Genomic DNA, 57,358 nt, shown 5'->3' with positions numbered 1-57,358 from the left:
ACGGCCGCGCCGAAGATGTCGGAGGTGGCCTCGTTCAGACCGCCGGACTCGCCGCTGTAGACGAGTCCCGCGGTGTTGGAGGTGACGCCGTGCGTCATCTCGTGCGCGGCCACGTCGATGGACGTCAGCGGGTGGGTGTTGCCCGAGCCGTCGCCGTACGTCATGCAGAAGCAGCTGTCGGACCAGAAGGCGTTGACGTAGTTGTTGCCGTAGTGGACCCGGGAGTACGCACCCACGCCGTCGCCGCGAATGCCGGACCTGCCGTGCACGTTCTTGTAGTAGTCCCAGGTCAGCGCGGCTCCGTAGTGCGCGTCGGCGGCGGCCGTCTCCGCGTTGGACGGGTTGCCGTTGCCCCAGACGTCGTCGGAGCCGGAGAAGAGCGTGCCGGTGCCGGAGGTGCCGCGGTTGAGGTTGTACGTCTTGTGGTTGCCGCGCGCGGTGTCGGTCAGCGTGTACGACGACCCCGACTGGGCGGTGCCCAGCGTCACCGTGCCGCTGTACATGGTGTTGCCCGTGCCGTTGTGGACCGCCTGGTACTCGTAGAGCTTGGCGCCGGTGGCCGCGTCGGTGACGACGTGCAGCTCGTTCGGGGTGCCGTCCTCCTGGAGGCCGCCCACCACCGTCTCGTAGGCCAGGACCGGGGTGCCGTTCGCCGCCCAGATCACCTTGCGCGGGGCGCGGTCGGCGTCCGGCTGCTCGGCGCCGGCGGCCTTCGCGGCGGACACGGCCTGCTGTTCGGCCTTCCCGGCGGAGATCTTCGGCGTGACGGAGGCGACCTCGATGGCGGCCCGCGTGGCCTTCACGACCCGCTCGGTCTTCCCCGCGTCGGTGGTGACGACCAGGTCGCCGCCGAGGACGGGCAGTCCGTCGTAGGTCCGCTCGTAGCGGGTGTGCAGGGTGCCGTCGCGGTCCTTGACCACGTCCCGCACGACGAGCCGCTCCTTGGCGCCCAGGCCCAGCGCGTCGGCGGTCCGGGCCTTGGCGGCGTCGGCGTCACGGATCAGTTCGGCGCGCTGGGCCGGGGTGAGCTTGACCGACTCGGCGCCCGGGACGGGGGCCTTCGGGGCGGCCGTGGCGGCGCCGGACTGTACGGCGGTCGCCACCAGGGCGGCGACGCCGGCCAGGGCGACGGCCGCGGCGCGGCGGCGGGTCGAGCGGCGGGGCGTGGTGTGGGAGGTGCGTCTGTGGGGAGAACTGCTGCTCAACACTGACTCCTTCTGCGTGGCCGCGGGTCGCGCGGCCAGGGGAGACCGGGCGGCGGGTGGGCCGGCCGGGCAGAGCAAGGCGGTACGCAGAACCACGTGCACGGAAGCCGGCCGCGGCACAGCGCTGATCAGCAAGCTGTGGGGGCGCTGTGGAGCGGCCGTGGGAAGAGTGGCAGGAGCGGAGCCGTCTTGTCAGGAGCGCGTCAGTAAGTTGGCCGGAAATGGTTCGTTGTCCGGGCGTTCATGTTCGCTATACGGACCCGTTGGAATCGTCGTCGCCCGGCGGCCGGCCGTGCCAGGAGTCCCACAGCGCCGCGTACGCTCCGCCGGCCGCCACCAGCTCGTGGTGCGTGCCGAGTTCGGTCAGCAGGCCGTCCTCCATCACGGCGACGCGGTCGGCGTCGTGCGCGGTGTGCAGCCGGTGCGCGATGGCGATCACCGTGCGCCCCTCGAGCACGGCGGCCAGGGCGCGCTCGGTGTGCCGGGCCGTCGTCGGGTCCAGCAGGGCGGTGGCCTCGTCCAGGATCAGCGTGTGCGGGTCGGCCAGCACCACCCGGGCGAGGGCGAGTTGCTGGGCCTGCGAGCCGTCGGTACGGCGGCCGGACCGGCCCAGCTCCGTGTCCAGGCCGTCCGGCAGTTCGCGGACCCAGTCCTCGGCGCCGACCGCGGTGAGCGCGGCCCACAACTCCTCGTCGGTCGCGTCCGGTTCGGCGATGAGCAGATTGTCGCGGACCGAGCCGAGGAACACGTGGTGTTCCTGGGTGACCAGGACGACCTGGCGGCGCAGTTGCTCCGGGCCGAGACCGACGACGGGCACCCCGCCGACCGTCACCGACCCCGCGCCCGGCGCGTCGACGCCCGCCAGCAGCCGGCTCAGCGTCGTCTTGCCCGCGCCGGACGGCCCGACCACGGCCAGCCGCTCGCCGGGCCGCACCGTCAGGTCCACCCCGCGCAGCACCTCGCCGCCGCGGTCGTAGGAGTAGCGCACCGCGGTCACGTCGATACGGTCGTCCGCGGGGTCCGGGGAATCGGCGGCCGCGGCCCGCGGGGCCCGCGCCAGGCCCTCCACGCGGGCGAAGGACGCCCCGCTGGACTGGAGCTGCTCGACCCGCAGCAGGATCTCGTCCAGCGGCCCGCCGAGCTGCTGGAGGTAGAGGGCGGCCGCCACGACCGCGCCCAGGCTCATCGCCCCGCGCGCGTGCAGCACCCCACCGATCAGCAGTACGCCGGCCAGGGGGATGACGTACGACACCCCGACCGCGGTGAAGAACACGCTGCGCAGATACAGCGTGCGGAACCGGGTGCGCCGCGAGATCTCCAGCGCGTCCCGGCTCGCCGCGATCCGCCGCTCCCGCAGCCGGAACGCCTCCACCGTGCGCGCCCCGGCCGCCGTCGCCGCGAGGATCTCCGCCACGTCCGAGGTGGCCGCTCCCTCGGCGAGATAACCGTCGCGAGCCCGGCGCAGATACCAGCGCAGCGCCGGCCGGATCGGCGTCAGCCCCAGCACCCCGACGGCACCCAGCAGCGGGTCGAGGACGAACACGGCGCCGATCAGGAACAGCGCCTGCACGCCGTTGATCAGCAGGTCCGGCCCGGCATCGCGCAGCGTGGTGCCGACGGCGGTCACGTCCGCCGTGCCGCGCGCCGTCAGATCACCCGTACCGGCCCGCTCCACCACCGAGGCGGGCAGGGCCAGCGCCCGGTCGACGAACCGCTCCCGCACCCGCGCCAGCGTCCGCTCACCGAACCGGTGCCCCACGTACCGCGCCCAGCGGGCCAGCAGCAGTTGCACCGCCGAGCACACCAGGATGCCGAGCGCCATCCGGTCCACGGCGCCGACCCCGCTCCCCGCCCGCACCTCGTCGACGATGCGGCCCAGCAGCCAGGGGCCGGCGAGCCCGGCCAGGGCGGCCAGCGAGTTCAGCACGAGAAGGGCGGCGAACGCCCGGACGTCGGCGCGCACCAGGGCGCCCACCGCCCGCCGGACGTCGGCGCGCCCGGCGACGGGCAGCTGCTGGGACGTCACCCCGGGACCTCCTCCGCCTGCGCGTCCCGGGTGACGAGGGCCCGGTATCCCGGCTCGGCGTCGAGCAGTTCGCGATGGCCGCCCGTCGCCGCGACCTTGCCGTCCACGAGGTAGTGCACGACGTCCGCGCGGTCCAGGACCAGCGGGGAGGTGCTGGTCAGCACGGTCGTACGGCCGCTGCGTGCGTCCCGCAGCCGGCCGGCCACCGTGGCCTCGGTGTGGGCGTCGAGCGCGGAGGTCGGCTCGACGGCCAGCAGCACCTCCGGGTCGGCGAGCAGCGCCCGGGCCAGCCGCACCCGCTGCCGCTGGCCGCCGGAGAGGCTGCGGCCCTGCGCCGCCACCGTCGTGTCGAACCCGTCCGGCAGGCCCCGCACGACGTCGTCGGCGGCGGCCGCGCGCACGGCCCGGGAAAGGGCTTCGTCGCCGGGACCCCGGCTGTGTCCGGCCAGCAGCTCGCGCAGCGGCCCGGCGAACAGGTCGGCGTCGTGGTCGGCGACCAGGATCCGCTCCCGCACCCGCGCCAGCGGCACCTCCTCCAGCGGCACCCCGCCCCAGGTGGCGTCCGACGGGGCGTAGCGGCCGAGGCGGTCGACCACGGCGGTCGCGTCGGCGGGCCGGGCCCCGGCCAGCACGGTCAGCCGGCCCGGCGGCACCCGCACCCCGGAGGCGGGGTCGTACAGCACCGAGGGCTCCGCCGGGGCGTCCCGCGTCCCGTCGTCCCGGGCGGGCTCCAGCCGCAGGAACCGCACCACGCGCCGGGCGGCCACCACACCGCGGCTGACCTGGTAGCCCATCTCGATGAGGAACGACACCGGCCCCACCAGCACCGCCGCGTACCCGTACACCGACACCAGCTCGCCCACGCTGATCTGCCCCTGCGCCGCCAGCCGGGCCCCCAGCCAGGTCACCACCGCCAGGAACAGCGTCGGCAGCCCGACCCCGAGCGCCTGCACCCAGCTCGTCACCGCACCGACCCGGTAGCCCTGCTCGCGCAGCCTCCCCGAGTCCCGTGCGAAGGCGTCCGCGACCAGGCCCTTGCCGCCGAGGCCGCCCAGGACCCGCAGCCCGCCCGCGAGGTCGCCGATCCGCGCGGTCAGCACGCCCTGCCGCTCCCGGTACTCCGTCTCCGTGCCCTGCAGCCGTCCCAGCAGCGGCCCCACCAGTACGCCGATCACCGGCATCCCGAGCAGCACCACCAGGGCCAGCTGCACCGACACCGACAACAACAGCGCGGCGACCGCCACGTAGGCGACGAGCGAGCCGACGCCCGGTCCGACGACCGTCAGGGACGTACTGATCGTCTGCACGTCGCCCACCCCGATGGTGACGACCTCCCCGGTGCCGACCTGCCGCCGCAGCGCCGCCCCCAGCCGGACCGTGTGCCCGACGACCACCTTGACCGTGCGGAAGTTGGCGTCCATCCGCACCCGCGTCATCGTGCGGTGCCGCATGATGCTCAGCCAGGCGTTGAACGCCCCCACCGCCACCAGCGCGCCCGTCCAGCCCGCCAGCGCCCCCGGGTCACCGGGCTCCAAACCGTCGTCGATCGCCCGGGAGAGCAGATACGGCGTCGCCGCCAGCAGCGCCATCCAGGTGCTGGCGAGGAGCGCGCCCGCCGCACACCGCCCCGCCTGCATCCGGACCAGCCAGCACAGGTACCGCAGACCGCCCCGGCGGTCGGGCGTGCCGGGATCCTCGTACGCGTCGATCATCCGCCCCCCGTAGACCCTTCCTCACGCCAGACTGTCCCGCCAGGCCCGGTGCAGATCCGCGAACCGGCCCGTACCGGCGATCAGTTCGGCCGGGGCGCCGTCCTCGACGACACGGCCGTGCTCCATGACGAGCACCCGGTCGGCGATCTCCACGGTCGACAACCGGTGCGCGATCACGACCGCCGTGCGCCCCTTGAGCACCGTCGCCATCGCCCGCTGCACCGCCCGCTCCCCGGGGATGTCCAGCGAACTGGTCGCCTCGTCCAGGATCAGCACCGCCGGATCGGCGAGCAACGCCCGTGCGAACGCCACGAGTTGCCGTTGACCGGCGGAGATACGACCGCCCCGCTTGCGGACGTCGGTGTCGTAGCCGTCGGGCAGCGCGGCGATGAAGTCGTGCGCGCCGATCGCCTTGGCGGCCTGCTCGATCTCCTCCCGCGTGGCCTCGGGGCGGCCGACGGCGATGTTGTCGGCGACCGTGCCGGAGAACAGGAACGCCTCCTGCGTCACCATCACCACCCCGCGCCGCAGTTCGGGCACGGCCAGGTCCCGCAGGTCGGTGCCGTCCAGCAGCACCCGCCCGTCGGAGGGGTCGTAGAACCGGGCGAGCAGCTTGGCCAGCGTCGACTTGCCCGCGCCGGTGGAGCCGACGACCGCGACCGTCTGCCCGGCCGGGATCGTGAGGTCGAAGCGGGGCAGGACCTCGCCGCCGGTGCGGTAGCCGAAGCGGACACCGTCGAAGACGACCTCCCGGCCGGGGTGTGCCGACAGCCGCGCCGGCAGCTCCTTCGGCGCCGACGGCTCGGGGACGGACGGCGTCTGGGCGAGCAGGCCCGCGATCTTCTCAAGCGACGCCGCCGCCGACTGGTAGGAGTTCAGGAACATGCCGAGCCGGTCGATCGGGTCGTACAGCCGGCGCAGGTACAGCACCGCCGCCGCCAGCGCGCCGAGTGCGAGCGTGTCGTCCGCCACCCGGTAGGCGCCCCACAGCACGATCCCCGCGACCGCCGTGTTGGCGACCAGCCGGGAACCGACGACATAGCGGGCCATCTCCAGCAGGGCGTCGCCGTTGGTGCGTTCGTGCCGCCGGTTGAGGACGGCGAAGTCGGCGTCGTTGGCCGCCTCCCGGCGGAACGCGCGCACCGGACGGATGCCGTTCATCGTCTCCACGAACTTCACGATCACCGCCGCGATCGCCGTGGACCGCTGCCGGTACACCCGCCCCGCCCGCCGCTGGTACATCCGGATCAGCGCGTACAGCGGCACGAAGGACGCCACGGCGACGGCGCCGAGCCCCAGGTCCAGCCAGAGCAGCATCGCCGAGATGTAGACGAACGAGAGGACGACCGTGACCAGCTCCTGCAGGCCCTCGCTGAGCAGCTCCCGCAGCGACTCCACGTCCGTGGTGGAGCGCGAGATCAGCCGGCCCGAGGTGTAGCGCTCGTGGAAGTCGACGCTCAGCGCCTGCGCGTGCCGGAAGATCCGGCCCCGCAGGTCCAGCAGCACGTCCTGGTTGACGCGTGCGGACGCGGCGATGAACGCCCACTGCAGGACGCCGGCGGTCAGCGCGCACAGCAGGTAGCCGACGCCCACCGCGATCAGCGGCCCGTGGTCGTGGTCGCGGAAGGCGGGCACGGCGTGGTCGATGGCGTACGCCACCAGCAGCGGGCCCGCCTGCACGGCCGCCTGCTGGAGCAGCAGCAGGAGGGTGGTGACGGCGACGCGGGCCTTCATGGGCGCCAGCAGGGAGCGCAGCAGCGCGGCGGTGGCCCCCGGCGGGGTGGGCAGGACGTCACGGTCGAAGGGGTCGTCGGCCGTGCGGGTGCGTTCGGCCGGCTCCTCCTGGTCCGGCGCGGTGGTCGTGGGCGCCGTCATCGTTCGTCCCCTTCCTCGTGCTCCGCGTGCTCGTCGTGCCCGGACATCAGATGTGCGTACTCGGCGTTGGTGCGCAGCAGTTCCTGGTGGGTGCCGACGGCGGCGATACGGCCACCCGAGAGCAGGGCCACACGGTCGGCGAGCAGGACCGTGGAGGGGCGGTGCGCCACGATCAGGGCGGTGGTGTCCGCGAGCACCTGACGCAGGGCGGCCTCGACGGCCGCCTCCGTGTGCACGTCCAGTGCGGACAGCGGGTCGTCCAGGACGAGGAACCGGGGCCGGCCGACCACCGCGCGGGCGAGCGCGATCCGCTGCCGCTGCCCGCCGGACAGGCTGAGGCCCTGCTCGCCGACCTGGGTGGCGGTGCCCTGGGGGAGGGCGTGCACGAAGTCGGCCTGGGCGACGGCGAGCGCACGCTCCAGCTCGTCGGTGCCGGCGCCGTCCCCGGCTCCCATCAGCACGTTGTCGCCGACGCTCGCCGAGAAGAGGGTCGGCTCCTCGAAGGCGACGGCGACCAGGGCGCGCAGCTCCTCGCGCGGTATGGCGGTGATGTCGTCGCCGTCCAACGTGATCCGGCCGGAGGTCACCTCGTGCAGCCGGGGGACGAGCGCGGTGAGCGTGGTCTTGCCGCTGCCGGTCGCCCCGACCAGGGCCATGGACTCGCCGGGGCGGACGTGGAGGTCGACGCGGTCCAGGAGGGGCGGGGAGCCGGGAGGGGCGTCCGGGTAACGGAACCGGACACCCTCGAACCGCAGACCGCCGTCCGGCTGAGCTGCGGGCATTCGTGCCTCCCCCAGTGCCTGAACGGCCTGGGAGGTACCCCCAGGGGCGGCACGGGTGGGCGATGGGGGTCCCCCCGCTCGAGCGAAGCCGAGAGTGGGGGAGGCACCCCGCGACGCCGGGCTGCGTACCCCACCCCGCGACACGGACGCAGGGTCACCCGAAATCCCCGGTTCCTCCACCTCCGCGTCCATCACCTCGAAGTACCGCTCCGTAGCCGTCGCCGCCTCCTGACTCATCGCCAGCAGGAAGCCGATCGACTCGACGGGCCACCGGAGGGCCAGCGCCGTGGACAGGAACGCCACCAGCGTCCCCGCCGACAACTGGCCGTCCGCCACCTGCACCGCCCCGACCACCAGCGCCGCCCCGATGGCCAGCTCCGGCAGCGTCACGATGACCGCCCAGATCGCCGCCAGCAGCCGTGCCTTGCGCAGCTCCGTCCCCCGCAGCGTCCGCGCCAGCTCCCGGAACGCCCGTGCCTGGCTGCGGTGCCGTCCGAACCCCTTGATGATCCGGATGCCGAGCACGCTCTCCTCGACGACCGTGGTCAGGTCCCCGACCTGGTCCTGCGCCAGCCGCGCCACCTCGGAGTACTTCTTCTCGAAGACAGCGCAGGTGACCATCACGGGCAGGGCGGGCCCGAGGACGACCAGCCCCAGCTGCCAGTCCTGCACCAGCATGATGACCACGCCGACGACGATCGTCACCCCGTTGACCAGGAGGAACGTCAGCGGGAAGGCGAGGAACATGCGCAGCAGCATCAGGTCCGTCGTCCCCCGGGACAGCAACTGCCCCGAGGCCCAGCGGTCGTGGAAGGCCACCGGCAGCCGCTGCAGGTGCCGGTACAGACCCGCCCGCATCTCCGCCTCGACGTGCGACAGGGGACGGGCCACCAGCCACCGCCGCAGCCCGAACAGCAGCGCCTCCGCGAGCCCGAGGAGGAGCAGATACAGCGCTCCGAGCCAGACACCCGCCGGGTCCCGGTCGGCGACCGGTCCGTCCACCATCCACTTCAGGACGAGCGGTATCACCAGCCCCACACAGGAGGCGACGATCGCCACGAAGGCGGCGGTCAGCAGCCGCGCCCGCACGGGCCGCACGAACGGCCACAGGCGCAGCAGCGAACGCACGGCGGAACGGTCCCTGGTGGATTCGGCTGTGGTGGGCATCAGCAGCGAGCCTACGGTTCGCCACTGACACTGCCCACCGAGTTTTCGTGCTCATCGGGGTCGTACGGGTGCATCAACCGTTCGGCCGATGCGCCGTCGAGCCCACGTACGGCACCGACTCCGACACGCTGCCCGCGATCGAGGCCGGCGCGACCGGCTACCTCCTCAAGGACGCACCCCGCGAGGAGCTGTTCACCGCCGTGCGGGCCGCGGCCGAGGGCCGCACCGTGCTCTCCCCGGCCGTCGCCTCCCGACTGGTCTCCGCGGTCCGTGCGCCCGGGTCCCCGGGCAACGAGGCCCTGTCCGCCCGCGAGCGGGAGGTGCCGGCCCTGGTCGCCAGGGGCACGTCCAACAAGGAGATCGCCCGTGAGCTGTTCATCAGCGAGGCGACCGTGAAGACCCACCTCACCCACCTGTACGCCAAGCTGGGCGTACGACCGGGGGATCCTCGGCTGAGACCCGGCCGGGATCAGGCCGCCGGGTAGGGCAGCAGGGTGCTGTCGACCTTCTCCCACGCCGCCCTCAGCTCGGCGAGCAGCTCCGGCCGGTCGGCGGCGAGGTCGGCCTGCTCACGGGCGTCGGCGGCGAGATCGAACAGGTGGTCCCTGCCGTCCGCGCCCCGGAAGTACTTCCAGTCGCCGCGCCTGAGCGCCCGGTTGCCCCGAACCCGCCAGAACAGGTCGCGCTCGGGCACGTCCTCGCCGCGCAGCAGGTAGCCCGCGAGGCTGTGCCCGTCCAGCGGGTACGCAGGATCCGGCCGGGCCCCGCCCAGCTCCAGCAGGGTCGCCGTCCAGTCCGGCGAGTAGACGGGTTCGTGGCTGACCTGGCGCCCGTCGACGCGGGCCGGCCAGCGCAGGATCGTCGGCACCCGGATGCCGCCCTCCAGCAGTCCGGACTTGGCGCCGCTGAGCGGCCACTGGTACGAGAACCGCTCGCCGCCGTTGTCGCTGGCGAAGACGACGACCGTGTTCTGCTCCTGGCCGGAGCGGCGCAGCGCGGCGAGCACCTTGCCGATCGAGGCGTCCAGGCTCTCCACCATCTCCTTGTACTTCTCCACCGAGCCGCCGTCGTTGTGCAGCAGTCCGCCCAGCACGTTCCCGGCGCGGATCCTCGCGGCGATCTCGGCGCCCGTCTCCTCGTCGTCCTCGGTGAGCCAGGGCCAGTGCGGGGTGGTGAAGTTGAGGTTGAGCAGCCAGGGCCTGTCGTGGTCGCGGGAGACGTAGTCGACGGCGCGCTCGGTGAGGACCGTGGTGTAGTAGCGCAGGTCCTTGTAGGTGGCGTCGCCCTCGTACAGGTCGTAGTCGCCGAGCTGGCCGAGCTTGGAGAAGTACTCCAGGGCGCCGCCGAAGTTGCCGAAGAACTCGTCCCAGCCGGACTTGGTGGGGCTGTAGTCGGGCAGCCAGCCGCAGTGCCACTTGCCGATCAGGGCGGTTGCGTAGCCCGCCTTCTTCAGCAGGGAGGCCAGGGTGGGGTGGTTCGGGTCGAGGCCCTGGGTGCGGTTGCCGATGGGCTCGGCCAGCCCGCCCTTCGTACGGCCCGGGTAGCGGCCCGTGTAGAGGCTGAACCGGGTCGGGGAGCAGGTCGCCGAGCCCGCGTAGGCGTTGGTGAACCGCACTCCCTGCGCGGCGAGCCGGTCCAGGTTGGGCGTCCTGATGTGCGGGGATCCGTAGGAGGACAGGTCGGCCCAGCCGAGGTCGTCACCGAGGACGAACAGGATGTTGGGGCGTCTGCCGGGCCGGGCGCCGGTGCGGGCCCGGAAGGGACGCTCGGCCGTCTCCTGGTCGCCGGGGGCCGCGGTGGCCGTGCCGGCGACGGCGGCGGTGACCGCGCCGCCACCGACCAGACCACCGAAGGTGCGACGGGAGATACCTGATATGTCGGGCATGCGGGATCCTTGCTCGGGCGCTCCCGGGGCGGGGGGCGCGGCTCAGGAGGAGGGGAACGGCACCGGTCGCGCACGTACGGCAGCGGAGCCGGAGGGGGAGGCGGAGAAGCGCTGCCGGGTCAGCGGCAGACGGCGCTGGACTGACGGCACAGATCGACGTGGCGTCGCTCCACGAGCGCGACGCACACACACCGGTGCTCAGCGGTAAGCCTCATGACCAGCGACGTTGTCAGCAGGTCCGGAGCGGGGTCAAGAAGATCGCCGCCGAGTTCACAGAGCCGCAACGAGCGGTCAGCCGACGACCTTCAGCAGCAGCACCGCCCGGGCCGGCACCGTGATCGGCGCCCCGGCCGGGTGGCCGGTGCCCGGCGCCTCGGCCTGTTCCTCCCGGCTGGTGTCGACGACGACCTCGTACCGCTGTGCCCACGGCGCCCCCGGCAGCACGAAGCTCACCGGCCGCTCGCCGGCGTGCAGCACGGCCAGGAAGCTGTCGTCGACGATCGGCGCGCCGCGCTCGTCCCGCCCCGGGATGTCCCGGCCGGACAGGTACATGCCGAGAGTGGCGGCGGGCGCGTACCAGTCCCCCTCCGTCATCTCCGTGCCCCGGGACGTGAACCAGGCCAGGTCGCGCAGTCCGTCCGCGGAGTGGGCGCGGCCGGAGAAGAAGGCCCGCCGGCGCAGCACCGGATGCCGGTGCCGCAGCTCGATCAGCCGGGCGGTCAGCTCGTACAGGGCCCGCCAGCCCGGGTCGTCCAGCAGGCCCCAGTCCACCCAGCCGGTCTCGTTGTCCTGGCAGTAGGCGTTGTTGTTGCCGCCCTGGGTGCGGCCCATCTCGTCGCCCGCCACCAGCATCGGCACCCCGGTGGACAGCAGCAGCGTGGTCAGCAGGTTGCGCAGCTGCCGGCGCCGCAGTGCCCGTACGCGCTCGTCGTCCGTCTCTCCTTCGGCGCCGCAGTTCCACGACCGGTTGTCGTTCGTGCCGTCCCGGTTGCCCTCGCCGTTGGCCTCGTTGTGCTTGCGCTCGTAGGAGACCAGGTCCCGCAGGGTGAAGCCGTCGTGCGCGGTGATGAAGTTGACGGACGCGTAGGGGCGCCGACCGCCCCAGGCGTACAGGTCGCTGGAGCCGGACAGGCGGTAGCCCATCTCCCGTACGTCCGGCAGGGCGTGCCGCCAGAAGTCCCGTACGGCGTCCCGGTAGCGGTCGTTCCACTCCGTCCACAGGGGCGGGAACGCGCCCACCTGATAGCCGCCCGAGCCGATGTCCCACGGCTCGGCGATCAGCTTCACCCGCCGCAGCACCGGGTCCTGCGCGATCACGGCGAGGAAGGGGGAGAGCATGTCGACGTCGTGCATCGACCGGGCCAGCGCCGCCGCCAGGTCGAAGCGGAAGCCGTCCACGCCCATCTCCGTCACCCAGTAGCGCAGGGAGTCGGTTATCAGGCGCAGGACCTGTGGCTGGACGACGTGCAGGGTGTTGCCGCAGCCGGTGTAGTCGGCGTACCTCCTCGCGTCCGGCTGCAACCGGTAGTAGCCGCGGTTGTCGATGCCCTTCAGGGACAGCATCGGACCCAGCTCGCCCGCCTCCGCGGTGTGGTTGTAGACCACGTCCAGGATCACCTCTATCCCGGCCGCGTGCAGGGCGCGCACCATCCGCTTGAACTCGCCGACCTGCCCTCCCGTGGTGCCGGAGGCCGCGTAGGCCGCGTGCGGGGCGAAGTAGCCGATGGAGTTGTAGCCCCAGTGGTTCCTCAGGCCGCGCTTGAGCAGATGGTCCTCGTGCGCGAACTGGTGAACCGGCAGCAGCTCCACCGCCGTCACGCCCAGCCGCACCAGGTGCTCGATCGCCGCCGGGTGCGCGAGACCGGCGTACGTGCCGCGCAGTTCCTCGGGGATGTCCGGGTGCAGCTTGGTGAAGCCGCGCACGTGCAGCTCGTAGATCACCGAGTCCGCCCACGGCGTCTTGGGCCGGCGGTCGTCCGACCAGTCGTCGTCGTCATGCACGACGACGCCCTTCGGGACGTACGGCGCCGAGTCCCGGTCGTCGCGCACGGTGTCCGCCACATGCTGCTCCGGCCAGTCGCGGACGTGCCCGTACACCTCCGGGGGCAGCTCGAACTCGCCGTCGACGGCGCGGGCGTACGGGTCCAGGAGCAGCTTCGCCGGGTTCCAGCGGGCGCCGGTCCAGGGATCCCAGCGGCCGTGGACCCGGTATCCGTAGCGCTGCCCCGGCAGCACGCCGGGCACGAAGCCGTGCCAGATCTCGTGCGTCAGCTCGGTCAGCCGCACCCGGCTCTCCCTGCCGCCGGGGCCCCGCTCGTCGAACAGGCACAGGTCCACGGCCTCCGCCCCGCCCGCCCACAGCGCGAAGTTGGTCCCCGCCACGCCGTCCGGGCCGGTCCGGAACCGGGCGCCGAGCGGGACCGGCGTGCCCGGCCAGGCGGGCACGGTGGGCGGCGACGCCGCCCGCCGCCTGCCGTTCACGGCGGCGGCGGCGCGCCCGTTCCCGGCGGCCCGCCGCTCCCCGGCCTCCGCCTCCTGCTCGGCTGCGCTGGACACCTGTCAGCCTCCCGCGGCTCGTGGGACGACCTGGGAAAAGAGCGCACGGCGTCCCGGCCGCTGCTCCCCGTCGCGTCGTCCTCCCCCCTGTTCTGCCCAGAGCGTGGCTCGCACTCACGTTTCCCCGGAGCGGGCCGGTCGTTACGGGTGGATATGAGGCATGTACGTGGGCGCGCACGGCGCGCGGGGGCCGCACTGGCCGCCGTACTGACATGGGCAGGGCTGCTGGCCGCAGCGGCCGGCTGTACTTCCGACGGCACCGGCACCGACGGGGCGCCCGGCGCGCCACCCGCTCCGCGGGACGTCATCCGGATCTCCCCGGACGACGGCAGTGCGGACGTGCAGCCGGGGAAGAAGCTGTCGGTGCGGGTGCTGGAGGGCCGGCTGGAGTCGGTGCGGGTGGTCAGGGCGCAGGACGCGGAGGAGACCCCGGTGCCCGGGCGGATCTCCTCCGACGGGCTGCGCTGGGAGCCCGGCGAGGGCCGGCTCGCGCTCGCCGCGAAGTACACGGTCGACGCCGTCGCCCTGGACGCGCACGGACGCCGCTCCGCCCGGCACGCCACGTTCACCACCCGGGTGCCCGCGGAGCGCTTCATCGGGTACGTGGTTCCCGAGGACCGCTCCGTCGTCGGCACCGGCATGATCGTCTCGATGGAGTTCAACCGGGAGATCACCGACCGGGCCGCCGTCGAACGCGCCGTCTCCGTGGCCGCCGAGCCCGCCGTCGAGGTCCGTCCCCACTGGTTCGGCCGGGACCGCGTCGACTTCCGCCCCGAGCACTACTGGAAGCCCGGCACCGAGGTCACCGTCTCCCTGCGCCTCAGGGACGTGGAGGCGGCGCCGGGGGTGTACGGGCTGCAGCACAAGACGTACTCCTTCACCGTGGGCCGCAGCCAGGTCTCCCTCGTCGACGCGGCCCGGCACACCATGGAGGTGCGGCGCGACGGCAAGCTGCTGGCCACCGTGCCGATCACCGCCGGGGCCCGGAAGACCCCGACCTACAACGGCAAGATGGTGATCTCGCAGATGCTCGACGTCACCCGTATGAACGGCGCCACGGTCGGGTTCCGGAAGTCCGACGGCAAGAGCGAGTACGACATCCCGGACGTCCCGCACGCCATGCGCCTGAGCGACTCCGGCACCTTCCTGCACGGCAACTACTGGGCGTCGGCCGGCACCTTCGGCCGGTACAACACCAGCCACGGCTGCATCGGCCTGCGCGACGACAAGGGCGGCGGAACCGACACCCCGGCGCGCTGGTTCTTCGACCGCAGCCTCGTCGGGGACGTCGTGGAGGTGGTCAACAGCGACGACGAGCAGGTCGCCCCGCACAACGGACTCAGCGGATGGAACCTGTCCTGGAAGGAGTGGAAGGCCGGAAGCGCGCTGAAGTAGCCCGTCGGAGAACGGGTTCGGTCGTCTGTCCGACGCTGTCCGTACCGGGCGTGGAACGCCAACTCGGTACGGAACAGTGACAATTCCCCGACGTCGACGCCCCTGGCCTGCGGTTACTATGCGCCGGTGCGCGCGCGGGCGCGCTGGGGCGCGGGCCCGACCAGGCCCGGCGAGGGGAGACAAGTTGAACGTGCGTCCGATATCGGGGACGTCGTCGGCCGGCATCCGGGGGCGGGGCGGCAAGGGACCGGCGCTGGTGCTCGGGGTGCTGCTGCTGGCCGTGACCGCGTGCGGCGGGGGAGGCTCGGACACCGGGTCCGGTGACGGCAAGGGCAAGGACTCCACCGCCGCGCAGAGCAAGCAGTCCGAGGCCGTCGTCACCATCGCCCCCGAGGACGGCGCCAAGTCCGTCGACACCAGCGGCGCCCTCAAGATCGGCGCCGCGAAGGGCAAGCTCACCGAGGTCGTCGTCAAGGACGCCGAGGGCGAGCGGATCGACGGCAAGATATCCGGGGACGGCGCCACCTGGACGCCGTCCACCCATCTGGCCGCCTCCACCACGTACTCCGTGCACGCGGTCGCCAAGGACTCCGAGGGACGTACGGCGGCGGAGGACTCCCGCTTCACCACCCTGACGCCGAAGAACACCTTCGTCGGCACGTTCACGCCCGAGGACGGCTCGAAGGTCGGCGTCGGCATGCCGTTCTCGATCCGCTTCACCCGGGGCATCACCAACCCCGAGGACGTCGAGAACGCCATCCGGATCAAGACCGAGCCGCCCGTCGAGGTCGCGGGCCACTGGTTCGGCAACGACCGCCTCGACTTCCGTCCCGAGAAGTACTGGAAGGCCGGCACCAAGGTCACCGTCGACCTCAACCTCGACGGCGTCGAGGGCCGCGACGGCGTCTACGGCGAGCAGGCCAAGACCGTCTCCTTCACCATCGGCCGCAACCAGGTCTCCGTCGTCGACGCCAAGAAGCTCACGATGAAGGTCATGCGCGAGGGCAAGGTCGTCAAGACGATCCCCGTCACCACGGGCGCCCCCGGCTACGAGACCTGGAACGGCAAGATGGTCATCAGCGAGAAGCTCCCGGTGACCCGCATGAACGGCGAGACGGTCGGCTACGGCGGCGAGTACGACATCAAGGACGTCCCGCACGCCATGCGCCTGTCCACCTCCGGCACCTTCATCCACGGCAACTACTGGGGCGGCGGCGCCTTCGGCAACTACAACGCCAGCCACGGCTGCGTCGGACTGCGCGACGTGCGGGGCGGCTGGGACGAGAAGGCTCCGGGCGCCTGGTTCTTCGACAACTCGCTCATCGGCGACGTGGTCGAGGTCAAGAACTCCAACGACGCCACCATCGCCCCGGACAACGGCCTCAACGGCTGGAACATGTCCTGGGAGAAGTGGAAGGCCTGAGCCTTCGCACGCGTACGGCCCCGGTGTGTGAGGTACGGCACCGGGGCCGTCGCCGTTAGCCGGCGTTAACCTGCTGCCATGACCGTACATCTGGAAGTCGCGGACGGCGTCGGCACGCTGCGCCTGGACCGCCCGCCCATGAACGCGCTGGACATCGCCACGCAGGACCGGCTGAAGGAACTCGCCGAGGAGGTCACGCGCCGCGAGGACGTGCGCGCCGTCGTGATCCACGGCGGCGAGAAGGTGTTCGCCGCGGGCGCGGACATCAAGGAGATGCAGGTGATGGACCACGCGGCGATGATCGCGCGCGCCCGGGCCCTGCAGGACTCCTTCACGGCGGTGGCCCGCATCCCCAAGCCGGTGGTCGCGGCGGTGACGGGGTACGCGCTGGGCGGCGGCTGCGAACTCGCGCTCTGCGCCGACTACCGCATCGCCGGGGACAACGCGAAGCTGGGCCAGCCGGAGATCCTGCTCGGCCTGATCCCGGGTGCGGGCGGCACCCAGCGGCTGTCCCGGCTGGTCGGCCCCTCCAAGGCCAAGGACCTCATCTTCACCGGCCGCCAGGTCAAGGCCGACGAGGCCCTGACGCTCGGCCTGGTGGACCGGGTGGTGCCCGCCGCCGAGGTGTACGAGCAGGCGCACGCCTGGGCCGCCCGGCTCGCCAAGGGCCCCGCCATCGCGCTGCGCGCGGCGAAGGAGGCGATCGACACCGGCCTGGAGACGGACATCGAGACCGGCCTCGCCGTCGAACGGAACTGGTTCGCCGGCCTGTTCGCCACCGAGGACCGCGAGCGCGGGATGCGCAGCTTCGTGGAGGAGGGCCCCGGAAAGGCGAAGTTCCTCTGAAGCACCTGCAGTTGACGCGGTGTCCGACTCGATCCCTCGATGGGGCGGTTTGTGGCAGCCTCAAGGCAAGCTTGGGCGCGCCTGGTCGAGGGAGCCCGCGGATGTCCGTTTGCTGAGCCGTCCTCGCAGGTCAACGGCACTGTTTCCGGGTCCGAACTGCCCGCGGCATATGACGCCCGTCCATCGTGGAGCGCCGACCCGTCAAGGGTGTATTACCGCGGAACGGCCACGGAGCGTGTCACGGGCGGCCATGATGGGGGCATGGCGGGGCTGGAGGGTACGGGACAGCCGCGGGGAGCCGGACGTGCAACCGCGGCGCGCTGGTCGCCGGCGGTGGAGGACGAACGCGCACTGCAGGCGCTGGAGTTGTGCGGCAACCCGACGGAGCGCGAGGTACTGCTGCCGTCCCTTCCCGAGTCAGCGGCCACCGCGCGCCGACTGGCCCAGGTCGTGGCCCTGCGTCAGTGGCAGCTCGGCCCGAAGGCCACGGAGGACACCGTCCTCCTCGTCTCCGAGCTGGTGGGCAACGCCGTACGCCACACCGGCGCCCGCGGCTTCGGCCTCCGCATGATCCGCCGCCCCGGCTGGATCCGCGTCGAGGTCCGCGACCCCTCCCGGGGTCTGCCGTGCCTGATGCCGGTGCAGGAGACGGACATCAGCGGACGCGGACTCTTCCTCGTCGACAAGCTCTCCGACCGGTGGGGTGTCGACCTGCTGCCCCGCGGCAAGACGACCTGGTTCGAGATGCGAGTGGTGGAACGCTAGGCCCCCGCACGGCCCCGCGGCTCGCTCGGCCATGCGGGTGCCTTCCGCCGACGGCACACCCGTTCGGCGGACACGCCGCCCACGGGTGAAGATCCCGGGCGCGTCGCCGGGGCACCGCGATCCTCCCCGCATGATCACCACTCGTCTGCGGCGACGGGCCGCCGCCGCCGTTCTGTCCCTGTCCGCCGTCTTCACCACCTCGGCCGCCGCCGTCCCCGAGACGACGGCGACGACGGTTCCCGCGAAGGCCGCCGCCCCCGCCTGCCCACAGTTCGACGACAAGATCAAGGCCGCCGCCGACCGCCGGGTCGACGTCGACCGCATCACGCCCGAGCCGGCCTGGCGCACCACCTGCGGCACCCTCTACCGCAGCGACAGCCGGGGCCCCGCCGTGGTCTTCGAGCAGGGCTTCCACCCCAAGGACGTGGAGAACGGCCAGTACGACATCGAGAAGTACGTCCTGGTCAACCAGCCCTCGCCGTACGTGTCGACGAGCTACGACCACGACCTGTACAAGACCTGGTACAAGTCCGGCTACAACTACTACATCGACGCCCCCGGCGGCATCGACGTCAACAAGACCATCGGCGACACGCACAAGTGGGCCGACCAGCTCGAGGTGGCCTTCCCCGGCGGCATCCAGCGGCAGTACGTCATCGGCGTCTGCCCGGTCGACAAGCAGACCAAGACCGAGATCATGAGCGAGTGCGAGAGCAACCCGCACTACCGGCCCTGGCACTGACCGCCACCGCTCAAGGGGTCAGGAACAGCGCCTCCGACCCCACCGGCGCATAACCCGCCGCCTGGAACGCCCGCAGACTGCGGGCGTTCCCCGCCGACACCTGGGCCCACACCGGCTCGCCCCCGGACAGCTGCCGTGCCGCCGTCACCAGCCGCCGCCCCAGCCCCCGGTGCCGTACCGGCTCCGCCACCTCCACCGCGACCTCCAGCCGTCCGGCGACCCCGCGCCCCAGCACCAGTACGCCGCCGTCCGCCGCCCACACCCGCACGTCGTCGCGCCGCCTGCGGGCGGAGAGCACCCGGGGGTGCCCGGGGTCGGTGACCCCCGTCAGCGCGAGCGCCGGCCGGCCGGCGAGCGGGGTCCCGACGAGCAGCACGTCGATCGTGTCCGTCCTCCGCCCGGTCCGCTCCATCAGCGCGGTCAGGAAACGCGTGTGCATCGTCGCGGCGAGCCCGTCGCAGTCCAGCGTCCGCAGCGTCTCGCGCACCCACCCCGGATCCTCGTCCGTGAACACGACCGAGTGCGCGGTGAAGGCGACGACACCCGCGTCCCGGGGGCAGTGCTGGGGCACCACGGTCGTGCCGCCGTCCGCCGGCGGGAAGACGCCCCGCGCCGCCGCGTCCAGAATGCTTCGCAGGCTCCCCGCCACCACCGCTCCTTGAGTCTCCACCCACTGGAAGGCCCAGACTCGCAGACATGATCGACGACGGCACCGGACTTCTCACCATCGGCGAGCTGGCCCGGGCCACCGGGCTGACCGTGCGCACCATCCGCTACTGGTCCGACGAGGGCGCGCTGCCCCCGGTGGCCCGCTCCGCGGGCGGCTACCGGCTCTACGACGCCGCCTCCGTGGCCCGCCTGGAACTGATCCGCACCCTGCGCGAACTCGGCCTCGGCCTGGACGACGTACGCCGGATCCTGACCGGCGAGACGACGGTCGCAGAGGTCGCGGCGGCGCATGTGGCGGCGCTGGACGCGCAGATCCGCTTCTTGAAGGTGACCCGTGCGGTGCTGTCGACCGTGGCGCGACGCGGCTCGACCGCAGAGGAGATGACCCTGATGAACAAGCTGGCGCGGCTGTCCGCCGCCGAGCGGAAGCGGATCGTCGAGGAGTTCGTGGAGGAGATGTTCCAGGGGCTGGACACCGCCGACCCGGTCGTCCTGGAGCGGATGCGCAACACCGCCGCCGACCTGCCGGACGACCCGACCCCGGAGCAGGTGGACGCCTGGGTGGAGCTGGCCGAGATGCTCCAGGACCCGGAGTTCCGGGCCGAGATGCGGGTGGTCGCCGAGTTCAACGCGGCCGACCGGGGGTACGAGACGCCCGCCGGGGCATCCCTGTGGTTCGCCCGCCGCCTGATCCAGCTGGCCGCCGCGGCCCGGGAGCGGGGGATCGCACCGGAGTCCCGGGAGGCCGACGAAGTGCTCCGGGACCTGCTCGGCGACGCGGACCGCGAGGCCGTACTGGAACGCATGGAATCGGCGTCCAACGACCGGCTCGCCCGCTACCGCGAACTGCTCGGCGTGCTCAAGGGCACGCCCACGCCGCCGCACCGCGAGGAGTTCGCGTGGGTGGTCGCCGCACTGCGCGCTCGCACGGGCAGTTAATCTGACCTGCGTCAGTACGACAGCAACGTGTAGCAAAGTGTGACGAAGAGGGGCGGACCGGTGGCCGACATCGAGGAAGCACGCAAGCAGTTCGAGCGGATCGACACGGACGGTGACGGTCAGATCACCGCTGCCGAGTTCAAGGCCGCCCTGGCGCAGGGGGGCGACTGGAACGTCACGGAGACGGTCGCCGAGGCGATCATCGCCAGCCGTGACCTCAACGGCGACAAGGTGCTGTCGTTCGACGAGTTCTGGGCGCACCTGAACAAGTGACGACACCGTGAGGGGGCGCCCGTCCGGTCTCCGGGCGGGCGCCCCCTCCGTCATGCCGGGCGCCGCACGCGCACGCTCCAGCGGCCGTCGTGGCGGTCCAGCACCAGCGGCAGGTCGAAGCACTTGCCGGCCTGGTCACTGGTCAGCACGTCCTCCACCGGGCCCTGCGCGAGCGGTCGGCCGTCGCGCAGCAGCAGGGCGTGCGTGGTGCCGGAGGGGAGCTCCTCCAGATGGTGGGTGACCAGGACCGTCGCCAGACGCGGATGGTCCTGCCGCAACTCGTCCAGCGCGCCGATCAACTGCTCCCGGCCGGGCAGATCCAGGCCGGTCGCCGGTTCGTCCAGGAGCAGCAGCCGGGGCTCGGGCATGAGGGCACGGGCGATCAGGGTGCGGCCCCGCTGCCCCTGGGAGAGCGTGGGCCAGCGCGCCTCGCGCAGGTCGGCCACCCCCAGTGTCCGCATCAGCCCCTCGGCCCGCTCCTGCTGCTCCGGTGTCGGCCGCCAACGCGGAAGCGGTTCCACCGAGTTGGTCAGCCCGGTCAGGACCACGTCCCGGACCCGCAGGGGCGACGTCAGCGGATGGCGCGGGTCGACATGACCGACGTACGCGCGCAGTTCGCGCAGATCGACGCGGCCCAGGCGGCGGCCGAGCACCTCCACCGTGCCCCGCGTCGGGTGCACCAGGGCGCCGAGCAGGCTCAGCAGCGTGGACTTGCCCGCGCCGTTGGCGCCGAGCAGGGCCCAGTGCTCGCCGGCCCGGACCGTGAGGGACACCTCCTGGAGGATCGGCCGGCCGTCGCGCACGACGTGGACGTCGTCCGCACGCAGGACCTCGGTCATCGCGTCGCCGCCCGGTTCACCGCCGACAGCACCGCCCGCACGGACGCCGCCGGCGCCGAGCGGCCCTCGCCCGCGCCCCAGACCGTCCTGCCGCCCACCCGGCACGCGGCATAGGCGACGGAGCCGCCGTCCGCCGGGTGCACCGAGGTCTCCAGGACGTCGACGGCGAACCCGGCCCCGGCGAGCGCGTCGACGAAGGCGGCGAGGGTGTCCTCGCCGGTGCCCTCGTGGTCGGCGGTGCGGTCGCCGGTCTCGAGGGTGCACACGAAACGGTGGCCGCCGGACGGGGTGGGCTGCGCCGACCAGGCGGCCAGCCGCAGCGCACCGTCGCCGCCGTCGTCGTCCAGGTACGTCGTCCGGAACAGCTCGTGCAGCTCCTTCCCCGTGGCCTCCCGCCCGCTGTCGTCCGTCGCCTGCTGCACGACGCGCGCGAAGTCGGGCCGCATCCGCGGCGGCAGGTCGTAACCGGCGTGCGTGCGCAGCAGGTACGCCACCCCGCCCTTGCCCGACTGGGAGTTGACGCGGATCACCGCCTCGTAGGAACGGCCCACGTCGGCCGGGTCGATCGGCAGGTACGGCACCGCCCACGGCGCCTCGCCGTCGGACACCCCGGCGTCGGCCGCCGCACGGGCGTGCCGGGCCAGCCCCTTGCTGATCGCGTCCTGGTGGGTGCCGGAGAACGCCGTGTAGACCAGGTCCCCGGCGTACGGGTGCCGTACGTGCACGGGCAGCCGGTTGCAGTGCTCGACGGTGGCGCGGACGCTGTCGATGTCGCTGAGGTCGACCATGGGGTCGACGCCCTGGGCGTACAGATTGAGGGTGAGGGTGACCAGGTCGACGTTGCCGGTGCGCTCGCCGTTGCCGAACAGGCAGCCCTCCACCCGCTGGGCGCCGGCCAGCACCGCGAGTTCGGCGCAGGCGACTCCCGTGCCGCGGTCGTTGTGCGGGTGGACGGAGAGGACGACGCTGTCGCGGCGCGCCAGATGGCGGTGCATGTACTCGATCTGGTCGGCGTAGACGTTCGGGGTGGCGATCTCGACCGTCGCGGGGAGGTTGTGCGTGACCGGCCGGTCGGGGCTCGCGTCCCACAACTCGGTCAGTTCGTCGCAGAGTTCCAGGACGAAGTCGGGCTCGGTGAGGTTGAAGGTCTCGGGCGAGAACTGGAAGCGGACGTACGCGGCGGGATCGGCGCGGCGGACCATGTGCTCGGCGGCCTCCCGCACGGTCCGCCGCACCTCGTCCCGCCCCCGGCCGAGCACGACGTCCCGCCACACCGGCGACGTCGCCACGTACAGGTGCACGACCGCACGCGGCAGCCCCGCGATCGCGTCGAAGGTGCGGTCGATCAGGTCCCGCCGGGCGGGCGTGAACACGACCGGCGTGACGTCGTCCGGCACGGCGCCGCCGGTCGCCAGGTGCCGTACGAAGTCGAAGTCGGTACGGCTCGCGGACGGGTAGCCGACCTCGATCTCCTTGAAGCCGGTGGCGACCAGCAGGTCGAAGAAGCGACGCTTGCGGGGCGTGTCCATCGGCTCGGCGAGGGCCTGGTTGCCGTCGCGCAGGTCGACGGGCACCCAGAGCGGGGCCTGCCGGAGCCGGGCGGCGGGCCAGCCGCGGTCGGCGACGGGCACGTCCACGCGCTCGTCGAAGGGGCGGTAGCGGTGGAACGGCATGGGGCTGGGCTGCTGCGGGTTCCACAGCGGCCGCTCGTACGGGGTGGTGGTCATCGTCTGCTGGTGGCCTTCGGCTCGGTCGGACGGTGACCGGCAGCACGGCGACCCGCGGCGGGGTGCCGGTCGCGTCAGGCCCCGCCGCGGCAGCCGAGGAGAAGGAGACCGCAGAGCGTCATGCCGGTACGCTATCCACAACTCAGGTCCTCAGACAAGTGAGAAATCGGCAGGTGACCCCGATGCCGCTAGGCGCCGTCCGCCCCAGCCCCCTGGTCGAACAGGCCACCGAACGCCTGCGTGAGCAGATCACCGGCGGCCACTGGCCCCTCGGCACCCGGCTGCCCGGTGAGACGACCCTGGCCAAGGAGCTCGGCGTGGGCCGCTCCACCGTCCGGGAGGCGCTGCGCGCCCTGGCCGGCGCGGGCCTCGTCCAGCCCCGGCAGGGCGCCGGCGTCTTCGTCGTCGCCACCGAGCCCGTCGAGGACTGGCCCACCCGGCTGCGCCGGGCCGCGGTGACGGACGTCTACGAGGTCCGCATGGCCCTCGAGGTCCACGCGGCCCATCTGGCGGCGACCCGGCGCACGGACGACGACGTCGCGGTGCTGCGGGCCGCGCTGGCAGAACGCCGGGCCGCGTCGGCGCGGGACGACGCCGCCTTCGTCGACGCCGACATCGCCCTGCACCGGGCCGTGGTGGCCGCCGCCCACAACCCCCTGCTCGCCGACCTGTTCGACGAGTTCGCCCCCACGCTGCGCGAGGGCCTGCTCGACATGCTCGACCTCGTACGCGTGCGCGACCAGGACCCCAACACGGGCGACGACACCCACGCGGCCCTCGTCGACGCGGTCGCCGGCGGCGACCCGGAGGCGGCGACGGCCGCGCTCCGCGGCGAACTGGAGCACACGTCGAAGCTGCTGCGGGAGGGTGAAGACGCGGCGGGGGCGGAATAGCCCGCCCGGCCCCCGGGTTGGTGATCCTCACCGGCGTGAACCGCCGGACGTCGCAGGACACGACCTCCGAAAGGCCAGGCGAGTCAGCATCATGAAGATCGGCATCATCGGCGCGGGCAACATCGGCGGCAACCTCACCCGGCGGCTGACCGCCCTCGGACACGACGTCTCCGTCGCCAACTCACGCGGGCCGCACACGCTCACCGCACTGGCCGAGGAGACCGGCGCGACGCCGGTACCGGCCGGGGAGGCCGCGCGCGGCGCCGAGATCGTGGTGGTCACGGTCCCGCTCAAGGCGGTGCCCGACCTCCCGTCCGGCCTGCTCGACGGCGCCGCCGACGACGTGGCGGTCATCGACACCGGCAACTACTACCCGCGGGAGCGTGACGGGCGGATCGCGGGCATCGAGGACGAGGGCCTCACCGAGAGCCGCTGGACCGAACGCCAGATCGGCCACCCGGTCGTCAAGGCGTTCAACGGCACCTACGCCCAGGACATCCTGGAGCGCCCCCGCCCGGCCGGCGACCCCGACCGCATGGCGCTCCCGGTGGCCGGCGACGACGAGGCGGCCAAGGCCAAGGTGCGGGCCCTGATCGACGAACTGGGCTTCGACACCGTCGACGCCGGCGGCATCGACGACTCCTGGCGGCAGCAGCCCGACACCCCGGTGTACGGGCTGAGGGAAGGCGTCGAGGGCGTCACCAAGGCCCTCGCGGAGGCGTCGCCGGAACGCCCGGCGGCGTTCCGGGGCTGACCGCCCTCAGGCGTCCTCGGCCCACTCCCGCAACGCCGACTTGCTGGAGAAGTCCGCGACGTTCTTGTCCAGCGGGTCGTCGGTGTACTGGTGGAAGCGCCACTTGGCCTTGATCCGGGGCTTGCCGGCCGTCACGTAGTCGGCGATCCACAGGCCGTCGCCCGCGTAGGACGTGGTGTCGACGTTGAGCCAGTAGTTCCTGTTGCAGTACAGGACGACCCTGTTGTCCGGCCGCAGTTCCTTCACCTTGCGGATGAAGCGGTCCTTCTCGGCGTTGCTCGCATGGGTGCCCTCGCCCGTCGTCTCCCAGTCGACGGCGAGGATGTCACCGGCCCGGTCGGGTGCCTCGGAGACGAAGTACTCGGCCTGGGCGGTGAGGTTGCCGGGCCACAGGAAGTGGTAGAAGCCGACGACGAGACCGGCGTCGCGGGCCCGTTTCGTCTGGGCGGCGAGCTTGGGGTTGACGTACGAACGGCCCTCCGTCGCCTTGATGAAGACGAAGGAGAGGCCGTCCGTGTCGTAGGTGGAGGACTGGTACGCGCTCACGTCGATGCCGCGCAGCATGAGGACTCCCTCGGATGCCGGTGGGGCTGAAGTGCCCTGGGGGCGGAGGTTGTTGTTATGCCCGGCATCGGCGGCCGTACGCCGGGCGCGAGGGCGCTCGGCGTACGGAGGTGGTGAACGCCGGTCGGATCAGGAGGCGGAGGAGGCCACCGTGGTCCGGGTGCCGTCGTCGGCGGAGGCGTCCTCGCCGTCGTCGAGGGAGACGTCCTTGGTCTCCTTGCCGAGGAGGAGCGCGGTCAGCGTCAGCACCGCCATCGCGGAGAGGTAGACGCCGACCAGCCACGGCGAGCCGTCACCGGTCTCCCACAGCGCCACCGCGATGAACGGGGCGACGGCCGCACCGAGGATCGAGCTGACGTTGTACGAGATGCCGGATCCGGTGTAGCGCACGCTGGTGGGGAAGAGCTCGGGCAGGAGCGCGCCCATCGGGCCGAACGTCATGCCCATCAGCGTGAAGCCCAGCACGAGCCACAGCACCACGCCGAGCGTGCCCAGGTCGATCAGTGGCACCCAGACCAGGCCGAAGACCACGATCGCGGCGGTGATCCAGATCAGGGTGGTGCGGCGCCCGTACTTGTCGGCGAGCGGGCCGGAGACCAGGGTGAAGACGGCGAAGAACAGCACCCCGAAGATCATCATGAGGACGAACGTGGTGTAGCTGTACCCCAGACCGGGCACGGCGGCGTCCTTCGCGGTGCGCCCGTAGCTCAGCGAGAACGTGGTCATCAGGTAGAAGAGCACGTACGTCGCCAGCATGATGAACGTGCCGAGGATCAGCTGCTTCCAGTGGCCCTGGACCACCGTGGCCAGCGGCAGCTTCCGCACCTTGCCGGCCTCGCGGGTCTTGGCGAACACCGCCGACTCCACGAGCCGCGAGCGCACCCACAGGCCGATCGCGACCATCACGGCGGAGAACAGGAAGGGGATGCGCCAGCCCCAGGTGACGAAGGCGTCGGAGGGCTGCGTGGGGTCGGCGCCGGCCGCGGACGGCAGCAGCGCGCCGATGATCAGGAACAGGCCGTTGCCGATGATGAAGCCGAGCGGGGCGCCCAGCTGCGGGAAGGTGCCGTACAGGGCGCGCTTGCCGCTGGGGGCGTTCTCGGTCGCGACCAGTGCGGCACCGCTCCACTCGCCGCCGAGCGCGAAGCCCTGCGCGAGGCGCATCAGCACCAGCAGTGCGGTGGCGATCCAGCCGGCCTGCGCGTAGGTGGGCAGCACGCCGATGAGGAACGTCGCTATGCCCATGGTGAGCAGCGAGACCACCAGGGTCTTCTTGCGGCCGAGCCGGTCACCGAGGTGCCCGAAGAAGACGGCCCCGATCGGGCGGGCGACCATCGCGGCGCCGAAGACCGCGAAGGACGACAGCAGCGCCGTGGTCGGGTCACTGCTCGGGAAGAAGAGCGCAGGGAAGACCAGTACGGCGGCGGTCGCGTAGATGTAGAAGTCGTAGAACTCGATCGTCGTGCCGATGAGGCTGGCGATGAGGACGCGGGACCGGGGGTTGACGGGTGTCTGGGCTGAGCCGGTGGCTGGTGCGGGCATTGCTCGGTCTTTCACGTGCGAAAAGTGCTGGCACCGCAACGATCTCAGGCGTCTTATTTTTCGAAAAGCAGGTGTCAGGATGTGAGACACCGGGGACGCCCGGACACCCGCGCGTCCCCGGCTCCATCAGCATTCGATGATGTTGACCGCCAGCCCGCCGCGCGCCGTCTCCTTGTACTTCACCGACATGTCGGCGCCGGTGTCCTTCATCGTCTTGATGACCTTGTCGAGGGACACCTTGTGGGAGCCGTCGCCCCGCATCGCCATCCGCGCCGCCGTGACCGCCTTGACCGCGGCCATGCCGTTGCGCTCGATGCACGGGATCTGGACGAGACCGCCGACCGGGTCGCAGGTCAGGCCGAGGTTGTGCTCCATGCCGATCTCGGCGGCGTTCTCGACCTGCTCGGGGCTGCCGCCCAGCACCTCGGCGAGCGCGCCCGCCGCCATCGAGCAGGCGGAGCCGACCTCGCCCTGGCAGCCGACCTCGGCGCCGGAGATGGAGGCGTTCTCCTTGAAGAGCATGCCGATCGCGCCGGCGGCCAGCAGGAAGCGGACCACGCCCTCCTCGTCGGCGCCCGGCACGAAGTTGACGTAGTAGTGCAGGACCGCCGGGATGATGCCCGCGGCCCCGTTCGTCGGAGCGGTGACGACCCGGCCGCCGGCCGCGTTCTCCTCGTTCACGGCCATCGCGTAGAGCGTGATCCACTCCATGGCCAGGGCCTGCGGGTCGCCTTCCGAGCGCAGCTTGCGCGCGGTGTTCGCGGCGCGGCGGCGCACCTTCAGGCCACCGGGCAGGATGCCCTCGCGGGACATGCCGCGGGACACGCACGCCTGCATCACCCGCCAGATCTCCAGCAGTCCCTCGCGGATCTCGTCCTCGGTGCGCCAGGCGCGCTCGTTCTCCAGCATCAGGGCCGAGATGGACAGACCCGTCTCCCTGGTCAGGCGCAGCAGCTCGTCGCCCGTGCGGAAGGGGTACTTCAGCACTGTGTCGTCGAGCTTGATGCGGTCCGCGCCCACCGCGTCCTCGTCGACGACGAAGCCGCCGCCGACCGAGTAGTACGTCTTCGACAGCAGCTCGGCGCCCTCGGCGTCGTACGCCCACAGGGTCATGCCGTTCGCGTGGTAGGGGAGGGCCTTGCGGCGGTGCAGGACCATGTCGTCGTCGAAGGAGAACGCGATCTCGTGGTCGCCGAGGAGGCGGAGGCGGCCCGTGTCCTTGATCGTGGCGACGCGCTCGTCCGCCGTCTCCACGTCCACCGTGCGCGGCGAGTCGCCCTCCAGGCCGAGCAGCACCGCCTTCGGCGTGCCGTGGCCGTGGCCGGTCGCGCCGAGCGAACCGTACAGCTCGGCCCGTACCGAGGCGACCGACGTCAGCAGCTCCTCGTTGCGCAGCCGCCGGGCGAACATGCGGGCCGCACGCATCGGGCCGACCGTGTGGGAGCTGGACGGGCCGATGCCGATCGAGAACAGGTCGAAGACCGAGATGGCCACGGGGACTCCTCCATACGGGGGTGGTGCACAGGGGGCGGGCACCGTGCTCACTTGTGGCGGGCACGGTGCCCCAGGGGTTTTCTTCGTTACTTGTTCAGGCCGGGGTACAGCGGGTGCTTGTCGGCCAGGGCCTTCACCCGGGCCTTCAGCGCCTCGGCGTCGTAGGACGGCTTCAGCGCCTCGGCGATCACGTCCGCGACCTCGGCGAAGTCCTCCGCGGTGAAGCCGCGCGTGGCCAGCGCCGGGGTGCCGATCCGCAGACCCGACGTCACCATCGGCGGACGCGGGTCGTTCGGGACGGCATTGCGGTTGACCGTGATGCCGACCTCGTGCAGACGGTCCTCGGCCTGCCGGCCGTCCAGCTCGGAGTCGCGCAGGTCGACCAGGACGAGGTGGACGTCCGTGCCGCCGGTCAGGACGGAGACGCCCGCCGCCTTCGCGTCGTCCTTCACCAGGCGCTCGGCGAGGATGCGGGCACCCTCCAGCGTACGACGCTGGCGCTCCGCGAAGTCCTCGCTCGCCGCGACCTTGAAGGCGACCGCCTTGGCGGCGACCACGTGCTCCAGTGGACCACCCTGCTGACCTGGGAAGACCGCCGAGTTGATCTTCTTCGCCAGCTCGGCCGTGGACAGGATCACACCGCCGCGCGGGCCACCCAGCGTCTTGTGCGTGGTGGTCGTCACCACGTGCGCGTGCGGGACCGGGTTCGGGTGCAGGCCCGCCGCCACCAGGCCGGCGAAGTGCGCCATGTCGACCATCAGGTACGCGCCGACCTCGTCCGCGATCCGGCGGAACTCGGCGAAGTCCAGCTGCCGCGGGTAGGCCGACCAGCCGGCCACGATCAGCTTCGGCCGGCTCTCCTTGGCCAGGCGCTCCACCTCGGCCATGTCGACCTGGCCGTCGTCCCCGACGTGGTAGGCGACGACGTCGTAGAGCTTGCCGGAGAAGTTGATCTTCATGCCGTGGGTCAGGTGCCCGCCGTGGGCGAGGTCGAGACCCATGATCGTGTCGCCGGGCTTGAGCAGCGCGAACATCGCGGCCGCGTTGGCCTGGGCGCCGGAGTGCGGCTGCACGTTGGCGTGCTCGGCGCCGAACAGCGCCTTGATGCGGTCGATGGCGATCTGCTCGACGACGTCGACGTGCTCGCAGCCGCCGTAGTAGCGGCGGCCGGGGTAGCCCTCGGCGTACTTGTTGGTGAGGACCGAGCCCTGCGCCTCCATGACCGCGACCGGCGCGAAGTTCTCGGAGGCGATCATCTCGAGGGTGGACTGCTGACGGTGCAGCTCGGCGTCGACGGCGGCGGCGACGTCGGGGTCGAGCTCGTGCAGGGGGGTGTTCAGAAGCGTCATCCGTACGACTCCTCAGCCGGCGATGAAGGCGGTGTACTCGTCGGCGGAGAGCAGGTCGGCCGGCTCGTCCGTGACGCGCACCTTGAACAGCCAGCCGCCCTCGAAGGGCGCGGAGTTCACCAGCGACGGGTCGTTGACGACGTCCTCGTTGACGTCGGTGACCTCGCCGGACACGGGGGAGTACAGGTCGGAGACCGACTTGGTCGACTCCAGCTCACCGCAGGTCTCACCCGCGGACACGGTGGCACCGACCTCCGGGAGCTGGACGAAGACGACGTCACCGAGCGCGTTCGCCGCGTGCTCCGTGATGCCGACCGTCGAGACGCCGTCCTCGGCGTCCGACAGCCACTCGTGCTCCTTGCTGTAGCGCAGCTGCTGGGGGTTGCTCATGGCCTGAATTCTCCTGTACGCAGAGACGTGCTGATGACTGGGGGGACTGCTGACACCGCTGGTGAGCAGCGAGAACGTGTGGGGGGTCACAGGGCGGCACGGCACGGCCCCGCCGATTCCTCCACGGTCTGCTTCTGTCTACTTCTGGCGCTTGTAGAACGGCAGCGCCACGACCTCGTACGGCTCGTGGCTGCCCCGGATGTCCACGCCCACACCGGGCGTGCCCGGCGCCGCGTGCGCCGCGTCGACGTACGCCATGGCGATCGGCTTGCCCAGCGTCGGGGAGGGGGCACCGGAGGTGACCTCGCCGATCACCGCGCCGCCCGCGACGACCGCGTACCCGGCGCGCGGGACGCGGCGGCCCTCGGCGACCAGGCCGACCAGGACACGGGGCGGGTTCTGCTCGGCCCGGGCGGCGGCCTCGGTCAGCGCCGCGCGCCCCACGAAGTCGCCCTCCTTCTCGAACTTCACCACCCGGCCCAGCCCGGCGTCGAAGGGCGTCAGCGAGGTGGTCAGCTCGTGCCCGTACAGCGGCATGCCCGCCTCCAGGCGGAGCGTGTCCCGGCAGGACAGGCCGCAGGCGACGAGTCCGGCGCCCTCGCCCGCCTTGGTCAGCGCCTGCCACAGCTCCACGGCGTGCTCCGGCTTCACGAACAGCTCGAAGCCGTCCTCGCCGGTGTAGCCGGTGCGCGCGATCAGCGCCGGGACGCCGGCCACGGTGCCCGGCAGGCCGGCGTAGTACTTCAGACCGTCCAGGTCGGCGTCGGTCAGGCTCTTGAGGATCCCCGGCGACTGCGGTCCCTGCACGGCGATGAGCGCGTAGGCGTCGCGGTCGTCGCGGACCTCGGCGTCGAATCCCGCGGCCCGCTCGGTCAGGGCGTCCAGGACCACCTGGGCGTTCGAGGCGTTCGCGACCACCATGTACTCGGTGTCGGTCAGCCGGTAGACGATCAGGTCGTCCAGGATGCCGCCGTCCTCGCGGCAGATCATGGTGTAGCGGGCACGCCCCGGCTTCACGGTCCCGATGTTGCCGACCAGCGCGAAGTCGAGCAGGGCCGAGGCCCCGGGCCCGGTGACCGTGATCTCGCCCATGTGCGAGAGGTCGAAGAGACCGGCCCGGGTGCGCACGGCGGTGTGCTCGTCGCGCTCGGAGCCGTAGCGCAGGGGCATGTCCCAGCCGGCGAAGTCGGTCATCGTCGCGCCCAGCGCGCGATGCACGGCATCGAGCGCGGTACGGCGGAGTTCGGTACTGCTCATCGGTCGGTCGTCTCCCAGGGCGATGGGGTCCCTCCCGCGCGAGCGGAGCCGCGCGTGGGGGAGGGCGAGGTCGATCCTCCCCATCTGTCATCGGAACCTGAGAGGTTCGCCACGACCACCGGAGTGCGGCGATCAGGGCTTGCACCTTGGGTGGGGCCACCGTGCGGCGGCCCGCTTTTCAGATGTGCCTCGCCCGCGCGGTAACGGGGCCTGAGAGATTCAAGGGAGGGACTTGCTCCTTCGGCGCCCCGGCGACGGCCGGGGACTCTCCCGCGCGGATTCAAACGGCCGGTATGCAGTTGCGCGGACATCATTGCACGACCGGCCCGCCGACGGCAGGGCGCGATCTGTAACCGGCTTGTGGCAGTAAGCGAACGAAAACGGGAGACCGGCGTATTACCTTCTCTTTACACTCGACGGGGATGGGAACTCGTGAACCGCCCCAGGGGAGGACGATCACGGTGAACAGGACCACGGCGTACGCCGCCACCTCGGGTCTCGCGCTGCCCGGACAGCCCGCCGGCCCGGTCCCGCAGGCATGCGCCGAGCTGCCCGCACCCGTCGTCCGCGACCTGCGTGACCGCGCCGGCCGCAGCCCGCACGCCCTGCTCTTCGGGCGCCGCGACCTCGTCGTGGTGACCGGCCTGCCCGGCAGCGGCAAGTCCACGCTGATGAAGCGCACCGTGCGCGGACGGCGCATCGACTCCCAGGACACCCGCGACCGCTGGGACCGCCGCATGCCGCGCTTCCTGCCGTACGCGCTCTACCGCCCCCTCGTCCGGCTCGCCCACTACGCCGGGCTGCGCCGCGCGCTGCGCTCCGGCGAGGGCGTCGTCGTGCACGACTGCGGTACGCAGGCGTGGGTGCGCGGCTGGCTGGCCCGCGAGGCCCGCCGCCGTGGTTCCACCCTGCACCTGCTGATGCTCGACGTCGGCGCCGAGACGGCGCTGGCCGGCCAGCGCGAGCGCGGCCGGGGAGTGTCCCGGTACGCGTTCCTGCGGCACCGGGCGGCGACCGCCCGGCTGCTGCGCTCGACGGAGAAGGGCACCCTGCCGGCCGGCTGCACGTCGGCGGTCCTCCTGGACCGGGCGGCGGCCGACGCCCTGCGCCGGATCGCCTTCACGGGCTGACGGACCGTGGGGCCGCGGAGCCCGTACGGGTTAGCCTTTCAGCCACAGCAGCGGTACCAGGCAGGCGGTAGGCAGATGGACTTCCCGGCGGACTTCTCCGCGGACATTCCGGCGCAGGCGCATCCCCACCCGCACGGCGGATGGCCCGGCAACGAGCTGGAGGAGGTGCTGTCGGCCTCCCTCGGCGTCCCGGGCGCCGGCGGCCGGATCGTGGAGGTGCTCGGCCGGAGTTTCGTGTGGATACCGCTGCCCGCCGGCGGCGGTCCGCACAGCGGGCCCCTGGACCTGCCCACGGTGGAGATCGAGGGCCAGGCCTACGTGCCGGTGTTCAGCTCCGAGGAGCAGTTCCGGCAGGTCGTCGGCTCCCACATGTCGTACACCATCGCCCCGGCCGTGGAGTTCGCCCGCGGTCTGCCCCCGCAGGTCGGCATCGCGGTGAACCCGGACGGCGTGGTGGGCGTCCCGCTGCCCCCGCCCGCCGTGGCCGAGCTGTGCCGGGCCGGACGCACCCCGCTGGACGGACCCGCGAGCGGTGGCCGGGTCCGGCTGTTCGAACCCGACTGGCAGGACGACCCGGTGGACTTCCTGTCCGCGGCCTCCGCCGAGTTCGCCGCCACCGGCGTCGTCCGCTCCGCCCGACGCTGCCTGGCGGCCATCGAGACCGCCGACCCGGTGATGTTCGTCGGCGTCGAACTGTCCCACTGGGAGGGCGACGCCCGCGCCCTCCCGCTGGACGCCCTGGGCCGGGCGCTCGGCAAGGTGCCGGTCCGCTGGCCGGTCAACCTGGTCCTCCTGGAGGCGGCCCAGGACCCGGTCTGCGACTGGCTGCGGGGACAGGTCCGGCCGTTTTATCAGCGGGACTTGTAAACGCCGTCGGGGGCGACACCTCAGGGGCGCGCGGAACTGCGCGACCAGCCACGGCGAACCCGCACACGCAAGACGACAAGGCGTCCCGAGTTCGAAGGCGCTCCCTGTCCGCGGAGCCACCTAAGCTGGTTTCATAAACAGGGGACGATTCTCGAAGGGTCGGTAAAAGGTGAGCGCGAGCGGTACCGCCGCGACCGGGCAGGTCGAGCACATGCTGCGCCAGGTGTCGCCCGGGCGCTACGACGCCTACGAGGCACTCCTGCGCGCGCTCGCCGCCCCCGCCACCGGCCAGGTCTGGATGCTGCTGTGGCACGGCCAGGCCGGATCCCCCGACGCCCAGTACGGAAACATGGAGGTCGACGGCTGCGGCTACGCGCCCTGCGTCACCTCCGCCCAGGAACTGTCGGCCAGCGGCTGGAACCGGTCGTACGAGGTGGCCGACGGCCTGGAGGTGGCCCGCGCCCTCTACCCGGACCACTACGGACTCTGGCTGAACCCGCACGCCCCCGGCGGCGGAGTCGGCATCCCCTGGCTCGACCTGCGCCGCATCGCGACCGGCCTGGACCGCCAGCCGGCGGGGCCCCTGCGCCTGTCCGAACCGGCGATCGAGATCCCCCAGTTCTACGCCCTGCTCGCGCAGAACGCCCATCGCACCGCGGCCGTTCGCGCCCTGCGCCGCGCCTGGGTGCAGCCGGCGCTGGGGGCGCCGTACCTCGCCATCGGGCTGGACGTGTACGACACCTCGCCGCCCGCCGTCGACGCGGTGCGCGCGATGATGCAGCAGTCGATCGGCGCGGTACCGGACGGGCTGCCGGTGTCGACCGTGGCGATGTCCGACGCCTACGATCCGGTCGCCATGTGGCTGCGCGCCAACGCCCGCCCCTTCTACGACCGCGAAGCCCACGCGGCCCCCGCCCCGGCCCCGGCGGGCGGGTACGGCTACCCTCCGGCCGGGGGCCGGTACTGACCGTCGCGGGGCACGCTCCCGCACCGGTGCGGGGGGATCTTCGCGCGTAGAGGAGGGTGTAAAGCCCCACTCTGTCCCCGATGTCCAACTCGTCCGCGTCCGGCCCCCGTTACCCGCTGTCCGGATAACGGAACCCCCCAGACAGCATCACGGTTACGCATCCATTCCCCGTCAAGTCTGGCAACAGATCGCCAAAGCGTTGAAGACTCCCGCAACAAGGGGTTCTTCGCCCCTGTGTACGACGGACTGATCACGCCGCTACAGCGGCAAGTGCGGGCCGGCTACCGCCGGTTGAGAGGGGTCCCTGCCAGATGACGGCACCATTGCACGAGCCGACCGCGGAAGCGGCCCCGAGCGCGGCCGAGGAAGCGGCGGTTGCCGGCGCCGAGGCCAAGGCGGTTCAGGGGCGTTCCCTGGGCCGGATCGCCTGGGAGCGCCTGAAAAGGGACAAGCTGGCCCTCACGGGCGGCATCGTGGTGCTCTTCCTCGTCGTGATCGCGCTGCTCGCGCCGGTCATCACGAGCCTGCTCGGACAGGACCCCAACGAGTACCACGAGGACCTGATCGACCCGCTGTTCGGCACCCCCGTGGGATCGCTCGGCGGCATCAGCGGCGAGCACCTGCTGGGCGTCGAGCCGGTCAACGGCCGCGACATCCTCGCCCGCATCCTCTACGGCGCCCGGATCTCCCTGCTGGTCGGCTTCCTGTCCGCCGTCGTGGCCGTGATCCTCGGAACCGTCCTCGGCATCCTGGCGGGCTTCTTCGGAGGCTGGGTCGACTCCCTCATCAGTCGGATCATGGACGGCCTGCTCGCCTTCCCGCAGCTGCTGTTCATCATCGCGCTCGTCTCCGTGATGCCGAACGACATGCTGGGTCTGCACGGCACCGGTGTGCGCGTCTTCGTGATGATCCTGGTCATCGGGTTCTTCGGCTGGCCCTACATCGGACGGGTGGTCCGCGGCCAGACCATCTCGATGCGTGAGCGCGAGTACGTGGAGGCGGCCCGGTCACTGGGCGCTTCTACATCCTGTTCAAGGAGCTGCTGCCGAACCTGGTCGCGCCGATCATCGTGTACACGACGATGATGATCCCGACCAACATCCTCACCGAGGCGGCGCTCAGCTTCCTGGGCGTGGGCGTCAAGCCGCCCACCGCGTCCTGGGGCCAGATGCTGTCGAGCGCGATCGAGTACTACGAGTCGGATCCCATGTACATGGTGGTCCCCGGTGTCGCGATCTTCATCACCGTGCTCGCCTTCAATCTCTTCGGCGACGGCGTGCGTGACGCGCTGGACCCGAAGGCCTCCCGCTGAACTGCCGTACAACAAGCGTCCCGTGGCTCCTGACACGGGGTCTCTCATCTAATCCGGAGGATCCGAGATCGTGACTACCCAACGCACCTCAGGGCGGCGCAAGCAGGCTTTGGCCGCTGCCGCAGTGGTCGCCGCGCTGTTGACCACGGCGGCGTGCGGCGGCGGCGACAGTGACGGCGACGGCGGGGGATCGAAGAACGGCGCGGCCGGCTTCGACGCCGCCAACAACAAGGTCGCCCAGGCCGACCTGGCCAAGAAGGGCGGCACGCTGAGGTTCGGCGGCGCGCAGGACGCCGACTCGTGGGACACCACGCGCGGCTACTACGGCTTCATGTGGAACTTCTCCCGCTACTACTCCCGTCAGCTCGTCACGAACGCGGCCGAGCCGGGCAAGGCCGGCGCCGGGGTCACCCCGGACCTCGCCACCGGGCTCGCCAAGGTCTCCGACGACGGCAAGACCTACACGTACACCCTGCGTGACGGCATCACCTGGGAGGACGGCAAGCCGATCACCTCCAAGGACATCAAGTACGGCATCGAGCGCGTGTGGGCCCAGGACGTGCTGTCCGGCGGCCCGACGTACCTGAAGGAGGTGCTCGACCCCAAGGGCGAGTACCCGGGTCCGTACAAGGACAAGTCCAAGGACAAGCTCGGTCTGAAGGCGATCGAGACGCCGGACGACAAGACCATCGTCTTCAAGCTGCCGAAGGCCAACTCGGACTTCGAGGAGATGCTGGCGCTCACCTCCGCCTCCCCGGTCCGCCAGGACAAGGACACCAAGTCCAAGTACGGCCTGCACCCGTTCTCCTCGGGTCCGTACAAGTTCCACTCCTACAACCCGGGCAAGGACCTGACCCTGGTCCGCAACACCGAGTGGAAGCAGGAGTCGGACCCGGTCCGCAAGGCGTACCCGGACAAGATCACCGTCCAGTTCTTCTCGGACGCCAACCAGCTCGACCAGCGTCTGCTCAGCGGTGACCTGGACCTCGACATCAACCAGACGGGCATGTCCCCGCAGGGCCGCACCACCGCCCTGAAGGAGCACAAGGCCAACCTGGACAACCCGGTCTCCGGCTACATCCGCTACGCGGTCTTCCCGCAGAGCGTGAAGCCGTTCGACAACATCGAGTGCCGCAAGGCCGTCATCCTCGGCGCCGACCACGTCTCGCTCCAGACCGCGCGCGGCGGCCCGGTGGCCGGCGGTGAGATCGGCACCAACATGCTCCCGCCGTCCGTCCCGGGTGCCGAGGGTCAGAAGTACGACCCGTACAAGATCGCCGGTGAGAACAAGAAGGGCAACGTCGCCGAGGCCAAGAAGGCGCTCGAGGCGTGCGGCAAGCCCAACGGCTTCAAGACCACCATCGCCGTCCGGAACAACAAGCCGGTCGAGGTGGCCACCGCCCAGTCCCTCCAGGCGTCGCTGAAGAAGATCGGCATCACCGCCGAGATCGACCAGTACGACGGTTCGCAGACCGCCGGCATCATCGGCAGCCCCTCGAACGTCAAGAAGAAGAACTACGGCATCATCATCATGGGCTGGGGCCCGGACTTCCCGTCCGTGCAGGGCTACGGTCTGCCGCTGTGGGACAGCGACTACATCCTCGAGAGCGGTAACAACAACTACGCGCTCATCAAGGACAAGGAGATCGACGGCCTGTTCGACAAGTACGTCGACACGCTGGACGACGCCGGCAAGCAGCAGATCGCCACGGACATCAATCACAAGGTGATGGAGGGCGCGTACTACCTGCCCTTCGTCTTCGAGAAGTTCGTCAACTGGCGCTCCAGCCGGCTGGCCAACGTCTACACCTCGGACGGCTACAGCGGCATGTACGACTTCGTCAACCTCGGTCTGAAGTCCTCGAAGTAACCGGCACACCCGCCGTACGGCACGAAAGGCAGGTGAAGGCCGGCGCGGCGTGACCGCGGGCCACGGAAGACCTCCGTGCGCCCGCGGTCCGCGGCGGGCCGTAAGCTGTGCTCGCTTACCTCATCAGGCGGCTGTTCGCCGCCGCAGTGATGCTCGTGGTCATCATCATGGTGGTCTTCGGCATCTTCTTCCTCGTCCCCAAGTGGGCGGGCGTCGACATCGCCTCGAGCTTCGTGGGCAAGCAGGCCGACCCGGCCGCCGTGGAGGCGGTGCGGCAGAAGCTGGGCCTGAGCGACCCGATCTACTCCCAGGTCTGGGAGTTCTTCAAGGGAATCTTCACGGGCCGCACCTACTCGGGTGGCGGGGACGTCACCCACTGCTCCGCTCCGTGCTTCGGCTACTCCTTCCGCAGTGAGCAGGCCATCTGGCCCGTGCTGACCGACCGCTTCCCGGTGACCCTGGCGCTGGCGCTCGGTGCGGCCCTGCTCTGGCTGCTCTTCGGCCTGGCCGCCGGTGTGCTCTCCGCGCTGAAGCGGGGCAGCCTCTGGGACCGCGGCGCGATGGTCGTGGCCCTGGCGGGCGTCTCCCTTCCCGTCTACTTCACCGGCATGATCGCCCTGGCGGTCTTCGCCTTCGGGCTCGACTGGCTCGACGCCCAGTACGTGCCGCTGGCCGACAGCTTCACCGGCTGGTTCGGCGGCCTGATCCTGCCCTGGATCACCCTGGCGTTCCTCTACGCCGCGATGTACGCGAGGATCACCCGCGCGACCATGCTGGAGATCCTCGGCGAGGACTACATCCGCACGGCCCGCGCCAAGGGCCTGCGGGAGCCGGTCGTCATCCGCAAGCACGCCATGCGCTCCACGCTGACGCCCATCCTCACCATGCTCGGCATGGACCTCGGCGCCCTCATCGGCGGCGCGATCCTCACCGAGTCCACGTTCAACCTGCCCGGCCTCGGCCAGGCGGTGCTCAACGCGATCAAGACCCAGGACCTGCCCGTCATCCTGGGCGTCACCCTGATCACTTCTCTCGCGGTGCTCATCGCCAACCTCGTGGTGGACGTCCTGTACGCCGTGATCGACCCCCGAGTGAGGCTCGCATGACCGAACTCAGCAAGAGCGGAGCCGCGGTGGGCGAGCCCACCGCCGCCTCTCCCGCGCCGAGTGCCTTCCTGGAAGTGCGCGACCTGAAGGTGCACTTCCCCACCGACGACGGTCTGGTCAAGTCCGTCGACGGGCTCACCTTCCAGCTGGAGAAGGGCAAGACCCTCGGCATCGTGGGCGAGTCCGGCTCCGGCAAGTCGGTGACCAGCCTCGGCATCATGGGCCTGCACACGGCCGGCCAGTACGGCAAGCGCAAGGCGCAGATCTCCGGCGAGATCTGGCTCGACGGCACCGAGCTGCTGTCGGCCGATCCCGACCACGTGCGCAAGCTGCGCGGCCGTCAGATGGCGATGATCTTCCAGGACCCGCTGTCCGCGCTGCACCCGTACTACACGATCGGGCAGCAGATCGTGGAGGCGTACCGCATCCACCACGACGTGGACAAGAAGACCGCCAAGCGCCGTGCGGTGGAGATGCTCGACCGCGTCGGCATCCCGCAGCCGGACAAGCGGGTGGACAACTACCCGCACGAGTTCTCCGGCGGTATGCGTCAGCGCGCGATGATCGCGATGTCGCTGGTCAACAACCCCGAGCTGCTCATCGCGGACGAGCCGACGACCGCCCTGGACGTGACCGTCCAGGCGCAGATCCTCGACCTGATCCGGGACCTGCAGAAGGAGTTCGGCTCCGCGGTCATCATCATCACCCACGACCTGGGCGTCGTCGCCGAACTCGCCGACGACCTGCTGGTGATGTACGGCGGGCGCTGCGTCGAGCGCGGCCCGGCCGAGAAGGTGTTCTACGAGCCCCGCCACCCCTACACCTGGGGCCTGCTCGGCTCGATGCCGCGTCTCGACCGCGACCAGCAGGAACGCCTGATCCCGGTCAAGGGCTCCCCGCCCTCCCTCATCAACGTCCCGTCCGGCTGCGCCTTCAACCCGCGCTGCCCGTACGCCGACGTGCCCAAGGACAACGTCACCCGCACGGTCCGCCCCGAGCTGGCCGAGGTCGGCAGCAAGCACTGGGCCGCCTGCCACATGTCGCAGGAGCAGCGGGAGCGTATCTGGACCGAAGAGATTGCGCCGAAGCTGTGAGCGACAAAGCCAAGGACGAAGCAGTGGCCATCCCCGCGCAGAGCGACGGCACCACGCTCACCAAGGACCCCGCCCCCGGCGAGGTCCTGCTCAAGGTGACCGGGCTGCAGAAGCACTTCCCGATCAAGAAGGGCCTGCTCCAGCGGCAGGTCGGGGCGGTGCACGCGGTCGACGGCCTCGACTTCGAGGTCCGGGCCGGTGAGACCCTCGGCGTCGTGGGCGAGTCCGGCTGCGGCAAGTCCACGATGGGCCGGCTGATCACCCGGCTGCTCGAACCGACCGGCGGCAAGGTCGAGTTCGAGGGCAAGGACATCACCCACCTCGGGGTCGGCGGGATGCGCCCGCTGCGCCGCGACGTGCAGATGATCTTCCAGGACCCGTACTCGTCGCTGAACCCGCGCCACACCATCGGCACGATCATCGGCGCCCCCTTCAAGCTCCAGGGCGTCGAGCCCGAGGGCGGGATCAAGAAGGAGGTGCAGCGGCTGCTGTCGGTGGTCGGGCTCAACCCCGAGCACTACAACCGCTACCCGCACGAGTTCTCCGGCGGTCAGCGCCAGCGCATCGGCATCGCCCGTGCCCTCGCGCTGAACCCGAAGCTGGTCGTGGCCGACGAGCCGGTCTCCGCGCTCGACGTGTCGATCCAGGCCCAGGTCGTCAACCTGCTCGACGACCTCCAGCAGGAGCTGGGCCTGACGTACGTGATCATCGCGCACGACCTGTCGGTCGTCCGGCACGTCTCGGACCGGATCGCGGTGATGTACCTCGGCAAGATCGTGGAGCTGGCCGACCGCGACCTGCTGTACAAGACGCCGATGCACCCCTACACCAAGGCGCTGATGTCGGCGGTCCCGATCCCGGACCCGGCGCGCAAGTCGGCCAAGAGCGAGCGCATCCTGCTCAAGGGCGACGTGCCCTCGCCGATCTCCCCGCCGAGCGGCTGCCGCTTCCACACCCGGTGCTGGAAGGCGACGGAGATCTGCAAGACGACCGAGCCGCCGCTGCTGGAGCTGCGGCCCGGGCAGCAGGTGGCCTGCCACCACCCGGAGAACTTCGAGGACCAGGCCCCGCAGGACACCGTCCTGCTCTCCGACGCCAAGGAGGCGGCGGAGCTGGTGTCGGACGAGGCCCTGGCCGAGTCGGCGGCGACCTCGGCGGCGGTCGCCGCGGAGATGGGCGTCTCCGGAGCCGGTGACACCGAGACCGCGGAGTCCGCCGAGCCGGAGACGGCGACCGAGCCGGCCGAATCGGAGACGGCTTCGGAGTCCACCAAGGCTGATGCGGGCTCGGAGTCGGCCGAATCGGAGACGGCTTCGGAGTCCACCAAGGCTGAGGCGGGCTCGGAGTCGGCTGAGGCTGAGGCGGGCTCGGAGTCGGCCGAATCGGAGACGGCTTCGGAGTCCACCAAGGCTGAGGCGGGCTCGGAGTCGGCTGAGGCTGAGGCGGGCTCGGAGTCGGCCGAACCGGAGACGGCTTCGGAGTCCACCAAGGCTGAGGCGGCTTCGGAGTCGGCTGAGGCTGATGCGGCTTCGGAGTCCACCGAGCCGGAGGCGGCCGAGGCGGAGTCCACCGAGGCCGAGGCGGCCGAGAGCGAGCCCCCCGCCAAGGAGAAGTGACCTTTCCTGTCAGCGAGCCCCCGCCTTCATTTGTAAGGCGGGGGCTCGTCGGCAGGTGAGAATGTCAGGGTGTACGAGGAACTCTTCAGCCCCACCGTCCAGCACACGCTCGACCTGATCGGCATTTTCGTCTTCGCGATCTCCGGTGCGCTGCTGGCCGTGCGCAAGAACTTCGACGTGTTCGGCATCGCCGTCCTCGCCGAGGTCACCGCGCTGGGCGGCGGGCTGTTCCGGGACCTGATCATCGGAGCCGTGCCGCCCGCGGCCTTCACGGACCTCGGCTACTTCGTCACCCCGCTGCTCGCCGCCCTGCTGGTCTTCTTCCTCCACCCCCACGTGGAGCGCCTCCAGACCGGCGTGAACGTCTTCGACGCGGCCGGCCTAGGCCTGTTCTGCGTCGCCGGGACCACCAAGGCGTACGACTACGGGCTCGGTCTGACCGCCTCCGCGTGTCTGGGGCTGGCCACCGCGGTGGGCGGCGGTGTGCTGCGGGACGTCCTGGCCAACGAGGTGCCCTCGCTGCTTCGCTGGGACCGCGACCTGTACGCCGTCCCCGCGATCGTCGGCTCCGCCATGGTCGCCCTGTGCATCCGCTTCGAGGCCCTGAACCCGTTCACCAGCGGCCTCGCGGTGGTCACCGCCTTCGTGCTGCGCCTGCTGGCGATGCGCTTCCACCTCCGGGCGCCGCGCGCGTGGAACCGGCGGTCGACCGTGGTCGAAGGAGAGTGACCGATCGCTCACGGTAACCCACGCACAAAAGCTACCGCTTAGTAGTTTCCTGTTGTACCGTGCAGCCATGCCAGAAGCAGCCTTCGCACCGGCCACGCGGGCCATCGTCGGCGACAGCGAGTTCGACCGGGACACCGCGCTGACCCGTCGCGCGCCGGGCGTCTACGACATCGACCTCTCCGCCGGCTGGACGATCATCAACGCCGTCAACGGCGGCTATCTGCTGGCCGTCCTGGGCCGCGCCCTCGCCGACGCCCTCCCGCACCCCGACCCGTTCACCGTCTCGGCGCACTACCTGACGGCCTCCCAGCCGGGCCCCGCCGTCGTGCGCACCGAGACCGTCCGCGCGGGCCGGACGCTGTCCACGGGTCAGGCGTCCCTCTTCCAGTACGACGACGAGGGCAACGAGGTCGAGCGCATCCGCGTCCTCGCCTCCTACGGCGACCTGGACGCGCTGCCCGAGGACGTCCGTACCTCGGCGAAGCCGCCCGCCCTGCCGCCCATGGACCAGTGCTTCGGCCCGGAGGACGGACCCGCCCCCGTCGACGGCAGCTCGGCCATCACCGACCGCCTGATGCTCAAGCTGGACCCCGCCACCCTGGGCTGGGCGCTCGGGCAGCCCTCGGGCAAGGGGGAGATGCGGGCCTGGTTCGGACTCGCCGACGGCCGCGACGCCGACCCGCTCTCGCTGCTGCTGGCGGTGGACGCCCTGCCCCCGACCGCCTTCGAACTGGGCCTGAAGGGCTGGGTGCCCACGGTCGAGCTGACCGTGCACGTGCGGTGCCGCCCCGCACCGGGCCCGCTGCGGGTGTCCATCACCACGCGCAACCTCGCCGGCGGCTTCCTGGAGGAGGACGCCGAGGTCTGGGACAGCACCGACCGGCTGGTGGCACAGTCCCGGCAGCTGGCCCGGGTCCGGCTCGGCTGACCCGGCGCGGGGGGCAGGCTGGTGCCGTGAAGTCCGACCGCCTGCTCTCCGTCCTGCTGCTGTTGCAGACCCGTGGCCGCGTGCCCGCGCGCGAACTCGCCGAGCGGCTGGAGGTGTCCGTACGCACCATCTACCGGGACGTGGAGGCGCTCTCCGCCTCCGGCGTCCCGGTCTACGCCGAACGCGGGCGGCACGGCGGCATCGAACTGCTCGCCGGGTTCCGTACGGACGTCACGGGGCTGACCGCCGACGAGTCCCGCGCACTGTTCGTGCTGGCCGCGCAGGGCGCGCACGCCGCCCTCGGCCTGGACGAGGCGCTCGGCTCGGCGCTGCGCAAGGTGATGGCGGCACTCCCGGAGCCGCACCGGCCGGCCGCCGAGACGGCCTCCCGCCGGATCCTCGTCGACGCCACCCGCTGGAAGGGCGGACCGCAGCCCGCCGTCGACCTGGACGTCCTGCAGGACGCGGTGTTCGCCGACCGCCGGCTGCGGCTGCGCTACCGGCACGGCGGGGAGCGCCGGAGCCGGACGTACACCGTCGACCCGTACGGCCTCGTCGCCAAGGCGGGCGTCTGGTACCTGGTGGCCGACCTGCGTGGACTGCCCCGGCTCTTCCGTGCGGACCGGGTGCGCGAGGCGGCCGTCCTCGACGACCCCGTGCGGCGCCGGCCGGGCGTGGAGCTCGCCGACGCCTGGGAGGTGCTGCGCCGCCGGGTCGAGGAACGCCCGGGCGGACTCGACGTCACCGTCCGCGTCCGCCCCGACCGCCTCGACATGTTCCTGCGCATGAACGCCGCGTCGCTGACCGGCCTGCCCGACGCGGTCGAGAGTGACGGCGGCGACGCGTGGGCGACCGTGCGGTTGACGTACGGATCCGTCGTCGAGGTCCGGCAACTGCTCGCGTTCTCCGACCGCGTGGAGGTGGTCGACCCGCCCGAGGCGCGCGAGGAGCTGGCCCGTGCCGCGGCCGCCGTGGCGGAGCTGTACCGGTCCGGCGGATGACGCGGCGTCAGTCCAGCCAGTGCCGGCGGCCGATGCTGATCAGCCGCATCCGGCGGGTCGCGACCTCGGCGACGCGCCGGCGCTCCTCCTCCGGGGCTTCCTGGGTCTCCAGGAACAGGCAGGCCGTCATCAGCATCTGGTCGACGTAGAGGCCGGCCAGCATCAGCAGATCGTCGTCGTTCCAGCCGGCGGAGGCCGGGTCTTCGGCCAGCTCGGCCTTCACCTCCTCGGCGAACCGGGCCAGTTGGTCCCGTATCGCCTCCCGCACCGGCTGCACCCCGCCGTGCCGCTCCCGCGCGATGAATCGGACATGGGCGGGGTTGGCGGCCACGTGGCCGGCGATCAAGTCGACGGCACGGGTGATCCGTTCGTCGCTGTCCTCGGCCGGGGACAGCGTCGTCCGGATCATCGGGTGCAGGCTGTCCAGGGCCTCCTCGACCAGGGCCACGCCGAGGTCCGCCGTGGAACGGAAGTGGCGGTAGAAGGCGGTCGGCGCGACGCCGACGGCCCGGGTGACCTCGCGCAGACCCAGGCTGCTCAGGCTCTGCTCCTCCAGCAGTGCGAGTGCCGCGTCCAGGAGCGCGCGCCGGGTCTTCTGCTTCTGGACCTGCCGGACACCGAGGGTGTGACTCATGCCATGCAGTTAACAACTGTTCTCTGGAATTGAAAAGTCATGGGGCGCGCTAGGCTGGGAAGTCAGTGAACAAGTGTAACTACAACCGTTCACCGAATCCTGGGGGATCCGCTCCATGCTGTTTCTCGTCGCCGCCCTCCTGCTCCTCGGCGTCGTGCTGGGCACCGTCGCCCACGCACCGCTCACCTTCTCCGTCGCCACCGGCCTCGTCATCGCCGTCTGGCTCGGCATCTTCGCGATCCGCGAGCGGCACGGCCGCCGCCGGAGCACCTCCGTCCACTGACGCACCGTCGGGAGACCACCATGCAGCTCACCGCACCGGCCACGCGCCGAACCGGCATCCGGGACACCGACGGCATGGCCGTCGCCTCCTTCGTCCTGGGTCTGCTCGGCCTGCTGGTCCTCAACGTGTTCCTGGGCCCGATCGCCATCGCACTGGCGGGCGTCGCCCTGTGGCGGGGCACCACCCGCCGCGGCCGCGCCCTCCTGGGCCTCGGCCTGGGCGTCGCCGACCTGCTGGTCCTGGCGGCGTTCATGTCCGCGGACGACACGCTGTCGTGGAGTCTGTGAGCGGACGCCGAACCGGCCGGCCGCGGGCCGCCCGAGAGGCCGGCCCCGATCCGCCGAAGAGGCCAACCTCGATCTGAGGCCGAGCGGGGGCGCCCCGTAGAATCGGCCTCACCATGGCTTACCTCGACCACGCCGCGACCACCCCGATGCTTCCCGAGGCAGTCGAGGCACTCACCGCGCACCTGAGCGTCACCGGCAACGCCTCCTCCCTCCACGCGTCCGGCCGTCGCGCGCGGCGCACCGTCGAGGAGGCCCGCGAGACCCTGGCCGAGGCCCTCGGTGCCCGCCCCAGCGAGGTGGTCCTCACCTCCGGTGGCACCGAGGCCGACAACCTCGCCGTCAAGGGTCTGTACTGGGCGCGCCGTGACGCCGATCCGGCCCGCACCCGCGTCCTGGCCAGCCCCGTCGAGCACCACGCCGTCCTCGACGCCGTGCACTGGCTCGGCGAGCACGAGGGCGCGACCGTCGAGTACCTGCCGGTCGACGCCCACGGCCGGGTCCACGCCGAGGCGCTGCGCGAGGCCGTCCTCCGCAACCCCGACGACGTCGCCCTCGCCACCGTCATGTGGGCCAACAACGAGATCGGCACGCTCATGCCGGTCCGTGAACTGGCCGACGTCGCCGCAGAGTTCGGCATCCCGCTGCACGCCGACGCGGTCCAGGCGTTCGGTCAGGTCCCGGTCGACTTCGCCGCGTCCGGCCTCGCCGCGATGACGGTCTCCGGCCACAAGATCGGCGGACCGTACGGCATCGGAGCGCTGCTCCTCGGCCGGGAGTACGCTCCCGTGCCCGTCCTGCACGGCGGCGGCCAGGAACGTCACGTCCGCTCCGGCACCCTCGACGTCCCCGCGATCGCCTCCTTCGCGGTCGCCGGCCGCCTCGCCGCCGAGCAGCGCGAGTGGTTCGCCCGGGAGATCGGCGCCCTGCGCGACGACCTGATCGACGCGGTCCGTACGGCCGTCCCCGACGCGGTCCTCGGCGGCGACCCGGCGCCGGACGGCCGTCTGCCGGCCAACGCCCACTTCACCTTCCCGGGCTGCGAGGGCGACTCCCTGCTGCTCCTGCTCGACGCCCAGGGCATCGAGTGCTCCACCGGCTCGGCCTGCACCGCGGGCGTCGCCCAGCCCAGCCACGTCCTGCTGGCCACGGGCACCGACCCCGACCTGGCCCGCGGCACGCTGCGCTTCTCCCTCGGCCACACCTCCACCGCGGCCGACGTCGAGGCGCTGGCCAAGGCGATCGGCCCGGCGGTCGAACGCGCACGGGCGGCGGGGCTGACCTAGGAGGCCGACTCGGCCGCCCCGGCCGTCTCGGCGGTCCCTGCCGTGCGGGCCCGCCGGACCAGCTCCATGTACCGGTCCCAGTCCCAGTGCGGCCCCGGATCGGTGTGGTCGGTGCCCGGCACCTCCACGTGGCCGATGATGTGCTTCCGGTCGACGGGTATGCCGTACCGCGCGCAGATCTCCGCCGTCAGGCGCGCCGAGGCGGCGTACATCGCGTCCGTGAAGTCCTGCGGCCGGTCCACGAACCCCTCGTGCTCGATGCCGACACTGCGCTCGTTGTAGTCGCGGTTGCCCGCGTGGTACGCCACGTCCAGCTCACGGATCATCTGTGTGATGTGCCCGTCCTTGCGGACGACGTAGTGCGAGGCCGCGCCGTGCGCCGGGTCCTGGAACACCTTCACCGCACTGTCGAAGCTGCCCTGGGTGACGTGGATGACCACCATGTCGACGCCGTAGTCGTCGGGCCGGTCGGCGCGCCGCCAGTTCGCGTCCGACGCCGCCACCCACCGGGCGCCGCCGTAGTCGACCGCGCCCGCCTCGCGGGGCTTGTCGACGCCGGGCACCCGCCACCACAGACGGCCCAGCGCGTCGCGCGCCAGCACCGCCGTGCCCGCGGCCGCCGCCGTGCCGCCGATGATCAGCGCCCGCCGGCCGATGCGCCGGTCGGTGTCCTTGGATCCGCTCGCGGATCGGCTTCTCGCCCCCATGTGATCGTGAACGCATACTCACGGGCCCTGGTTCCCGGTCACCCGTACCCTGGAAGGGTTATGACTGACACCCCGCAGCGCACCCGCCCCCTCCGCGTCCTCGCCGCCATGTCGGGCGGAGTCGACTCCGCCGTCGCCGCCGCCCGCGCGGCCGAGGCCGGGCACGACGTGACCGGCGTCCACCTCGCGCTCTCCGCGAACCCGCAATCCTTCCGCACCGGTGCGCGGGGCTGTTGCACCATCGAGGACTCGCGCGACGCCCGCCGCGCCGCGGACGTCATCGGCATCCCGTTCTACGTGTGGGACCTGGCCGACCGCTTCCGCGAGGACGTCGTCGAGGACTTCGTCGCCGAGTACGAGGCCGGCCGCACCCCGAACCCGTGCCTGCGCTGCAACGAGAAGATCAAGTTCGCCGCGCTGCTGGACAAGGCCCTCGCCCTGGGCTTCGACGCGGTCTGCACCGGCCACTACGCGAAGGTCGTCACCCGCGAGGACGGCGCCCGCGAACTGCACCGCGCCTCCGACATGGCCAAGGACCAGAGCTACGTCCTCGGTGTGCTGGACGACCGGCAGCTCGCCCACGCGATGTTCCCGCTCGGCGACACCGTCACCACCAAGGACGAGATCCGCGCGGAGGCCGAGCGCAGGGGGCTGGCGGTCGCCAAGAAGCCCGACTCGCACGACATCTGCTTCATCGCCGACGGCGACACCCAGGGCTTCCTCGCGAACCGGCTGGGCCGCTCCGAGGGCGACATCGTCGACGAGGCCGGCAACAGGCTCGGCACGCACGAGGGCGCCTACGGCTTCACCATCGGCCAGCGCAAGGGCCTCCGGATCGGCACCCCCGCCCCCGACGGCAAGCCCCGCTACGTCCTCGACATCTCCCCGGTGACCAACACGGTGACGGTCGGCCCCGCGGACGCCCTGGACGTCGGCGCGCTCACCGCGATCAAGCCCCGCTGGTGCGGCGCCGCCCCGGTCGGCCCCGGGACCTACACGGCCCAGCTGCGCGCCCACGGCGGCGAGACCGAGGTGAGTGCCGAGCTGGTCGACGGCACCCTCCAGGTCACCTTCGCAGAGCCGGTCCGCGGCGTCGCCCCCGGCCAGGCGATCGTGCTGTACGACGGGACGCGCGTGGTGGGCTCGGCGACGATCGCGTCCACCACGCGCGTGACGGCCGGCGTGGCCTGAACCGACACCGGGGCCGCGGGCCCCGTCAGGCCGCGAAGTACTCCGCGAGCACCGGCGCCAGCACACCCGGCTCCACCATGTGGCTCTGGCCCTCCAGGGAGCGGTAGGTGCCCTGGGGGACGGCCTCGGCGACCGCACGGGCCGCCTCGCGCATCCAGCCGGCGCTCGCTCCGCCCGCGAGCGACAGCACCGGCGCGGTGATCGAGGCGAGCAGGGACTGCGGGAGCCGGCCGTCGCCCATCACGGCGTCGTCGTACGCCAGGCTCGGCGCGATCGACTCCATGCCGGCCCACATGGGGGACTGGCGGGCACTCCGGATCACGTCCTCGCCCAGGCCGGTGAGCCGCAGGAACAGCTCGACCGCGTCCGAGCGCCGGCCCTGTCCGAGTGCCTCGGTCAGCCGCGCGGTGTACTCCGCGCGGGCCTTGGCGTCGGCGTCGTCCATGGCGTACGGCACCTCGTACACGGCGGCCCGGCGCACCGGCAGCCCGCTCGCCGCCGCCCGCAGCACCAGCGCACCGCCCGACGAGATGCCGTACAGCGACGCCTCGCCGCCCACCGCGTCGATCAGGGCCGCCAGGTCCTCGACCTCGCGTTCCACCGCGTAGGGCTCCGTCTCACCGCTCTCGCCGCGGCCCCGGCGGTCGTACACGGTGACGTCGAAGCGCTCCGACAGCGGCGCGGCCAGGGACGCGAGCGTGGCACCCGTCGACATCGCGCCGCTGACCAGAAGGAGCGCCGGTCCCTGCCCGGTGCGTGTGTAGGCGATGTGTGTCCCGTCGCGCGAAAGGGTCTTCTTCTCCATGCCTGTGCAGACTGCCCTACGGTGCGCGATTAATCCCTCATGACACTTCCACCTCGTAGAAGCAGAGGTGGTCCTTGATCTCCTTCACCTCCGGCTTCGGGTCCGGGTACGCCCAGACGAGGTCCGCCGCGTCCGGCAGCGACCAGTAGGACGCGGTGCCCTTGAAGGGGCAGTGCGTGTGCGTCCCGGACGGCGTCAGCAGGTCCAGGCGTACGTCCCCGGCGGGGATGTAGTACCGCTCGGGACAGCCCGTCTCCCGCAGGACCAGCGCCTCGTCGCTCTCCGCCAGCACCTGGTCGCCGTGCACCACGCGCACGTGCCGGCCGCTCCGCTCGATGGTGATGCGATGCCCTTCGGTCACGATCGCCCTCCTTGGGTAGCCGAGTCACCACCTTCAGCGCACGCTGGACCGGAGTTCTTCCCCCGCTTCCGCAGGAGGCCGCCATGGGAGCCACGGAACCCGGCCGGAACCGCAGCCGCCTCACCCACCGGGCCCGCTACGCCCTGCGCCACCCGGAGCGCGTCCCCGCCCACGCGCGCAGGGCCGCGCGGGACGCCTTGCTGCGGCTGCGGTACCGCGGCGACCACATCGCGTACTACCGGGCCGTGATGGCCTCCGACACGGCCCGCAGCGCCGAGGCGGCCGTGGGGCACACCCCCTCGCGCGAGACCTGGGCGCGCATCGGCCGCATGCAGTTCGACTACCTGGTGGCGCACGGTCTGAGGCCGCACCACCGGATGCTGGAGATCGGCTGCGGCAACCTGCGCGCCGGCCGGCTGTTCATCGGCCACCTCGACACCGGCAACTACTACGGCATCGACATCTCCCCGCACATCCTGCTCGCCGCCCAGGACACCCTCGTGCGCGAGGGGCTGCAGGCCAAGCTGCCCCATCTGACGCTCGCCGCCGACCTGACCCTCGCCTTCCTGCCCGAGGGCCACTTCGACGTCGTGCACGCGCACAGCGTCTTCTCGCACTCGCCGCGGCACGTCATCGAGGAGTGCTTCGCCCACGTCGGGAGGGTGCTCGCGCCTGGCGGATTCTTCGACTTCACGTTCGACCGCACCGAGGGCGAGGAGCACCAGGTGCTGCGGGAGGACTTCTACTACCGGACGGAGACCCTGATCGGACTCGCCGCGCGGTACGGCCTGTCGGCCCGCTTGATGGACGACTGGGAGCGGCTGCCGCACCGGCAGTCGAAGATCCGCGTGACCGCGATGTCCGACCGGGCCCGTACGGTGGGCCCATGAACATCTGCGTCTTCCTCTCCGCCGCCGACCTCGACGAGCGCTACACCCGCCCCGCGAAGGAGTTCGCCACCCTGCTCGGCAAGGGCGGCCACACGCTCGTGTGGGGCGGCTCGGACGTCGGGCTGATGAAGGTGGTCGCCGACGGCGTGCAGGAGGCCGGAGGGCGGCTCCTGGGCGTCTCCGTGGACTTCCTGGCCGCCAAGGCGCGCCAGGGTGCCGACGAGATGGTGGTCGCGAGGGACCTCGCCGAGCGCAAGCGGCTGCTGCTGGAGAAGGCCGACGCCGTGGTGATCATGGTCGGCGGCACCGGCACCCTGGACGAGGCGACGGAGATCCTGGAGCTGAAGAAGCACGGGCACACCGACAAGCCGGTCGTCCTGCTCAACACGGCGGGCTTCTACGACGGCCTCAAGGAGCAGTTCCGCCGCATGGAGGACGAGGGCTTCCTGCCGCGCCCCCTCACCGAGCTGGTGTTCTTCGCCGAGGAGCCGGTCGGGGCGCTCGCCTACCTGGAGGAGAGCCAGGGCGTGGCCTGAGCCCCGGGTGATGCGAGCATGGCGGGCATGGCTACACATGTGATCACCGGAGCGGGCTCCGGCATCGGCGCGGCCGTCGCCCGCCGCCTGCACGAGCGCGGCGACGACATCGTGCTGCACGCGCGCGACGCGGGCCGGGCGAAGGAACTGGCGGCCGCCTTCACCGGCGCGCGGACGCTGGTGGGCGACCTGAGCGACCCGGACAGGCTGTCCTGGGCCTTCTCCCACCAGACGCTGCCCGAGCGCGTGGACTCACTGCTCCACATCGCGGGCGTGGTCGACCTCGGCCCGGTCGGCGAGCTGACCCCGAAGACCTGGCGCAACCAGCTCAACGTCAACCTGATCGCTCCCGCCGAGCTGACCCGCCTCTTCCTGCCCCAGCTCCGCGTCGCCCAGGGCCACGTGATCTTCGTCAACTCCGGCTCCGGTCTCAACGCCCACGCCGACTGGTCCGCGTACGCCGCTTCCAAGCACGGCCTGAAGGCCCTGGCCGACTCCCTGCGCGAGGAGGAGCACGGCAACGGTGTCCGCGTCACCTCGGTCTACCCGGGCCGCACCGCCAGCCCGATGCAGGCCAAGGTGCACCAGCAGGAGGGCAAGGAGTACGACGCGTCGAAGTGGATCGACCCCGAGTCGGTCGCCACGGTGATCCTGATGGCCCTGGATCTGCCCAGGGACGCCGAGGTCAACGACCTGACGGTGCGTCCGGGGCGGTGATCCCGGCCGCGTCGTTCCGTAGGCTGCCGGTGTGAGTGAGAACAGCCAGTTCAGGTTCGGTGCCGCCACCGGGGTCGGCTCCCTGCCGGGGGACGACGCGCGCGAGGCCGTCAAGACCGCCGCCGGCACCTTCGAGGACTTCCCCTTCCTGCCCGAGCTGCCCGCCCGCGGGCCCGGCGCGGACATGATCGGGCGGAGCGCCGGGATGCTCGTCGAGCTGTACGCGCGCGTGGAGCCCAGCGGCTGGCGCCTCGGCGACCGGCCGGGGAGGGACACCCGGCGGGCGCGCGCATGGCTCGGCGAGGACCTCGACGCACTGGAGGAGTTCACCCAGGGCTACGAGGGCCCGCTGAAGGTCCAGGCCGTCGGCCCCTGGACGCTGGCCGCGGCTCTGGAGCTGCGCAACGGCGAGGCCGTCCTGTCCGACGCCGGCGCCTGCCGGGACCTCGCAGCCTCGCTCGCCGAGGGGCTGCGCCTGCACCTGGCGGAGCTCCGGCGCCGCGTGCCCGGCGCGCAGCTCGTGCTCCAGCTCGACGAGCCGTCCCTCACCGCCGTGCTGCGCGGCCGGGTCAGGACGGCCAGCGGCTACCGCACCCACCGGGCCGTCGACCGGCAGATCGTCGAGGCCACGCTGAGGGACCTCGTCGGCGTGCACGACGGCGGCCCCGTCGTGGTCCACTCGTGCGCGCCGGACGTCCCGTTCGCCCTGCTGCGCCGGGCGGGCGTGGCGGGCGTCTCCTTCGACTTCGCCCTCCTCACCGAGCGTGACGACGAGGCGATCGGTGAGGCGGTGGAGGGCGGCACCCGGCTGTTCGCCGGTGTCGTGCCCGGCACCGACGGCCCGTTGTCGGACCCTGCCGGTAGCGTCATGGGTGTCAGGACACTGTGGCGCAGGCTGGGACTGCAACCGGGGCTTCTCGCGGAGGCGGTCACGGTCACGCCGTCGTGCGGACTCGCGGGCGCGTCTCCCGAGTACGCCCGCCGGGCGCTCGCCCACTGCGTCCGGGCGGCGAGATCACTCGCGGACGACCCAGAGTAACGGGAGGACAACACGGTGGCCGGCGACAAGCAAGCGGAGACGACGAGCGTGCCCGCCGAGGCACGGGAGAAGCACGCGCAGCTCGCTGAGCAGATCGAGGAGCACCGCTTCCGGTACTACGTGAAGGACGCCCCCGTCATCAGCGACGCGGACTTCGACCGGCTGATGCGTTCCCTGGAGGCATTGGAGGAGGAGTACCCGGAGCTGCGTTCTCCTCAGTCCCCGACCCAGAAGGTGGCGGGCTCCTACGCCACGGAGTTCACGGCCGTCGAGCACCGCTCACGCATGCTCTCCCTGGACAACACCTTCAACGACGACGAACTCGCCGCCTGGGTGGAGCGCATCGCCAAGGAGCTGGGCGAGCAGAAGTACCACTTCCTGTGCGAGCTGAAGGTCGACGGACTCGCCGTCAACCTCACCTACGAGCGCGGCCGTCTGACCCGGGCGGCGACCCGCGGCGACGGCCGCACCGGCGAGGACATCACACCCAACGTCCGCACGATCGCCGAGATCCCCGAGCGGCTGGGCGGCGACAAGGTTCCCGACCTCGTGGAGATCCGCGGCGAGGTCTACTTCCCGATGGAGAAGTTCCAGGAGCTCAACGCCCGGCTGGTCGCGGCCGGCGACAAGCCCTTCGCCAACCCGCGCAACGCGGCGGCCGGTTCGCTGCGCCAGAAGGACCCGCGCGTCACCGCCACCCGCCCGCTGCACATGGTCGTCCACGGCATCGGGGCGCTGGAGGGCTTCGACGGCATGACCCGCCTCTCCGAGGCGTACGACCTGCTGAAGACCTGGGGGCTGCCCACCTCCCGGCACAACAGGGTGGTCGACGGCCTCGACGGCGTACGGGAGTTCATCGCCCACTACGGCGAGAACCGGCACTCCGTGGAGCACGAGATCGACGGTGTCGTCGTCAAGCTCGACGAGATCCGGCTCCAGGGCCGGCTCGGCTCCACGGCCCGCGCACCGCGTTGGGCCATCGCCTACAAGTACGCGCCGGAAGAGGTCAACACCAAGCTCATCGACATCAAGGTGGGCGTGGGCCGCACCGGCCGCGTCACTCCGTACGCGCAGGTCGAACCGGTCACGGTGGCCGGCAGCGAGGTGGAGTTCGCCACCCTCCACAACCAGGAGGTCGTCAAGGCCAAGGGCGTGCTCATCGGTGACACGGTGGTGCTGCGCAAGGCCGGTGACGTCATCCCGGAGATCCTCGGTCCGGTCGCCGACCTGCGCGACGGCAGCGAGCGCGAGTTCGTGATGCCGGCCGAGTGCCCGGAGTGCGGGACGCCGCTGCGGGCCATGAAGGAGGGCGACATCGACCTCCGGTGCCCCAACGCCCGGACCTGCCCCGCACAGTTGAGGGAGCGCGTCTCCTATCTCGCCGGCCGGGAGTGCCTGGACATCGAGCACTTCGGCGGCGTCGCGGCGGCCGCGCTCACCCGCCCGCTGGAGCCCGCCGATCCGCCGCTCGTCGACGAGGGCGACCTCTTCGACCTCACCGTGGAGAAGCTGCTGCCCATCCGGGCGTACGTCCTCGACCCGGACAGCGGGCTGCCCAAGCGCGACCCCAAGACCGGCGAGGAGAAGATCGTCACGGTCTTCGCCAACCAGAAGGGCGAGCCGAAGAAGAACACCCTGGCGCTGCTGAAGAACATCGAGGAGGCCAAGAGCCGCCCGCTCGCCCGCTTCCTCAACGGGCTCTCCATCCGGCACGTCGGGCCGGTCGCCGCGCAGGCGCTCGCCCGCGAGTTCCGCTCGGTCGACCGCATCGAGCAGGCCACCGAGGCGGAGTTGGCGAACACCGAGGGTGTCGGCCCCATCATCGCCGCCTCGCTCAAGGAGTGGTTCGCCGAGGAGTGGCACCGCGAGATCGTCCGCAAGTGGAAGGCGGCCGGCGTCCCGCTGGAGGAGCGGTCCACCGGCGAGGAGGAGGGACCGCGTCCGCTCGACGGGCTCACCGTCGTCGTCACCGGCACTCTCGAGGGCTTCACCCGGGACGGGGCCAAGGAGGCCCTGCAGATCCGGGGGGCGAAGGTGACCGGTTCCGTGTCCAAGAAGACCTCGTTCGTCGTCGTGGGTGACAACCCCGGTTCGAAGTACGACAAGGCGATGCAACTCAAGGTGCCGGTCCTGGACGAGGACGGCTTCACCGTCCTGCTCGAACAAGGACCCGAAGCGGCGGCCGGCGTCGCGCTTTCGGCCGAGGAATAGCGGTTGAAGACCACCCGATCGGCGCATACCAGATGCATACGGTTGGCCGGGTCGCATTCGGGCAACCGTCGACGACCGCTGCCCGTGGAAGCCTTCTGCGGCCTACTGTTGAGGTGTGCGCCTGCCGTGCCCAGATGCGGTCGGGGCATCCCCCTGCCCCCGAGGAGCGGGGGGAAGGGTTCTCCAACGCGGAGCCGTTGATGGTTGTCGGGCGTCGGGCCGCGTGGCGTGGGCACCGCCGGCTGTGAGAGGGACGGGAATGGAACCGACCGAGAGCGCCGCCGCGGGCTCACGGCTGCGCCTGAGTCGCCTGGTGAGCGCATGGCGCGACAGCCGGTGGCCCGCGTGGCGCGGTGGCGGCGCACGGCACACCGCGGCGGACGGCCGCGGCTCCGCACCGCCGGCCGCCGGCCGCGCCTCCGGACTCACCGACGCCGACACCGAACGGCACCTGTCCTGGCCCGCGTTGCCCGCGGCGATCGTCGCGGCGGCCGGGTTCGTCCTCGGCGCGGGCTTCTACCGGGCGTTCACCGGCGGCCACGCCCTCTTCCCGTCCGGCACCGTCGGCTGGTCCCTGGCCGTGCTCACCGGTGTCGTCGTCGGCCACCTGGTCATGCTCGGCCGCTCCCGCTGGTGGGGCGGCACCGGCTCGGGCGCAGCCCTCACCCTCGCCGTCCTGCTGCTGTACGGCTGGGTCCCGGCCGGCATGGTCAGCCTCACCGTCGTCGTCCTGGTCGGCGTCGCCCGCCGGGGCCACTGGCGGCAGGGCATCCTGCACGGCGCGGTGGACCTCCTCGGCATCGCCGCCGGAGCCCTGCTGCTCGGTGTCTGCGGTTCCGTGCCGTCCGTGGAGGAGCCCTGGGACCCGAACACCTGGACGGTGTACGCGGCGCCCAAGGTGGTACTGGTCGCCGTCGCCTACCTCGCGGTCACCCGCGCCCTGCTGTGGTACCTGCACACACCGCGCGCCGGACTGCCCACCGTCGCCCGCACCGCCCTGGTCAGACAGGGCCTCGTCGCCGTCGCGCTGCTCGGCATCGCCCCGCTGATCTGCGTGGTCGCCGTCGCCAAGCCACTGCTGCTGCCGCTGTTCTCGATCCCCTTGATCGCCCTCGACTCCACCCTGTGGATCGCCCGCGCCAGGGCTGAGGAGCAGCTGCGCGACCCGCTGACCGGGCTGCCCAACCGGCAGTGGCTGCTGGAGCGGACCTGGACGGCGCTGGACGACGCCGAGCGCATCGGCGCCCGCGCCGCCCTGATGCTGATCGACCTCGATCGCTTCCGGTCGGTCAACGACACGCTCGGACACCTCGCCGGCGACCGGCTGCTGCTGCAGACCGCCGACCGGCTGCGGCAGGCGCTGCCGCGCGGGGCGGAGGCGGCGCGGCTCGGCGGCGACGAGTTCGCCGTCTTACTGCCCGTCGCCGACTCCACCACGTCGGCGACCCGGGTCGCCCGTCAGCTGGTCGCAGCACTCAGCTCACCGCTCGACCTGGACGGGCTCACCCTCGTCCTGGAGGCCAGCGCCGGGGTCGCGGTCTTCCCCGACCACGCGCTCGACGCCGAGGGGCTGCTGCGCCGGGCCGACGTGGCGATGTACCAGGCGAAGCGGGACCGCACGGGCGTCGAGGTCTACGAGTCCAAGCGGGACTCCAACACCCCCGACCGGCTCGGTCTGCTGGGCGATCTGCGGCGTGCCCTGGACGCCCACGAGGTCCAGCTGCACTACCAGCCCAAGGTTCGTTTCGACGGACAGGTGGCGGGTCTGGAGGCCCTGGTGCGGTGGGTGCACCCGGAACGGGGCAAGGTGCCGCCGGACGAGTTCATAGCGATCGCCGAGTCCTCGGGGCTGATGCCCCTTCTGACGGAGTACGTGCTGGAGACGGCACTCGGGCAGGTCGCCCGGTGGCGCGCCCAGGGCCTGTTCGTGCCGGTCGCGGTCAACGTCTCCCCGCGCGACGTCCACACCCCGGGCTTCGCGGGCTCGGTGGCCGCACGGCTGGCGCGGCACGGGGTCCCGGCGGGGGCCCTGCAACTGGAGATAACGGAACACGTGCTGCTGGAGGACCCGCAGCGCGCAGCCGACACGCTCGCCGGACTGACCGGGCACGGCGTGAAGATGTCCCTGGACGACTTCGGCACCGGTTACTCCTCCCTGGTCCATCTGCGCCGGCTCCCCGTGAGCGAGCTGAAGATCGACCGCTCGTTCGTGGCCCGGCTGGCCGTCGACACCGAGGACGCCGAGATCGTGCGCTGCACGGTCGACCTCGCGCACTCCCTCGGCCTGCTCGTCGTCGCCGAGGGAGTCGAGGACGACGAGACCTGGGAACGCCTGCGCGACCTGGGCTGCGACGCCGTGCAGGGCTGGCTGGTCGCGGCGGCGATGCCGCCGGAGGAGACCACGGCCTGGCTGCTGGCCCGCGGCTCCCGCGGCTGGCAACGCCCCGCCGCCGCCCTCCCGGCGGCCACCGCGGACGACCCGGGCCGCGTCGGCTGACGGCACCATCCCACCGGACTGCACCCGAGGAGCCGAGCGTGCCGTCCCGTGCCTTGCACCCCGAGCGTGCCGTCCCGTGCCTCGCACCCCGAGCGTGCCGTCCCGTGCCCGACGCGCCGAGCGTGCCGTCTGATGCTTTGCGTGCCGAGCGTGCCCCCTCGTCCTCGACGCGCCGGGTGTGCCGACCGTGCCCGACGCGCCGAGCGCGCCGTCTGGTGCTTTGCGTGC

At 71.9% G+C, this 57,358-nt stretch carries 50 protein-coding genes, 2 pseudogenes and 2 riboswitches (1 of these 54 running past the window's edge); of the genes and pseudogenes, 31 read left to right on the top strand and 21 right to left on the bottom strand.

From position 1 onward, the window contains the following. The 5 genes from IE260_RS33505 to IE260_RS33485 form a co-directional block, all read right to left on the bottom strand. Nucleotides 1-1,205, bottom strand: partial view of a M4 family metallopeptidase gene (locus IE260_RS33505; protein WP_189878807.1) — the 5' portion only. It extends 835 nt beyond the left edge of the window; 1,205 of the gene's 2,040 nt are visible here — the first part of the coding sequence; the start codon lies at nucleotides 1,203-1,205; its stop codon lies beyond the left edge, outside the window. 250 nt (nucleotides 1,206-1,455) lie between these two features. Next, entirely contained in the window at nucleotides 1,456-3,231 is a 1,776-nt protein-coding gene (locus IE260_RS33500; protein WP_189878805.1) for an ABC transporter ATP-binding protein, read from the bottom strand. Then, nucleotides 3,228-4,943, bottom strand: a complete 1,716-nt coding sequence (locus IE260_RS33495) for an ABC transporter ATP-binding protein (protein ID WP_189878803.1) — start codon at nucleotides 4,941-4,943, stop codon at nucleotides 3,228-3,230. The genes IE260_RS33500 and IE260_RS33495 overlap by 4 nt, the downstream gene beginning before the upstream one ends. Before the next feature lie 21 nt (nucleotides 4,944-4,964). Beyond that, complete coding sequence (locus IE260_RS33490; RefSeq protein ID WP_189878801.1) at nucleotides 4,965-6,818, bottom strand: ABC transporter ATP-binding protein; 1,854 nt, start codon at nucleotides 6,816-6,818, stop codon at nucleotides 4,965-4,967. After that, nucleotides 6,815-8,767: an ABC transporter ATP-binding protein gene (locus IE260_RS33485; protein WP_189878799.1), complete on the bottom strand. Its 1,953-nt coding sequence runs from the start codon at nucleotides 8,765-8,767 to the stop codon at nucleotides 6,815-6,817. Before IE260_RS33485 ends, IE260_RS33490 begins: the two co-directional genes overlap by 4 nt. Nucleotides 8,768-8,871: 104 nt before the next feature. Here IE260_RS33485 and IE260_RS33480 point away from each other — a divergent pair. Beyond that, nucleotides 8,872-9,252 (top strand): annotated as a pseudogene (locus IE260_RS33480) (LuxR C-terminal-related transcriptional regulator); the annotation flags it as partial. On the opposite strand, the gene IE260_RS33475 reads toward IE260_RS33480, so the two are convergent. From IE260_RS33475 to glgX, 3 genes are all read right to left on the bottom strand, one after another. Then, a complete protein-coding gene (locus tag IE260_RS33475) occupies nucleotides 9,237-10,652 on the bottom strand; it encodes a sulfatase family protein (protein WP_189878797.1) in 1,416 nt (471 codons plus the stop codon). The pseudogene IE260_RS33480 and the gene IE260_RS33475 sit on opposite strands and share 16 nt — an antisense overlap. Before the next feature lie 119 nt (nucleotides 10,653-10,771). Next, nucleotides 10,772-10,867, bottom strand: coding sequence for a putative leader peptide (locus IE260_RS43195; RefSeq protein WP_373303439.1), 96 nt, complete (start codon nucleotides 10,865-10,867; stop codon nucleotides 10,772-10,774). A 76-nt stretch (nucleotides 10,868-10,943) separates the two neighbouring features. Further along, nucleotides 10,944-13,208 carry a glycogen debranching protein GlgX gene (gene glgX / locus IE260_RS33470; protein WP_189878795.1) on the bottom strand — a complete coding sequence of 755 codons (2,265 nt, stop codon included), beginning with the start codon at nucleotides 13,206-13,208 and terminating at the stop codon, nucleotides 10,944-10,946. A gap of 153 nt (nucleotides 13,209-13,361) precedes the next feature. Between glgX and IE260_RS33465 the strand changes: the two genes are divergently transcribed. The 5 genes from IE260_RS33465 (at nucleotide 13,362) to IE260_RS33445 (ending at nucleotide 18,379) form a co-directional block, all read left to right on the top strand. Then, complete coding sequence (locus IE260_RS33465) at nucleotides 13,362-14,603, top strand: L,D-transpeptidase (protein WP_189878793.1); 1,242 nt, start codon at nucleotides 13,362-13,364, stop codon at nucleotides 14,601-14,603. A 184-nt stretch (nucleotides 14,604-14,787) separates the two neighbouring features. Continuing rightward, entirely contained in the window at nucleotides 14,788-16,026 is a 1,239-nt protein-coding gene (locus tag IE260_RS33460; RefSeq protein ID WP_229881533.1) for a L,D-transpeptidase, read from the top strand. A gap of 78 nt (nucleotides 16,027-16,104) precedes the next feature. After that, nucleotides 16,105-16,872 carry an enoyl-CoA hydratase/isomerase family protein gene (locus IE260_RS33455; RefSeq protein WP_189878789.1) on the top strand — a complete coding sequence of 256 codons (768 nt, stop codon included), beginning with the start codon at nucleotides 16,105-16,107 and terminating at the stop codon, nucleotides 16,870-16,872. A 261-nt stretch (nucleotides 16,873-17,133) separates the two neighbouring features. After that, nucleotides 17,134-17,637 (top strand): ATP-binding protein, encoded by a 504-nt coding sequence (locus IE260_RS33450; RefSeq protein WP_189878787.1) that lies wholly within the window; start codon nucleotides 17,134-17,136, stop codon nucleotides 17,635-17,637. Nucleotides 17,638-17,767: 130 nt separating this feature from the next. Continuing rightward, nucleotides 17,768-18,379, top strand: a complete 612-nt coding sequence (locus IE260_RS33445) for an ADP-ribosyltransferase (protein WP_189878785.1) — start codon at nucleotides 17,768-17,770, stop codon at nucleotides 18,377-18,379. 10 nt (nucleotides 18,380-18,389) lie between these two features. Here the strand turns inward: IE260_RS33445 and IE260_RS33440 are convergent, their stop codons facing one another. Further along, nucleotides 18,390-19,028 carry a GNAT family N-acetyltransferase gene (locus IE260_RS33440; protein WP_189878783.1) on the bottom strand — a complete coding sequence of 213 codons (639 nt, stop codon included), beginning with the start codon at nucleotides 19,026-19,028 and terminating at the stop codon, nucleotides 18,390-18,392. A gap of 47 nt (nucleotides 19,029-19,075) precedes the next feature. Here IE260_RS33440 and IE260_RS33435 point away from each other — a divergent pair, with 47 nt between their 5' ends. Both IE260_RS33435 and IE260_RS33430 read left to right on the top strand, forming a co-directional pair. After that, complete coding sequence (locus tag IE260_RS33435) at nucleotides 19,076-19,987, top strand: MerR family transcriptional regulator (RefSeq protein ID WP_189878782.1); 912 nt, start codon at nucleotides 19,076-19,078, stop codon at nucleotides 19,985-19,987. Nucleotides 19,988-20,047: 60 nt separating this feature from the next. After that, nucleotides 20,048-20,260 carry an EF-hand domain-containing protein gene (locus IE260_RS33430; RefSeq protein WP_189878780.1) on the top strand — a complete coding sequence of 71 codons (213 nt, stop codon included), beginning with the start codon at nucleotides 20,048-20,050 and terminating at the stop codon, nucleotides 20,258-20,260. A gap of 50 nt (nucleotides 20,261-20,310) precedes the next feature. On the opposite strand, the gene IE260_RS33425 is transcribed toward IE260_RS33430, so the two are convergent. Beyond that, nucleotides 20,311-21,099: an ABC transporter ATP-binding protein gene (locus IE260_RS33425; RefSeq protein ID WP_189878778.1), complete on the bottom strand. Its 789-nt coding sequence runs from the start codon at nucleotides 21,097-21,099 to the stop codon at nucleotides 20,311-20,313. After that, nucleotides 21,096-22,826 (bottom strand): 2-isopropylmalate synthase, encoded by a 1,731-nt coding sequence (locus IE260_RS33420; protein ID WP_189878775.1) that lies wholly within the window; start codon nucleotides 22,824-22,826, stop codon nucleotides 21,096-21,098. The genes IE260_RS33425 and IE260_RS33420 overlap by 4 nt, the downstream gene beginning before the upstream one ends. Before the next feature lie 182 nt (nucleotides 22,827-23,008). On the opposite strand from IE260_RS33420, the gene IE260_RS33415 reads away from it, so the two are divergent. Both IE260_RS33415 and IE260_RS33410 read left to right on the top strand, forming a co-directional pair. Then, nucleotides 23,009-23,719 carry a FadR/GntR family transcriptional regulator gene (locus IE260_RS33415; protein ID WP_189878773.1) on the top strand — a complete coding sequence of 237 codons (711 nt, stop codon included), beginning with the start codon at nucleotides 23,009-23,011 and terminating at the stop codon, nucleotides 23,717-23,719. Continuing rightward, entirely contained in the window at nucleotides 23,694-24,473 is a 780-nt protein-coding gene (locus IE260_RS33410) for an NADPH-dependent F420 reductase (protein WP_268254954.1), read from the top strand. The genes IE260_RS33415 and IE260_RS33410 overlap by 26 nt, the downstream gene beginning before the upstream one ends. A gap of 6 nt (nucleotides 24,474-24,479) precedes the next feature. On the opposite strand, the gene IE260_RS33405 is transcribed toward IE260_RS33410, so the two are convergent. The 6 genes from IE260_RS33405 to gcvT all read right to left on the bottom strand — a co-directional run bounded on the left by IE260_RS33405 (nucleotide 24,480) and on the right by gcvT (nucleotide 31,069). Continuing rightward, complete coding sequence (locus IE260_RS33405) at nucleotides 24,480-25,037, bottom strand: glycoside hydrolase family 25 protein (protein WP_189878769.1); 558 nt, start codon at nucleotides 25,035-25,037, stop codon at nucleotides 24,480-24,482. Nucleotides 25,038-25,166: 129 nt separating this feature from the next. Next, complete coding sequence (locus IE260_RS33400; protein WP_189878767.1) at nucleotides 25,167-26,579, bottom strand: MFS transporter; 1,413 nt, start codon at nucleotides 26,577-26,579, stop codon at nucleotides 25,167-25,169. A gap of 126 nt (nucleotides 26,580-26,705) precedes the next feature. Beyond that, nucleotides 26,706-28,073 carry an L-serine ammonia-lyase gene (locus IE260_RS33395; RefSeq protein ID WP_189878765.1) on the bottom strand — a complete coding sequence of 456 codons (1,368 nt, stop codon included), beginning with the start codon at nucleotides 28,071-28,073 and terminating at the stop codon, nucleotides 26,706-26,708. Nucleotides 28,074-28,159: 86 nt separating this feature from the next. After that, nucleotides 28,160-29,422: a serine hydroxymethyltransferase gene (glyA, locus tag IE260_RS33390; protein WP_189878763.1), complete on the bottom strand. Its 1,263-nt coding sequence runs from the start codon at nucleotides 29,420-29,422 to the stop codon at nucleotides 28,160-28,162. A gap of 12 nt (nucleotides 29,423-29,434) precedes the next feature. Beyond that, complete coding sequence (gene gcvH, locus IE260_RS33385) at nucleotides 29,435-29,812, bottom strand: glycine cleavage system protein GcvH (protein ID WP_189878761.1); 378 nt, start codon at nucleotides 29,810-29,812, stop codon at nucleotides 29,435-29,437. 138 nt (nucleotides 29,813-29,950) lie between these two features. After that, entirely contained in the window at nucleotides 29,951-31,069 is a 1,119-nt protein-coding gene (gene gcvT, locus IE260_RS33380) for a glycine cleavage system aminomethyltransferase GcvT (protein ID WP_189878759.1), read from the bottom strand. A 74-nt stretch (nucleotides 31,070-31,143) separates the two neighbouring features. Next, a riboswitch (glycine riboswitch) is annotated at nucleotides 31,144-31,257 on the bottom strand. Beyond that, a riboswitch (glycine riboswitch) is annotated at nucleotides 31,258-31,352 on the bottom strand. Nucleotides 31,353-31,530: 178 nt separating this feature from the next. Between gcvT and IE260_RS33375 the strand changes: the two genes are divergently transcribed. The 11 genes and pseudogenes from IE260_RS33375 (at nucleotide 31,531) to IE260_RS33325 (ending at nucleotide 43,689) form a co-directional block, all read left to right on the top strand. Further along, nucleotides 31,531-32,199 carry an AAA family ATPase gene (locus IE260_RS33375; RefSeq protein WP_189878757.1) on the top strand — a complete coding sequence of 223 codons (669 nt, stop codon included), beginning with the start codon at nucleotides 31,531-31,533 and terminating at the stop codon, nucleotides 32,197-32,199. Between the two features lie 75 nt (nucleotides 32,200-32,274). Then, on the top strand, nucleotides 32,275-33,066 hold the full coding sequence (locus IE260_RS33370) for an enhanced serine sensitivity protein SseB (RefSeq protein WP_189878755.1): 792 nt from the start codon (nucleotides 32,275-32,277) through the stop codon (nucleotides 33,064-33,066). 169 nt (nucleotides 33,067-33,235) lie between these two features. After that, a complete protein-coding gene (locus IE260_RS33365; protein ID WP_189878753.1) occupies nucleotides 33,236-34,033 on the top strand; it encodes an enhanced serine sensitivity protein SseB C-terminal domain-containing protein in 798 nt (265 codons plus the stop codon). A 311-nt stretch (nucleotides 34,034-34,344) separates the two neighbouring features. Next, nucleotides 34,345-35,345, top strand: a pseudogene (locus IE260_RS33360) (ABC transporter permease). 70 nt (nucleotides 35,346-35,415) lie between these two features. After that, complete coding sequence (locus IE260_RS33355; protein WP_189878751.1) at nucleotides 35,416-37,215, top strand: ABC transporter substrate-binding protein; 1,800 nt, start codon at nucleotides 35,416-35,418, stop codon at nucleotides 37,213-37,215. Nucleotides 37,216-37,322: 107 nt separating this feature from the next. Continuing rightward, a complete protein-coding gene (locus IE260_RS33350; protein ID WP_189878749.1) occupies nucleotides 37,323-38,321 on the top strand; it encodes an ABC transporter permease in 999 nt (332 codons plus the stop codon). Continuing rightward, nucleotides 38,318-39,415: an ABC transporter ATP-binding protein gene (locus IE260_RS33345; RefSeq protein ID WP_189878747.1), complete on the top strand. Its 1,098-nt coding sequence runs from the start codon at nucleotides 38,318-38,320 to the stop codon at nucleotides 39,413-39,415. The genes IE260_RS33350 and IE260_RS33345 overlap by 4 nt, the downstream gene beginning before the upstream one ends. Nucleotides 39,416-39,438: 23 nt before the next feature. Then, on the top strand, nucleotides 39,439-41,031 hold the full coding sequence (locus tag IE260_RS33340; protein ID WP_189878817.1) for an ABC transporter ATP-binding protein: 1,593 nt from the start codon (nucleotides 39,439-39,441) through the stop codon (nucleotides 41,029-41,031). A gap of 69 nt (nucleotides 41,032-41,100) precedes the next feature. Further along, on the top strand, nucleotides 41,101-41,760 hold the full coding sequence (locus IE260_RS33335; RefSeq protein WP_189878744.1) for a trimeric intracellular cation channel family protein: 660 nt from the start codon (nucleotides 41,101-41,103) through the stop codon (nucleotides 41,758-41,760). A gap of 67 nt (nucleotides 41,761-41,827) precedes the next feature. Then, on the top strand, nucleotides 41,828-42,688 hold the full coding sequence (locus IE260_RS33330) for a thioesterase family protein (protein WP_189878742.1): 861 nt from the start codon (nucleotides 41,828-41,830) through the stop codon (nucleotides 42,686-42,688). Nucleotides 42,689-42,714: 26 nt separating this feature from the next. Continuing rightward, complete coding sequence (locus IE260_RS33325; protein WP_189878740.1) at nucleotides 42,715-43,689, top strand: helix-turn-helix transcriptional regulator; 975 nt, start codon at nucleotides 42,715-42,717, stop codon at nucleotides 43,687-43,689. 7 nt (nucleotides 43,690-43,696) lie between these two features. Here IE260_RS33325 and IE260_RS33320 read toward each other — a convergent pair whose 3' ends face one another. Beyond that, complete coding sequence (locus IE260_RS33320) at nucleotides 43,697-44,323, bottom strand: TetR family transcriptional regulator (RefSeq protein WP_189878738.1); 627 nt, start codon at nucleotides 44,321-44,323, stop codon at nucleotides 43,697-43,699. Nucleotides 44,324-44,438: 115 nt separating this feature from the next. Here IE260_RS33320 and IE260_RS33315 point away from each other — a divergent pair, with 115 nt between their 5' ends. From IE260_RS33315 to IE260_RS33305, 3 genes are all read left to right on the top strand, one after another. After that, nucleotides 44,439-44,606: a hypothetical protein gene (locus IE260_RS33315; protein WP_189878736.1), complete on the top strand. Its 168-nt coding sequence runs from the start codon at nucleotides 44,439-44,441 to the stop codon at nucleotides 44,604-44,606. 20 nt (nucleotides 44,607-44,626) lie between these two features. Then, nucleotides 44,627-44,893, top strand: coding sequence for a DUF4190 domain-containing protein (locus tag IE260_RS33310; RefSeq protein WP_189878734.1), 267 nt, complete (start codon nucleotides 44,627-44,629; stop codon nucleotides 44,891-44,893). A 113-nt stretch (nucleotides 44,894-45,006) separates the two neighbouring features. After that, a complete protein-coding gene (locus tag IE260_RS33305) occupies nucleotides 45,007-46,176 on the top strand; it encodes a cysteine desulfurase family protein (RefSeq protein WP_189878732.1) in 1,170 nt (389 codons plus the stop codon). Here IE260_RS33305 and IE260_RS33300 read toward each other — a convergent pair. Next, nucleotides 46,173-46,883 (bottom strand): N-acetylmuramoyl-L-alanine amidase, encoded by a 711-nt coding sequence (locus IE260_RS33300; protein ID WP_189878730.1) that lies wholly within the window; start codon nucleotides 46,881-46,883, stop codon nucleotides 46,173-46,175. The genes IE260_RS33305 and IE260_RS33300 overlap by 4 nt on opposite strands. Before the next feature lie 60 nt (nucleotides 46,884-46,943). On the opposite strand from IE260_RS33300, the gene mnmA reads away from it, so the two are divergent. Next, nucleotides 46,944-48,074, top strand: coding sequence for a tRNA 2-thiouridine(34) synthase MnmA (gene mnmA, locus IE260_RS33295; protein ID WP_189878727.1), 1,131 nt, complete (start codon nucleotides 46,944-46,946; stop codon nucleotides 48,072-48,074). Between the two features lie 25 nt (nucleotides 48,075-48,099). On the opposite strand, the gene IE260_RS33290 is transcribed toward mnmA, so the two are convergent. Further along, nucleotides 48,100-48,879 (bottom strand): alpha/beta fold hydrolase, encoded by a 780-nt coding sequence (locus tag IE260_RS33290; RefSeq protein ID WP_189878725.1) that lies wholly within the window; start codon nucleotides 48,877-48,879, stop codon nucleotides 48,100-48,102. Nucleotides 48,880-48,916: 37 nt separating this feature from the next. After that, entirely contained in the window at nucleotides 48,917-49,240 is a 324-nt protein-coding gene (locus IE260_RS33285; protein WP_189878723.1) for a DUF427 domain-containing protein, read from the bottom strand. 83 nt (nucleotides 49,241-49,323) lie between these two features. On the opposite strand from IE260_RS33285, the gene IE260_RS33280 reads away from it, so the two are divergent. The 6 genes from IE260_RS33280 (at nucleotide 49,324) to IE260_RS33255 (ending at nucleotide 57,130) form a co-directional block, all read left to right on the top strand. Further along, entirely contained in the window at nucleotides 49,324-50,130 is an 807-nt protein-coding gene (locus tag IE260_RS33280; RefSeq protein WP_189878721.1) for a class I SAM-dependent methyltransferase, read from the top strand. Continuing rightward, nucleotides 50,127-50,666 (top strand): LOG family protein, encoded by a 540-nt coding sequence (locus IE260_RS33275; protein ID WP_189878719.1) that lies wholly within the window; start codon nucleotides 50,127-50,129, stop codon nucleotides 50,664-50,666. The genes IE260_RS33280 and IE260_RS33275 overlap by 4 nt, the downstream gene beginning before the upstream one ends. A gap of 18 nt (nucleotides 50,667-50,684) precedes the next feature. Next, nucleotides 50,685-51,383 (top strand): SDR family oxidoreductase, encoded by a 699-nt coding sequence (locus IE260_RS33270; RefSeq protein WP_189878717.1) that lies wholly within the window; start codon nucleotides 50,685-50,687, stop codon nucleotides 51,381-51,383. 31 nt (nucleotides 51,384-51,414) lie between these two features. Further along, on the top strand, nucleotides 51,415-52,422 hold the full coding sequence (locus IE260_RS33265) for a methionine synthase (RefSeq protein ID WP_189878715.1): 1,008 nt from the start codon (nucleotides 51,415-51,417) through the stop codon (nucleotides 52,420-52,422). A gap of 15 nt (nucleotides 52,423-52,437) precedes the next feature. Then, nucleotides 52,438-54,633, top strand: coding sequence for an NAD-dependent DNA ligase LigA (gene ligA, locus IE260_RS33260; protein ID WP_189878713.1), 2,196 nt, complete (start codon nucleotides 52,438-52,440; stop codon nucleotides 54,631-54,633). Nucleotides 54,634-54,892: 259 nt separating this feature from the next. Continuing rightward, a complete protein-coding gene (locus IE260_RS33255; protein ID WP_189878711.1) occupies nucleotides 54,893-57,130 on the top strand; it encodes a putative bifunctional diguanylate cyclase/phosphodiesterase in 2,238 nt (745 codons plus the stop codon). The last annotated feature ends 228 nt before the right edge of the window (nucleotides 57,131-57,358 follow it).

This window comes from Streptomyces viridiviolaceus (assembly GCF_014650995.1).
Lineage (GTDB): Bacteria > Actinomycetota > Actinomycetes > Streptomycetales > Streptomycetaceae > Streptomyces > Streptomyces viridiviolaceus.
This window is presented reverse-complemented; position numbering and strand designations above follow the sequence as displayed.

Coding starts and splice junctions, on each gene's coding strand:
- gcvH (WP_189878761.1), bottom strand. CDS start 29,812: ATGAGCAACCCCCAGCAGCTGCGCTACAGCAAGGAGCACGAGTGGCTG.
- IE260_RS33300 (WP_189878730.1), bottom strand. CDS start 46,883: ATGGGGGCGAGAAGCCGATCCGCGAGCGGATCCAAGGACACCGACCGG.
- IE260_RS33320 (WP_189878738.1), bottom strand. CDS start 44,323: ATGAGTCACACCCTCGGTGTCCGGCAGGTCCAGAAGCAGAAGACCCGG.
- glyA (WP_189878763.1), bottom strand. CDS start 29,422: ATGACGCTTCTGAACACCCCCCTGCACGAGCTCGACCCCGACGTCGCC.
- IE260_RS33290 (WP_189878725.1), bottom strand. CDS start 48,879: ATGGAGAAGAAGACCCTTTCGCGCGACGGGACACACATCGCCTACACA.
- IE260_RS33455 (WP_189878789.1), top strand. CDS start 16,105: ATGACCGTACATCTGGAAGTCGCGGACGGCGTCGGCACGCTGCGCCTG.
- IE260_RS33445 (WP_189878785.1), top strand. CDS start 17,768: ATGATCACCACTCGTCTGCGGCGACGGGCCGCCGCCGCCGTTCTGTCC.
- IE260_RS33330 (WP_189878742.1), top strand. CDS start 41,828: ATGCCAGAAGCAGCCTTCGCACCGGCCACGCGGGCCATCGTCGGCGAC.
- IE260_RS33450 (WP_189878787.1), top strand. CDS start 17,134: ATGGCGGGGCTGGAGGGTACGGGACAGCCGCGGGGAGCCGGACGTGCA.
- IE260_RS33305 (WP_189878732.1), top strand. CDS start 45,007: ATGGCTTACCTCGACCACGCCGCGACCACCCCGATGCTTCCCGAGGCA.
- IE260_RS33485 (WP_189878799.1), bottom strand. CDS start 8,767: ATGCCCACCACAGCCGAATCCACCAGGGACCGTTCCGCCGTGCGTTCG.
- IE260_RS33425 (WP_189878778.1), bottom strand. CDS start 21,099: ATGACCGAGGTCCTGCGTGCGGACGACGTCCACGTCGTGCGCGACGGC.
- IE260_RS33490 (WP_189878801.1), bottom strand. CDS start 6,818: ATGACGGCGCCCACGACCACCGCGCCGGACCAGGAGGAGCCGGCCGAA.
- IE260_RS33465 (WP_189878793.1), top strand. CDS start 13,362: ATGAGGCATGTACGTGGGCGCGCACGGCGCGCGGGGGCCGCACTGGCC.
- IE260_RS33310 (WP_189878734.1), top strand. CDS start 44,627: ATGCAGCTCACCGCACCGGCCACGCGCCGAACCGGCATCCGGGACACC.
- IE260_RS33270 (WP_189878717.1), top strand. CDS start 50,685: ATGGCGGGCATGGCTACACATGTGATCACCGGAGCGGGCTCCGGCATC.
- IE260_RS33315 (WP_189878736.1), top strand. CDS start 44,439: ATGCTGTTTCTCGTCGCCGCCCTCCTGCTCCTCGGCGTCGTGCTGGGC.
- IE260_RS33415 (WP_189878773.1), top strand. CDS start 23,009: ATGCCGCTAGGCGCCGTCCGCCCCAGCCCCCTGGTCGAACAGGCCACC.
- IE260_RS33255 (WP_189878711.1), top strand. CDS start 54,893: ATGGAACCGACCGAGAGCGCCGCCGCGGGCTCACGGCTGCGCCTGAGT.
- IE260_RS33405 (WP_189878769.1), bottom strand. CDS start 25,037: ATGCTGCGCGGCATCGACGTGAGCGCGTACCAGTCCTCCACCTACGAC.
- IE260_RS33280 (WP_189878721.1), top strand. CDS start 49,324: ATGGGAGCCACGGAACCCGGCCGGAACCGCAGCCGCCTCACCCACCGG.
- IE260_RS33370 (WP_189878755.1), top strand. CDS start 32,275: ATGGACTTCCCGGCGGACTTCTCCGCGGACATTCCGGCGCAGGCGCAT.
- IE260_RS33495 (WP_189878803.1), bottom strand. CDS start 4,943: ATGATCGACGCGTACGAGGATCCCGGCACGCCCGACCGCCGGGGCGGT.
- IE260_RS33475 (WP_189878797.1), bottom strand. CDS start 10,652: ATGCCCGACATATCAGGTATCTCCCGTCGCACCTTCGGTGGTCTGGTC.
- IE260_RS33420 (WP_189878775.1), bottom strand. CDS start 22,826: ATGACCACCACCCCGTACGAGCGGCCGCTGTGGAACCCGCAGCAGCCC.
- IE260_RS33345 (WP_189878747.1), top strand. CDS start 38,318: ATGACCGAACTCAGCAAGAGCGGAGCCGCGGTGGGCGAGCCCACCGCC.
- IE260_RS33400 (WP_189878767.1), bottom strand. CDS start 26,579: ATGCCCGCACCAGCCACCGGCTCAGCCCAGACACCCGTCAACCCCCGG.
- IE260_RS33275 (WP_189878719.1), top strand. CDS start 50,127: ATGAACATCTGCGTCTTCCTCTCCGCCGCCGACCTCGACGAGCGCTAC.
- IE260_RS33435 (WP_189878782.1), top strand. CDS start 19,076: ATGATCGACGACGGCACCGGACTTCTCACCATCGGCGAGCTGGCCCGG.
- IE260_RS43195 (WP_373303439.1), bottom strand. CDS start 10,867: ATGAGGCTTACCGCTGAGCACCGGTGTGTGTGCGTCGCGCTCGTGGAG.
- mnmA (WP_189878727.1), top strand. CDS start 46,944: ATGACTGACACCCCGCAGCGCACCCGCCCCCTCCGCGTCCTCGCCGCC.
- gcvT (WP_189878759.1), bottom strand. CDS start 31,069: ATGAGCAGTACCGAACTCCGCCGTACCGCGCTCGATGCCGTGCATCGC.